This is a genomic window from Magnetococcales bacterium (genome assembly GCA_015232395.1).
Taxonomy (GTDB): Bacteria; Pseudomonadota; Magnetococcia; order Magnetococcales; family JADFZT01; genus JADFZT01.
The window spans coordinates 2,044-59,714 of sequence record JADFZT010000008.1 but is presented as its reverse complement, the minus strand read 5'-3'; the positions used below and the strand labels follow the sequence as shown (position 1 = coordinate 59,714).

At 55.2% G+C, this 57,671-nt stretch carries 42 protein-coding genes (1 of these 42 running past the window's edge); 22 read left to right on the top strand and 20 right to left on the bottom strand.

From position 1 onward, the window contains the following. Positions 1-1,193 carry the 5' portion of a peptide chain release factor 3 gene (locus tag HQL52_04260; GenBank protein ID MBF0368651.1) on the bottom strand. It extends 400 nt beyond the left edge of the window, so the window shows 1,193 of its 1,593 coding nt (coding positions 1-1,193); its start codon is at positions 1,191-1,193; the stop codon falls past the left edge of the window. 177 nt (positions 1,194-1,370) lie between these two features. Between HQL52_04260 and HQL52_04255 the strand changes: the two genes are divergently transcribed. From HQL52_04255 to HQL52_04240, 4 genes are all read left to right on the top strand, one after another. Beyond that, on the top strand, positions 1,371-2,072 hold the full coding sequence (locus HQL52_04255) for a response regulator transcription factor (GenBank protein ID MBF0368650.1): 702 nt from the start codon (positions 1,371-1,373) through the stop codon (positions 2,070-2,072). After that, the gene (locus HQL52_04250; GenBank protein MBF0368649.1) at positions 2,069-3,880 is read left to right on the top strand and encodes a HAMP domain-containing protein; all 1,812 of its coding nucleotides are present in this window, start codon (positions 2,069-2,071) and stop codon (positions 3,878-3,880) included. The genes HQL52_04255 and HQL52_04250 overlap by 4 nt, the downstream gene beginning before the upstream one ends. A gap of 379 nt (positions 3,881-4,259) precedes the next feature. Beyond that, entirely contained in the window at positions 4,260-5,465 is a 1,206-nt protein-coding gene (locus tag HQL52_04245) for an NnrS family protein (GenBank protein ID MBF0368648.1), read from the top strand. A 238-nt stretch (positions 5,466-5,703) separates the two neighbouring features. Next, on the top strand, positions 5,704-8,232 hold the full coding sequence (locus HQL52_04240) for a PAS domain S-box protein (GenBank protein MBF0368647.1): 2,529 nt from the start codon (positions 5,704-5,706) through the stop codon (positions 8,230-8,232). A gap of 828 nt (positions 8,233-9,060) precedes the next feature. Here the strand turns inward: HQL52_04240 and HQL52_04235 are convergent. From HQL52_04235 to HQL52_04215, 5 genes are all read right to left on the bottom strand, one after another. Further along, a complete protein-coding gene (locus HQL52_04235; protein ID MBF0368646.1) occupies positions 9,061-9,231 on the bottom strand; it encodes a hypothetical protein in 171 nt (56 codons plus the stop codon). A 709-nt stretch (positions 9,232-9,940) separates the two neighbouring features. Then, positions 9,941-13,627, bottom strand: coding sequence for a PAS domain S-box protein (locus HQL52_04230; protein ID MBF0368645.1), 3,687 nt, complete (start codon positions 13,625-13,627; stop codon positions 9,941-9,943). A gap of 145 nt (positions 13,628-13,772) precedes the next feature. Then, positions 13,773-14,216 (bottom strand): hypothetical protein, encoded by a 444-nt coding sequence (locus HQL52_04225; GenBank protein ID MBF0368644.1) that lies wholly within the window; start codon positions 14,214-14,216, stop codon positions 13,773-13,775. Between the two features lie 354 nt (positions 14,217-14,570). Further along, positions 14,571-14,957 (bottom strand): DUF1987 domain-containing protein, encoded by a 387-nt coding sequence (locus HQL52_04220; protein MBF0368643.1) that lies wholly within the window; start codon positions 14,955-14,957, stop codon positions 14,571-14,573. Between the two features lie 34 nt (positions 14,958-14,991). Next, the gene (locus HQL52_04215; GenBank protein MBF0368642.1) at positions 14,992-15,498 is read right to left on the bottom strand and encodes a hypothetical protein; all 507 of its coding nucleotides are present in this window, start codon (positions 15,496-15,498) and stop codon (positions 14,992-14,994) included. A gap of 778 nt (positions 15,499-16,276) precedes the next feature. Between HQL52_04215 and HQL52_04210 the strand changes: the two genes are divergently transcribed. From HQL52_04210 to HQL52_04195, 4 genes are all read left to right on the top strand, one after another. Then, entirely contained in the window at positions 16,277-18,469 is a 2,193-nt protein-coding gene (locus tag HQL52_04210) for a hybrid sensor histidine kinase/response regulator (GenBank protein MBF0368641.1), read from the top strand. 291 nt (positions 18,470-18,760) lie between these two features. Further along, on the top strand, positions 18,761-20,392 hold the full coding sequence (locus HQL52_04205; protein MBF0368640.1) for a SpoIIE family protein phosphatase: 1,632 nt from the start codon (positions 18,761-18,763) through the stop codon (positions 20,390-20,392). 419 nt (positions 20,393-20,811) lie between these two features. After that, positions 20,812-21,309 (top strand): chemotaxis protein CheX, encoded by a 498-nt coding sequence (locus tag HQL52_04200; protein MBF0368639.1) that lies wholly within the window; start codon positions 20,812-20,814, stop codon positions 21,307-21,309. 29 nt (positions 21,310-21,338) lie between these two features. After that, positions 21,339-22,121 carry a transporter substrate-binding domain-containing protein gene (locus HQL52_04195; GenBank protein MBF0368638.1) on the top strand — a complete coding sequence of 261 codons (783 nt, stop codon included), beginning with the start codon at positions 21,339-21,341 and terminating at the stop codon, positions 22,119-22,121. A gap of 141 nt (positions 22,122-22,262) precedes the next feature. Here HQL52_04195 and HQL52_04190 read toward each other — a convergent pair whose 3' ends face one another. From HQL52_04190 to HQL52_04170, 5 genes are all read right to left on the bottom strand, one after another. Next, positions 22,263-23,006 (bottom strand): response regulator, encoded by a 744-nt coding sequence (locus HQL52_04190; protein MBF0368637.1) that lies wholly within the window; start codon positions 23,004-23,006, stop codon positions 22,263-22,265. Positions 23,007-23,709: 703 nt separating this feature from the next. Next, positions 23,710-24,681 carry a lysophospholipid acyltransferase family protein gene (locus tag HQL52_04185; protein ID MBF0368636.1) on the bottom strand — a complete coding sequence of 324 codons (972 nt, stop codon included), beginning with the start codon at positions 24,679-24,681 and terminating at the stop codon, positions 23,710-23,712. Positions 24,682-24,959: 278 nt separating this feature from the next. Beyond that, a complete protein-coding gene (locus tag HQL52_04180) occupies positions 24,960-25,937 on the bottom strand; it encodes a diguanylate cyclase (protein ID MBF0368635.1) in 978 nt (325 codons plus the stop codon). Between the two features lie 60 nt (positions 25,938-25,997). Further along, a complete protein-coding gene (locus HQL52_04175; protein ID MBF0368634.1) occupies positions 25,998-26,534 on the bottom strand; it encodes an O-acetyl-ADP-ribose deacetylase in 537 nt (178 codons plus the stop codon). Positions 26,535-26,959: 425 nt separating this feature from the next. Next, positions 26,960-27,583: a hypothetical protein gene (locus HQL52_04170; protein ID MBF0368633.1), complete on the bottom strand. Its 624-nt coding sequence runs from the start codon at positions 27,581-27,583 to the stop codon at positions 26,960-26,962. A 727-nt stretch (positions 27,584-28,310) separates the two neighbouring features. On the opposite strand from HQL52_04170, the gene HQL52_04165 reads away from it, so the two are divergent. Next, entirely contained in the window at positions 28,311-28,976 is a 666-nt protein-coding gene (locus HQL52_04165; GenBank protein MBF0368632.1) for a lytic transglycosylase domain-containing protein, read from the top strand. 60 nt (positions 28,977-29,036) lie between these two features. On the opposite strand, the gene mobB is transcribed toward HQL52_04165, so the two are convergent. Genes mobB through HQL52_04150 form a run of 3 tightly spaced genes read right to left on the bottom strand, consistent with a single transcriptional unit; the run spans position 29,037 to position 31,161 of the window. Then, a complete protein-coding gene (gene mobB / locus HQL52_04160; protein ID MBF0368631.1) occupies positions 29,037-29,543 on the bottom strand; it encodes a molybdopterin-guanine dinucleotide biosynthesis protein B in 507 nt (168 codons plus the stop codon). A 36-nt stretch (positions 29,544-29,579) separates the two neighbouring features. Next, positions 29,580-29,831: a molybdopterin converting factor subunit 1 gene (gene moaD, locus HQL52_04155; GenBank protein MBF0368630.1), complete on the bottom strand. Its 252-nt coding sequence runs from the start codon at positions 29,829-29,831 to the stop codon at positions 29,580-29,582. A 7-nt stretch (positions 29,832-29,838) separates the two neighbouring features. Further along, entirely contained in the window at positions 29,839-31,161 is a 1,323-nt protein-coding gene (locus tag HQL52_04150; GenBank protein MBF0368629.1) for an LbtU family siderophore porin, read from the bottom strand. Here HQL52_04150 and HQL52_04145 point away from each other — a divergent pair. Then, on the top strand, positions 31,160-31,609 hold the full coding sequence (locus HQL52_04145) for a hypothetical protein (GenBank protein MBF0368628.1): 450 nt from the start codon (positions 31,160-31,162) through the stop codon (positions 31,607-31,609). The genes HQL52_04150 and HQL52_04145 overlap by 2 nt on opposite strands. A gap of 352 nt (positions 31,610-31,961) precedes the next feature. Here the strand turns inward: HQL52_04145 and HQL52_04140 are convergent, their stop codons facing one another. Beyond that, on the bottom strand, positions 31,962-33,623 hold the full coding sequence (locus HQL52_04140) for an acetolactate synthase large subunit (protein ID MBF0368627.1): 1,662 nt from the start codon (positions 33,621-33,623) through the stop codon (positions 31,962-31,964). Between the two features lie 213 nt (positions 33,624-33,836). Further along, the gene (locus HQL52_04135; protein ID MBF0368626.1) at positions 33,837-34,283 is read right to left on the bottom strand and encodes a YtoQ family protein; all 447 of its coding nucleotides are present in this window, start codon (positions 34,281-34,283) and stop codon (positions 33,837-33,839) included. 233 nt (positions 34,284-34,516) lie between these two features. On the opposite strand from HQL52_04135, the gene HQL52_04130 reads away from it, so the two are divergent. From HQL52_04130 to HQL52_04075, 12 genes are all read left to right on the top strand, one after another. Continuing rightward, complete coding sequence (locus HQL52_04130) at positions 34,517-35,419, top strand: TIGR00282 family metallophosphoesterase (GenBank protein ID MBF0368625.1); 903 nt, start codon at positions 34,517-34,519, stop codon at positions 35,417-35,419. 12 nt (positions 35,420-35,431) lie between these two features. After that, entirely contained in the window at positions 35,432-36,157 is a 726-nt protein-coding gene (locus HQL52_04125) for a phosphoribosylaminoimidazolesuccinocarboxamide synthase (GenBank protein ID MBF0368624.1), read from the top strand. A gap of 49 nt (positions 36,158-36,206) precedes the next feature. Continuing rightward, positions 36,207-40,094, top strand: a complete 3,888-nt coding sequence (gene purL, locus HQL52_04120; GenBank protein ID MBF0368623.1) for a phosphoribosylformylglycinamidine synthase — start codon at positions 36,207-36,209, stop codon at positions 40,092-40,094. Positions 40,095-40,598: 504 nt separating this feature from the next. Continuing rightward, complete coding sequence (locus HQL52_04115; protein ID MBF0368622.1) at positions 40,599-41,381, top strand: hypothetical protein; 783 nt, start codon at positions 40,599-40,601, stop codon at positions 41,379-41,381. Positions 41,382-41,545: 164 nt separating this feature from the next. Further along, the gene (locus tag HQL52_04110; GenBank protein ID MBF0368621.1) at positions 41,546-42,127 is read left to right on the top strand and encodes a DUF3157 family protein; all 582 of its coding nucleotides are present in this window, start codon (positions 41,546-41,548) and stop codon (positions 42,125-42,127) included. A 357-nt stretch (positions 42,128-42,484) separates the two neighbouring features. Then, positions 42,485-43,060, top strand: a complete 576-nt coding sequence (gene maf / locus HQL52_04105) for a septum formation inhibitor Maf (protein MBF0368620.1) — start codon at positions 42,485-42,487, stop codon at positions 43,058-43,060. A 484-nt stretch (positions 43,061-43,544) separates the two neighbouring features. Beyond that, positions 43,545-44,411 carry a sulfurtransferase gene (locus HQL52_04100; GenBank protein ID MBF0368619.1) on the top strand — a complete coding sequence of 289 codons (867 nt, stop codon included), beginning with the start codon at positions 43,545-43,547 and terminating at the stop codon, positions 44,409-44,411. 128 nt (positions 44,412-44,539) lie between these two features. Further along, on the top strand, positions 44,540-45,967 hold the full coding sequence (gene ffh / locus HQL52_04095; protein ID MBF0368618.1) for a signal recognition particle protein: 1,428 nt from the start codon (positions 44,540-44,542) through the stop codon (positions 45,965-45,967). Positions 45,968-46,413: 446 nt separating this feature from the next. After that, the gene (locus HQL52_04090) at positions 46,414-47,064 is read left to right on the top strand and encodes a sugar transferase (protein ID MBF0368617.1); all 651 of its coding nucleotides are present in this window, start codon (positions 46,414-46,416) and stop codon (positions 47,062-47,064) included. 368 nt (positions 47,065-47,432) lie between these two features. Further along, complete coding sequence (locus tag HQL52_04085; GenBank protein MBF0368616.1) at positions 47,433-48,965, top strand: acyl--CoA ligase; 1,533 nt, start codon at positions 47,433-47,435, stop codon at positions 48,963-48,965. Positions 48,966-49,318: 353 nt separating this feature from the next. Continuing rightward, on the top strand, positions 49,319-50,797 hold the full coding sequence (locus HQL52_04080; GenBank protein MBF0368615.1) for a radical SAM protein: 1,479 nt from the start codon (positions 49,319-49,321) through the stop codon (positions 50,795-50,797). A 2-nt stretch (positions 50,798-50,799) separates the two neighbouring features. Further along, positions 50,800-51,852 carry a glycosyltransferase gene (locus HQL52_04075; GenBank protein MBF0368614.1) on the top strand — a complete coding sequence of 351 codons (1,053 nt, stop codon included), beginning with the start codon at positions 50,800-50,802 and terminating at the stop codon, positions 51,850-51,852. 296 nt (positions 51,853-52,148) lie between these two features. Here HQL52_04075 and HQL52_04070 read toward each other — a convergent pair whose 3' ends face one another. From HQL52_04070 to HQL52_04055, 4 genes are read right to left on the bottom strand one after another with little or no spacing between them, the layout of a single operon-like run. Beyond that, positions 52,149-53,300, bottom strand: coding sequence for an HlyD family efflux transporter periplasmic adaptor subunit (locus HQL52_04070; protein ID MBF0368613.1), 1,152 nt, complete (start codon positions 53,298-53,300; stop codon positions 52,149-52,151). Beyond that, positions 53,297-53,983, bottom strand: coding sequence for a DUF4956 domain-containing protein (locus HQL52_04065; GenBank protein ID MBF0368612.1), 687 nt, complete (start codon positions 53,981-53,983; stop codon positions 53,297-53,299). Before HQL52_04065 ends, HQL52_04070 begins: the two co-directional genes overlap by 4 nt. Positions 53,984-54,042: 59 nt before the next feature. After that, a complete protein-coding gene (locus tag HQL52_04060; GenBank protein MBF0368611.1) occupies positions 54,043-54,801 on the bottom strand; it encodes a polyphosphate polymerase domain-containing protein in 759 nt (252 codons plus the stop codon). Between the two features lie 9 nt (positions 54,802-54,810). Further along, positions 54,811-57,609: a CotH kinase family protein gene (locus tag HQL52_04055; protein ID MBF0368610.1), complete on the bottom strand. Its 2,799-nt coding sequence runs from the start codon at positions 57,607-57,609 to the stop codon at positions 54,811-54,813. Between the last annotated feature and the right edge of the window lie 62 nt (positions 57,610-57,671).

Below are 57,671 nucleotides of genomic sequence, written 5' to 3'. Positions count from 1 at the left end.
AGCAGCTCCGGGGCAAAGCTGGGAATGCCGGTAAATTTCAGATTTTCCCCTTCGCTCAAGGTGTCGCCAATACGCAGGTTGCCGTGGTTGGGGATGCCGATGATATCCCCGGCCCAGGCCTCTTCAGCCAGCTCCCGGTCCCGAGCCAAAAACAGCATGGGATTGTGCACGTTCAGGGTTTTTCCGGAGCGTACATGGTGCATTTTCAAGCCCCGGCGAAAATGGCCCGAACAGAGCCGTACAAAAGCCACCCGATCCCGATGCTTGGGATCCATGTTGGCCTGGATCTTAAACACAAAGGCGCTGACCTTTTTTTCTTCGGGGTTGACCTCCCGTCCAACTGCTTTTTGAGGTCGGGGAGGGGGGGCCAGATCCACCAAACCCTGGAGCAGCTCCCGCACACCGAAATTATTGATGGCTGAGCCGAAAAAGACCGGTGTCAGGTGCCCCTCCCGATAGCTTTTGAGGTTAAAGGGTTGGCAGAGCCCCTGGGCCATCTCCACCTCCTCCCGGAGGGTGGCTGCGGCATCTTCGGGTAGGAGTTCATCCAGGCGCGGGTCATCCAACCCCTGGCAGGTCTCACCCTCCTCATCTCCCGGCTGTCCCCCCCGGGCCATAAAAAGCAGACGATCCTTGAAGAGATGATAGCAGCCCAAAAATTCCCGCCCCATACCGATGGGCCAGCTGGCCGGGGTGACATCCAGGGCCAGGGCCTGTTCAATTTCGTCCAGCAGTTCAAAGGGATCCCGACCATCCCGGTCCATCTTGTTGACGAAGGTGATGATGGGCACGTTGCGCAGCCGACACACCTCGAACAGCTTGCGGGTTTGCCCTTCGATACCCTTGGCCGCATCGATCACCATGATGGCGGAATCCACTGCTGTCAGGGTTCGATAGGTATCCTCACTGAAATCTTCATGGCCAGGGGTGTCGAGCAGGTTGAAGGTGCAGCCGTCATATTCATAGGTCATCACCGAAGCGGTGACTGAAATACCTCTCTCCCGCTCCACCTTCATCCAGTCGGACCTTGCCCGCCGTCGCTGTCCTCGGGCTCTGACGTTACCAGCCAGTTGGATGGCGCCGCCAAAGAGCAGCAGTTTTTCGGTCAAGGTGGTCTTGCCCGCATCCGGATGGGAGATGATCGCAAAGGTCCGTCTCCGGGAGACCTCTTGTTCCAACGCAGCCGTGTTCATGCACAATCCTTCCTAAGCGGCAGCCCAACCCTGGGGAATCCTTTACTCACCGGGTCGTGGCGGCCTGATTTCCCATCCCTGGTATAACGAACCTATCGGGATTAAACTGAAACGTTTCCCGGTAGTTGTTTGACTCCGATTCTGTTTTGGAAATCGGGGCAATGCAAGGATGAAGCGATGCCGAATCTTATCCTGATCGTCGACGATGAAAAAGACTTGCTGGACTCTCTGCAGTACAGTCTTGAAAAAGAGGGCTATCAAACCCGCACCGCCTTGAACGGATCGGAAGCTCTCCAAGAGGCTTTTCGGGAGCCGGTTCCAGACCTGATTTTGCTGGATCTGATGCTGCCGGACATCACTGGCCTGGATGTCTGCCGCCAGCTGCGCGCCCATCCCGCTACCCGCCTGATTCCCGTGGTGATGCTCACCGCCAAGGGCGAGGAGATCGACCGGGTGGTTGGTTTTGAGGTGGGGGCGGACGACTATGTGGTCAAGCCCTTTTTTGTGCGGGAGCTTATCCTGCGTATCAGCGCCATCCTGCGTCGCCCCAAAGCCCAGACTGCGACCACCAAGGGGGTGGTGTTTGGTCGTATCCGACTGGATCGGGCAGGCCACCGGGTGTGGGTGGACGAAAAGGAAACCTTCCTCACCCCGCTGGAATTTCGTCTTCTGGATACGCTGCTCTCCCGCAAGGGCCGGGTGCAATCCCGGGCCACCCTGCTGGAAGCGGTCTGGGGGATTCGGGCGGATGTGCAGACCCGCACGGTGGATGCCCACGTCAATCGCCTGCGGGAAAAATTGGGTTCCGTTGGCCACTATGTGGAGACCCAACGGGGCATCGGTTATCGATTTCGCTCTTCCCCGGACGATGAGTCTTGAATATCGGCGTTCGCGGCAAGCTTTTCATTGTTTCGGTCCTGTTGATTTTTACCGCGGATCTGGCTACCGGTTTTTTTCTGGAAAATGTCCTGCGCAACTGGATCGAAGCCAGCATTCAGGACGATCTTTTGCGCAACGCCCGGGGGGCTCGGGAGATGGTCCTCCAAGGAGCGGTGCCGGAGACGATCGAAAGCATGGATCTCTTGGCGGATCGCTTCGGCAAAGCCATTGAAAACCGCGTGACCATCATCGCCGTGGATGGCCAGGTTTTGGGGGATTCCCAGCTGGAGGTGGAGCGGGTGCGCACCATCGAAAACCACGGCAATCGCCCGGAAGTGCGCCAAGCCATGCAGGAGAGCGTTGGCATCTCCCGACGTTTTTCCACCACCCTCCGGGCCGAAATGCTCTATGTCGCCATTCCCTATCAGCACGACGAGGGGGCTGGGGTGGTGCGGGTTCAGGTTTCTCTTAAAAAAGTGGATGAAACCATCAACCGGCTGCGGCTTTTTCTTCTGGTGGCTGGTGGATTGGGTTTGGGGATCGCCATCCTCATCTCTTGGCTCGCTTCCCATCTCCTCACCCGAACCCTGCGCACCTTGGTGGAAAATGCCCAACAGATGGCTGCGGGGGTTTCCGGTCAGCTGGCAGCCGGGGCTCTAGGCCAGCGCCTGGAAGTAAAAACCCGGGATGAGTTCAGCGGCTTGGCTGGCTCCTTCAACCGCTTGGCCCGGGAGCTGGAAGCCGCCGTCAACAATCTGGCTGGAGAGCGCCACCGCTTTGAAGCGGTTTTGGAGGGAATGAGTGAAGCGGTGATCGCCCTGGATCGGGAAGGGCGGATCATTCTGGTCAATCGGGCAGCCCACACGCTCCTCTCCTGGAAACAGGCCCCCATCGGTCAATCTTTAGCCCAACTGCCGCCGATCACCGAGGTGGCAGAGTTGATTCAAAATAGTCAACCCTGCCAAAGTGCCTCGGCCCAGTTTAATCTTCCCGGAAGCGTCGAACGTCGGGTGCTGGCCCGGGTTACGGGGCAAAAAGGGGAGGGTGGCAGCGTGGTGGTGCTCCACGATATTACTGAAATCCACCGGTTGGAGGAGATGCGCCGGGAGTTTGTCGCCAACGTCTCCCACGAGCTGCGCACCCCTACCGCCATCATCCTGGCCAACTCCGAGCTGCTTTTGGATGGGGCCATGAGTGATCCCAAGGTGGGGCCATCCATGCTCAACGCCATGAAGCGCCACGCCCAGCGCCTCTCTGCCCTCATCACCCGACTGCTGGATCTTTCCCGGATCGACTCCGGACACTATCCCCTGGAGATTCGGGCAGTGGACCTGGTCGAAAAAACGGCCCACTGTATCGATTCCATGGGGCGCTCCCTGGAAGAGAAGGAGATCCGGATTTCCGTGGATACCCCCCCCCATGCCCAAGTGATGGCCGATGGGGGTGCCTTGATCCAGATCATTTTGAATCTGCTGGAAAATGGGGTCAAATATACCCCACCCCAAGGGCAGATCCAGATCCGCTGCCAAGCTTCTGGTGGAGAGGTTACCCTGGAAGTGGAAGATGACGGACCGGGAATCGCAGCCCACCATCGTGAGCGGCTTTTTGAGCGTTTTTATCGGGCAGATCCGGGGCGTTCCCGGGAGATGGGCGGCACCGGGCTGGGGCTGGCCATCGTTAAAAGCCTGGTGGAAGCGATGAACGGTACGGTCGGCATGCGTCCGGCCGATCCCCAGGGGTCGATTTTTTGGGTTGTTTTGCCTGAGGCCCAAGAGCCGTCGCCAGGTGAAGCCGAAAGGGAGGCCTGAAGTCGCTTTGGCCCTCGGTGAATGGGTGCATTATCGGATGCAGCAGCTGGCCGATAAGCAGACGGAAAATTTTGATCACCTTTTCAATCTGATCGAAAGATTTTGAGTGGAGGGGGATCCCTGTACCCAGGAAATCATCACGGTTGGAGTTCTGGAAGGGGTGCAAAATGATCCTTTTTACGACACCACCTAACCAGAGGATTTTTACCTCGACCCAAACGAGGAATCCAAAATAGTGTGGCAGGAGTTTTATGATTTTTGGGAGCGTGTAGAGCGCCACCAAAAAAACGTGATTCCTGAGATTTTTTTGATTTTTTAAGGCTATGATTCCATCGATGGCACCCTTTTTCCGCTCTCGGAGAGCCATCCGGAGAACCCCATGAACCAACCGTCCCAAACGCCTGATTCCCCCCGGCGATCTCTGACAGGCGTCCTCTTTGCCTACGGCTTCCGTACCTTTTTTATCTTGGCTGGATTGTGGGCCATGCTGGCCATGGGGGTGTGGTTGGGATATTTAAAGGGCGTTTGGCAGCCGGAACTCTTTCTCAATCCCATCTGGTGGCACGGCCACGAAATGTTGATCGGCTTTGTGGGGGCGGCTGCTGCCGGATTTCTCCTCACCGCCTCCCCCAACTGGACCAAGCAGCCCCCTCTCACAGGCCGACCCTTGATGGGGATGGTGGTGCTTTGGTTTTTGGGGCGCTGCGCCATCGGTTTTTCGGCTTTTCTGCCGGTGTGGTTGGTCAGCCTCGTTGACATGGCTTTTCCCATCGCGCTCCTGATGGTGGTCGCACCTCCCCTCTGGACCACCGGTATGATGGGCCACCGGGTTTTTCCCATCCTGCTGGGTGTGCTCTTTACCGGAGACCTCCTGATCCATCTGGAAGCCCTCGGTTTGACCGACGAAACCGCCTACCGGGGGCTCTACCTGGGGGTGGATGCCATGGTGGCTTTTTTGGTGATGGTGGGGGGGCATATCATGCCCATGTTCACCAAAAGCAGCTTTCAGGAGCATGGCATCGATGTCCAATTCAAGACGCCTGCGCTGATTGAGTACACGGCCATGGCTGCCATGCTGCCGGTTTTGATCGGAGATGTGGTTGTCATGGATCATCCGGTCTTTGGCTGGATTTTGATCGTGGTGGGGGGGCTGCAAGCCCTGCGTCTGGCCACCTGGCACAGCTTTAAAACCCTCAACACCCCCCTCTTGTGGGTTTTGCATCTGGGGTATCTCTGGATCGTCATGGGTTTGCTGCTTCGGGGTGGCGCCATTATTTTTGATTGGATGCCCCAATCCACCGCCATCCATGCCCTCACCGTGGGCGCCATGGGGTTGTTTACTGCTGGCATCATGTCCCGGATTGCCCTGCTCCATACCGGTCGCACCTTGAAGCACTCCGGGTGGGTTACGCTTTTTTTTCTGCTTTTACCCCTGGCAGCCCTCCTGCGAATCGGCTTTCCAGAGCTTCCCGGTGATCTGAATATTCTCCTTTCGGGGCTATTCTGGATTATCGGATATGGGATTTTTTTGGTATACTTCAGCCCGATGCTGGTCAAGCCCCGGGCGGATGGCCAACCTGGTTGAAGGTGTTGGCAGGAAACAAATTTCATGGCTGCTTATTTTTAAAAGCGTGAAAATCTGTTTCGTTACGGAAGGGCTCTGCATCTTTGGGAACGTTTTGTTTGGGCCTCCCATCGGTTTGGTGTTCCAGGAGGCGACCCTGTTTCCACAAGCTGACGAAAGCGCCCCATTGGTTTGCCAAAGCCACCCCCAACCCTGCCATTTGCCTCTCTTGGGCGGGTGAGGAAGGATCCAATCCAGGATGAGTCTTGCCCATAACGTGAGGCCAACTTCCCACCGAATTCTTCTGGTGGATGACCAGCCTACCACCAGTCACCTGATGGGGACTCTTCTTGAGGATGCCCCGGATCTTGAGTTGGTTGTCTGTATCCATCCCCTGGAAGCCCATGCGCTGGCCCATAAAACCCAACCAGCTGTCATTCTTCTTGATCTCCTGATGCCCGATATCGACGGGCTCACGCTGCTGCAACGATTCCGCTGTGATCGGGAGTTGGCCCAGGTACCGATCCTGATGCTGACGGTGGAAGAAAACCCGGAAGTAAAGGCCCGGGCTTTTTCCCTGGGGGCCAATGACTATCTGATCAAGCTGCCTGAAAAGGTGGAGATGATTGCCCGCCTGCGCTATCACGCCCAGGCCTTTGGCAACTGGGCAGGCCGGGAGCAGGTGGAAGCAGCCATTCAGGAGAGCGAGGCGCGTAAGCAGGCGATCCTGGAAACCTCTCTGGACTGCATCATTACCACCGACGGCGATGGCCGGGTTTTGGAGTTTAATCCTGCTGCGGAAAAAATGTTTGGTTATCCCGGTGAGGAGGTGTGGGGCCGCACTGTCGATCAACTGATCATTCCTCCCGAACATCGTCAGGCCCATCGGCAGGGGTTGAAAAGATATCTGGCCACCGGTCATGGCAAGATGGTCAACCGTCGTCTGGAAACCATGGCCCAGGGGAAAACGGGGCGGATGTTTCCGGTAGAACTGGCCATCACCCCCTTTCAAATCGACGGCAAACCCTTTTTTACCTCATTCATCCGGGATATCACCGACCGAAAACAGGCTGAAGAGGAGATCCAGAAACTTAACCAGGATCTGGAAAACCGGGTTATTCGACGCACGGCCCAACTCAGTCGGGAGCTGGAAGAGCGCCGCCGGGCTGAGGAGGAGCGGGACTCCCTCTTTTTTCTCTCCCCCAACCTGATGTGCATCCTGAATTCCGACGGCTCCTTCAAAAGGGTCAACCCTGGAATGGAAAAAACCCTGGGCTATCCCGAAGAGACACTCCTGACTCTTTCCTATCTGGAGTTGGTTCACCCCGAGGATCGGGAAAAAACCAAAGGGGAAATGGCCAAAATTATCGAGGAGGGGCACGCAGCTCGGGATTTTCCCCTTCGCAGTCTGCACCGGGAGGGACACTATCTCTGGACGGAGTGGACCGCCATCGCCAAGGAAGGGTGTGTCTATGCCGTTGGCCGCAATGTGACCGAACGCAAGCGAGCGGAAGAAGCTTTGCAGGATAAACAACGCGCGGAAGCCGCCAACCGGGCCAAAAGCGCCTTTTTGGCCACCATGAGCCACGAAATTCGCACCCCCCTGAACGCCATCATCGGCATGGGGGAGTTGATGCTGGAAACCCGGCTTAATGACGAACAAAAACGCTATCTGGAGACTTCAAACCGCTCTGGAGAGGCGTTGATGAGCTTGATCAACGATATTTTGGATCTATCCAAAATTGAAGCCGGGCAGCTGGAATTGGAACGCAAGACGTTCAATCTGGTAGAGCTTGCGGTGGGGACGGCTGAAGTGCTCTCCCTGCACGCCCGGGAAAAAAATCTTGTTTTGACCCATCACCTGGCGGATAAATTGCCCCGGCAGGTGGTGGGGGATCCGGGACGGATTCGCCAGATTCTTCTCAACCTTCTGGGGAATGCCGTTAAATTTACCCAACACGGCACGGTTTCCCTCAGAGTGGATTCAGGCAGCGACCATTTTATCCAGTTCAGTGTGACCGATACCGGTCCGGGTATTCCGGAAAACAAACGCGAGGCGATTTTTTTTCCTTTTACCCAAGCTGATACCAGTACCACCCGGGAGTATGGTGGAACAGGTCTGGGGCTGACCATTTGTCAGCAGCTGGTGGATAAAATGGGAGGGCGTATCTGGGTGGAGAGTGGTGCTGACGACATGGGCAGCTGCTTTAAGTTTGCTGTTCCCTTGCCCGAAGCCAGCCCAACCGATGGCGACAAACCGCTCTCGGAACGGGCTCATATGAATTTTCAACCCAGATTGACCTCTGTTCTTTCCGAGCGGCGGGGAAATGACCGACGAGGGGGGGATCGGCGGGGGAATGATCGGCGAGGAAAAGATCGACGCCACTTGGACCGCCGACAAAAAACCCTTTCCATCCTGCTGGTAGATGATTCTGCCGACAATCGTTTGCTGATTCAGGCCTATTTCATCAAAACGGCACATCAGCTGGAAATGGCCGAAAATGGCGCTGAAGCCCTGGAAAAATTTCAGGTTGGAAGATATGACATGGTGTTGATGGATGTGCAGATGCCGATCATGGACGGCATTACCGCCACCCGAAAAATTCGCCAATGGGAAAAGAAAGAGGGGCGTCCCCATACCCCGGTCATCGCCCTCACGGCCCACGCCTTGAAAGAGATTAGCGAAGAGGCCCTGGCAGCCGGTTGCGACTATTATCTGGCCAAGCCCATCAAAAAGGCGGTGTTGATGGATACCGTCTATCAGTTGGCAGGGCATGATGGTGGCTAGAGTCCTCTTTGCTGATATCAGCAGCGCCTGGCAGCCGTGACAGGCGTATCTCAAAACATTTGAAACACAGACCGAGGTGTTCGGCAAGCGCTTCGGAAGCAACGGACCGTGTTTTGGGAGTCATTTTCCGTAAAAAGAAATGCGTGTTACGTCATTCGTAACGCGAGACGAATCTGTTGGTAGGGCTGGGTAGGCTTTTCTGACTCGTCATCTCCGCTTTTCCAGGAATGACGGCAAAAACGTTGCGTGCCTCCAGTGGATTTCAAGTATGCCTTTTGCAGGTATAGTCATTCCAATTCAGAAGGGCACACATGCTTTGCCCTGATAGTTCATTTCCAGGGGAACTCACGCGTAGGATGTGATGAGCAACGCGAACCGCATCAATCAAGACTGATGTGCCATTTTAATTTGGAACGACTATAGAACAGCTATAGCCATTCTATTTGGAAATGGGGCGCGTCATCATTCCCCAGATTTTATTATCGTTATTGCCACGCAGATGGGAATCTAACCTGCGTAGGACGTGGTGAGTGTTGCGAGCTGCATCAATCAAGGGCGCATCGCACCTTCAAGCCAATCGTCCCATCAAGCACCTGTGCGCAACCGACCCAAGATAGCGGCTCTGGTTCGCATGCCTCTGATGGTTTTCGAACGATGCGGTTCGTGCAGTTCTCAAGCAGGGCGGCTGAAAGAATGTGCATCGCGATACGTAATGCGTAGCGCCTGAATTGCATCACGAAACATTTTTCAGTGACTGCTTGAGACCTGCCCAGGTCACTCCTTGCCCATTTTGCCAGACTCGCTGAACCTGTTTTTTGCTGGTTGGGGCTATCCCAGGAAGGGAAAGGTTTGCTCCAGGATGATCAGGGTGTGATCCACCATTTTGGCGAAAGCCACAGCCACAGTGACCGACACAAGAGTGACCCCGGAAAAAAGGCTGGATTGGATGAGAAGTTCACCCAAAGAGTCGTTGTTTCGGGGAAGGGTGTCGGCTGGCATTGGAATCTCCACTTGATGAAATGGAACGCCGATAAGAGTGGGCTGTTCCTTTGTCAGGGAGTTTCGCAATTTTCATTCCAAAGTCAGCGACCAAGCCATCCCAGCCATATCAAGGAATCTGCCGTGGTGACGGTCTGAAGGGTGTAGGTCAGGAGATGGCATGAGATTGACATGGCGCCAAAACCGTCAAATCCGGGGAGGGAAAGCGTTGGCTGGGATCGGATATAGGGCCATTGGCGATGGTGATACGCATTTTGGTTCAAACGATGCGCTTAAGGCCATCGTTTAAACTTCATTCAAAACCGAAAAATGTGCCACAGAGAACAGAGAGGTCACAGAGGAAAAGCATGAAAAACAGCTGAATGTTCCGACCACTACCAGGAACGATTTTGGCTCGAATTTGCTTTTCTCTGTGTTCTCTGTGCCCTCTGTGGCGTGTTGGACTCACCTGTTGAACCGGAGCTGATATGAAGCCTGTTCCGGTTATTTGAAAGAGCCTTGTGGCAAGCCGGAAATTTTCTTTCAAAATTTGATGATTGCGTTTTGATTCTGATTTTTATGCGCCAGAGAAACCTCTTTTCTGGCAAAAACAGCCCACAAAAGGCCGGTTTTGTCTGTTGCTGCTCCTCATTGGGAAGGGTCTCAGTCCACAAGCGGCACCTGCAACAGGCTCTATGGAAGGGGAGGGGAGAAGGGCTCTTTCATGTCATTATTCCAGAGCCAATTGTTTCAAAAATTCCAGCAATCTTTTTTTGCGGATGGGTTTGGTCAGGTGCACATTACAGCCGGAATCCAACGCCTTTTGGGTGGCTTCCTTCAGGGCGTGGGCAGAGAGGGCTACAATGGGGGTGGGCTTGGCACCGGTCTCTTTTTCCCAGGCCCGTATTTCCCGGGTAGCGGTATAGCCATCCATCACCGGCATCTGTATGTCCATGAAAACCAGGTCGTAATGACCGCTCTTGAAGGCTTCGACCCCTTGCAGCCCATTCTCGGCAAAGGCTAGCTCATGGGGGGATTTTTTTAAATAAAGTTCGATCAATAACCGATTGTCAGCGCTATCCTCCACCAGCAGGATCGACAAACCGGCCACCTTCTTTTTTTCTGCTTCGGGGGTGGTGCGGGGGCGTCCCCGTAAGACATTTTTCAGGTTGTCGGATTTTGGCTCGGGGGCTCTGGGCAGGGGCACCTCGAAATGAAATGTCGCCCCTTTTCCCTCCTGACTTTCCACCCCGATCTCTCCGGTCATGCGTTCCACCAACTCCCGGCAGATGGTGAGCCCCAGCCCTGTTCCACCAAAACGCCGGGTGGTGGAAGAGTCTGCCTGGGTGAAGGGCTGAAAAATCTGTTCCTTGATGGCCGGGGGGATACCTACTCCGGTATCGATCACCTCAAAGCGGATCCGGTTATCCTCCTTTGGCCGCAGTACCACTGAAACCCGCCCCCCCTCTGGGGTAAATTTGACGGCGTTGCCCAGGAGGTTGAGCAGCACTTGGCGCAACCGCTGGGCATCCCCCCAAACATGGGTCGCTACCCCGGGGGAAAAGGTGTGGGCCATGTGCAGATTTTTTTCCCGTGCAGCCACTTCCAGGATTTCGACGATGCCCTTGACCAATCCGTGGAGGTCGAAGGGAATGTTTTCCAGGAGCAGGTGGCCGGCTTCGATCTTGGAGAGGTCCAGAATATCGTTGATGATGGCCAGCAGACCTTGACCAGCCCGGGAGAGGAGGTTGACCTGGTTTTTCTGTTCGTTGTTGAGGGGGGATTCGCCGAGAATATCGGTCATGCCGATGATGGTGTTCAGCGGAGTGCGGATTTCGTGGCTCATGGTGGCCAAAAATTCGCTTTTGGCCCGGTTGGCCACTTCCGCCGCTTCCTTACCTTGCTGGATGGCTGCTTCAGCCTGTTTGCGCTCGGAAATATCCCGAAAGACCACCACAGCCCCCTGAATCTCCCCATCCTCCCAGATGGGAGTGCTGACATAGGCGACCGGAAAACAGGAGCCATCCTTGCGCCAAAACACTTCCTGCTCCTCCACGTGTACCTTGCCATCCTGGATCGATTCGTAAATGGGGCAGTTCTTGTGGGAATAGGGGGTGCCGTCTGCATGGCTGTGGTGGATCATCTCGTGTTGGGGGCGCCCCACCAGCTCTTCTACCTGCCAACCAACCATCCGTGCTCCAGCCGGGTTGATGAAGGTGGTGAGTCCTTCCAGATCCAGGCCATAGATCCCTTCTCCAGCAGCATTGAGCAGTAGCTCGTTGCGGCGGTGGAGGCGGTCCAGAGAGGCTTGGGCCGCTTTGCGGTCGGTTTCATCGATGATGGTGCCGATCCACTCCCGAAGGGATCCGTCGCTATCCAGGAGGGGCACGGCACGTGCGGTAAAGTGGCGGTAGGATTGGGTGGCGTGGTGCCAGATTTGCCCGTCTGATTGATAGATGGAACGGCTTTCCAGGGCCTCTTGCCACACTTTTTGGAGCTTCTCCCGGTCATCCGGAAAGATCATCTCCAGCCAGCCATACCCCTGGTGATCTTCCCAGGATTGCCCCGTGAAGGATTCCCAGCCAAATTGTCGTTCGGCAAAACCACCCTGGGCATCCGTGGTCCAGACCACCGAACTGGTAGCACTCACCAGGGTGCGATGGCGCTCCTCGCTGAGCCGGAGAGTTTCTGCCATGTGTCTGCGGCCTGTCTGGTCGGAAAAAATGACCAACCCCTTTTCACCAATGCGGGAAAAAAGCGCTTCCAGATAACGGACCCGATCATCCTTGCACTGCACCCGGGCTTCCAGAGGGGGATGATTACCGCTGGGCTGAGCCTCTACCTGCTGTAGATGGTTCCACCAAGCTTCCTTGATCTCTTCCCGGTAGCTTGGGTCGGGAAAGGCCAGGGGCCACCAATGGCTCACATCTGGAATATCGTCTCGATCATACCCCAGCAGTTCGGTAAATTTTTTATTGATAAGGCTGATGGAGCGTTCTGGGCCTTCCACCAGCATCATGGGGAGGGGAGAACTGTCGAAAAGGGAGCGGAAGAGGGTTTCACTCTGTTGCAGCGCCTGGGCGGTCTTGCGGAGCTTCTCTTCGGAGCGAACCCGCTCAGTGATATCCACCCCCACCGCCCAGGTGGACCAGCCGGGGATGGGAATGCGGTTGGAAATGTTGGACCAGGAAACCATCCGCTTGTGGCCATCTTTAGCGGTCATCTCAAAGACCTGATCGATAAAGTCTCCCTCTTTTTTGCGGATGGAATCGATCACCCGGGTGCGATAATCGGGATCGGGATAGAATTTTTCAAGCATGTTTGGGTTGCCGATCACCTCTTGGGAATCATAGCCGGTCAGCTGTTCACAGGCATTGTTCCAGACGATGATCCGTCCATCATCGTCAAAGGCATCGAGCATGATGGGCATGTTTTCGAGCACGGTGCGCAGGCGTTCTTCACTTTCGACCAGGGCCGCTTCACTTTTTTTGCGAACCTGTATTTCAACCTCCAGGCGATGATTGACCTCCTCAGCCAGGGCGGCCCGTTTGGCAGCGGTTTGGGAAAGGCGGATGGTGGTGCCCAGGACAACCCCCAGTATCAGGCCAAAAACCAACAGGGCATCATGGGCATGCTGGGCAGAAAAGCTCTCCAGGGGATTGGTAATGCCCATGTCCAAAACATGATAGGCCTGCCACAGGGCGATGGTAATGGTGAAGGTGACCAGGGTAGCCAAAACCGGAAACCAGGCGGGAAAAAGGGTGCTCTGTTTCTGCTCCCAACGCCAGGCATAGGCCACAAGTCCCATACCCAGGGTGACGAAGCCGATGGCGGTATGCAGGGCCATCCGGGTCAGGTCGCCCCAGCCATAGGCCGATTCCATCTGGAAGGGATAACCCAGGAGAGGTACCGCCCCCAGGGCAAAGATCAATGCCCCGGAAATGCCCACCGCCATGGGGCCTCGCCAATGCCGGGAGAGCAGGCGGATGTTGATCAGGGTAAAGCCGGTCAGGGAAAAACAGAGAGCGGAATTGGGGGCCATGCGCCCGGGGTGGGAGGTGTGTTGGGTGATGTAGGAGCGCATGAACATCTGGTCGATGCCCAGGTCCGCAGCCAGCAGATATTCCACCAGGGTGGTAAAGCCCAAGAGGAGAACCAGCGTTCCCAGAATGAGAGTCAAATTATGCCGGGCTGTTACCGCTCCCAGCAGCCCTGCACCACACAACAAAAACCCCACCGCCGTGTTGTACTGCATGGGGACCAGGGAGGCGTGGGCCTGGATCAGGGAAATGTTGTGGCTGTGCCAACCGATGAGGACGACCAATCCGAGGAGTGCCACCAGCGCACCCGCCAGCACCTCCATGCCGAAATCGGAAAAGGTGAAGTGGGGTTGGCCCGGTTGTGTGACTTTATCCATCAATAATCCTGGTCGCATTATTTTCAGCTATTTTGTTGAACTCGCGCCATGGGAGCAAGGAGAAAGCCGTTCCTGGAGGATGCTTCCACTTTAATATTCATAAAGAAGATTGTTCAGGTGGTGGTGATCTCTTTTCGGTCTGTTTTTAACTTTCCGGTATAGGATCCGCTGCTCCCTCTGTCTGGCAGCCCCGTTTGGCCAGTCGAAAAGTGGGGTTCCAGGCAGGAACCGGGGAGCTTTTCATAAAGCCTCCGCCAAAGCGCTGTTTGATGAGGGCCAGCCAGCGATCCAGCCAGGGCAGACTTTCCCGGACAGAAAATCTGGCCTGTCCAGCCGGGTCCACCGTCACATCAATCAGATTGACGCTCTTGAATACCTGTCCCGGGGTGAGCCCCTGGCAGATGACCACGGCGTCGTGGGTGCCCAGATAGCTTTTCCCCGGGGGGAGGGGATGAATGGCGCCGGAGGATTCGCTTTTAATGAAGAGGGGGTAGGGGGAATGGTTGAATACATCTGCCCATACCGCCGGAGTGGCCAAAAAGATGGTCAGAAACAGGAACCATGGGAGGGTTGGTCGGCATGATTTCATGGAAGTTGATAGAGAAAGTGGCCAGGAATGGTTGAAAGGGGGCAGGGGGTTGATTGCTAGCGCCAGTTGCCATAGGCCACTTGCCTTGATGAAACGTTGTGCGGCTTGCTGTTGGTCTTGCAGCTAGTTGAATGTGAAGCGATTTTTAAAAAATACAAGCCTTGTTTGAAAGTCAGGGCCGACCTATTCAACAGGCTTCCAGCTGAGCGAATGTGGATGGGTAATACTCTCTGGCAGGGGAAGGCAAAAGGTGGGTTATGATTTGGCTCCAATCCGGGAAGGGGGCCGAAGCTTCGACCTGGATCATGGAGCGGCCTCTCCGTATGAAGTGGCCGCTCGTGGAGAACCGGACCTCTATTCAGAGATAGGCACCATCCGGAAATCCACCGCTTCCAGATCTTCCTTAAACTCTTCGCCATACTCTTCAGCCAAGTCGTTTTCCTGGTCGTAGCGCCATTCAACGATCACTTTTTTGCCATCGTCTGCAGCTTCTTCCAGGGTGTCCATGAGGTCGAGGAGCACCTTGGAGCTGGAGCTGTTGAAATAGACGATCTCCAGGACCACCTTTACCTCATCACCAGCGCTCTTTTCCAGGAAGGATTCGATCCAGGCGAAGATCGGCTGATAAAATTGAGCGGCATTTTCCGGATAGGATTGCCCTTTGAGTTGCAGCAGGTTGTTGGCTGCGTCGAAGTGAATGTCCGGGGTGGATTTGGTCCCTTCGATCACGAGCGGTTCCATCTTGAGCTTCTCCTGTACCTTGGGTGTTTCTGGATCAGACCAGAACCCGGATTGAAAAAAAGGTTGTTTCGTTGTCTTGTGCCTGGAGGTCGAAGTCGAACGTTTGGCAGTTACGGGCCAGTTCAATAAAACCAAGCCCTGCGCCCAGGCTGTGTTCGTCTGGCCCTTCACGGCGTTTCGTCTTGTAAAAGGCCTTGAGTTCGGCGGCATCCATCCCTTTGATGGGGCTCAGCTTTTCTTGAAGAAGGGTGCTTTTTTCCTGGCTGACGGTATTGCCTGAATAGAGAAAATAATCTTTTCCGGTGTGGCCTACCGCGACGATGCCGTTTTTGCCTTCCAGGGTGACCGGTGGCTCGGCGCTTTCCGGAGAGTAGCGTTCGATGTTTTGCATCAGTTCCACGAAAGCGGAAAAGGTACGCATCGCCCGGGCAGTTTGGGTGTGGGTCAGCTCAAAGTGGGCCTTCAACGTCTCCCCGGCATTTTCCATGATCGCCTGGGTGATCGCCCCCCGATAACAGAACAGGAGACGTTCATTTTTCATGAAATCATTGAAAGCGTAAAAGTCCATTAAGACACTAACCCCAGACAAAATATTTGTCCGCTGTCGAAAATATAAGCGGATCGGGATTCTTTATCGGGTCGAATAGAGAATCCAGCCAGTGTTGAAAGTTACCATCTTGAACCCGTTTTGTCCAACGCCACTTGCGTGTATTGTCTATTTGTTAACAGGTGGTTCGGGTTTTTCAGTAGCGGGATGGTGGATACCTTCGGAAGGAGGTTGAAATGGGCATGGGGAGGTTGGCCGGGTGGTTTTTCAGGCCATGGTGAGAGGGCTTGGGGGTGGTTTGCGGTTTCGTTGGCCAGGCGGGTTTTTCATGTTAAGATGCATGGCTTGGAAAACCGTATCCCTGACCGCCTTGATCATCACCTTGTCATTACCCTGGTTTGGGAGTCGTTTATTGTTTGGTTTTCAGGCTGGTGAGGCGATGGTGTCTGTTTGGGAGGCCGTCTGTTTTTGGTCTGGGTGACCATTTTCCGGTTTGGCTGGGATGGAAGCGCTACAGGGGCAGGTGCCCGGCTGCCTGTTGAAGTAGGTTTTTGGTGGTGACCATCAAAAGCTGCGATGGCAAAAAAGCGGGTAAATTCAGAGGATAAGGCCGTTTGAGACAAGGTGTTGCCAAGTCATTCAACTGAAAAATGAGCTGACGCACCGAAAAAAGCTTTATAAAGCCCCCTTTCGGTAAGTCGGCATGGGTCAGCCGTTTTTGGTTTTTTTCAGGGCCAGGCACCAGGAGTCTACAGGAACAGGATTCACGCTCATGTCAGACCATTCCATTTTCGAAAAAGAAGAGCGCACCATCCTTCGAGCCCAGGAGTTGCTGGAAAATAAAGGGGTCAAGGATGGCCCCCTGGGCAAGGATTATGCTGCGCTGTTCAAGGCCTATAAAAAATTATTCCGGCAGACCTCCCGACTGGTCAAGCTGAGTGATCGCCAGCAAGAGGAGTTGCGGGAGCTTAATGAAGTCAAGAACAAGTTTTTGGGGATGGCCGCCCACGATCTCCGCAATCCCTGCACCACCATCCGCAGTTTGAGTGAATTTTTGCTGGATGAGGCGACTCTCTCCCCGGATCAAAAACAGGAGTTTACCCAGACCATCCACCGCACCAGCGGTGAGATGCTCCGGCTGCTCAACGATCTGCTCGATGTCTCCGTGATCGAAAGCGGCAAACTTTCCCTGCGCCTGAGCGAGGGGAAGCTGGGTGACTTGATCGACAGCCGGGTGCTGTTGATGCGGGTGATCGCTGATCGCAAGCAGATCACCATCAAAGTGGAAGATCTCTCTACCTTGCCTGCTTTTCAGTTTGATCCCGACCGGATGAGTCAGGTGGTGGACAACTTTATCAGCAACGCCATCAAGTTTTCCGAAGCGGGCACCACCATCACCGTCACCCGGGGGATGATGTCGGGACGTCCGGGTTTTTCGGTGCGGGACCAGGGGCCGGGGATTCCCGAAGATGAACAGGAAAAACTGTTCGGCTCCTTCCAAAAATTGAGCGTCGCCCCCACGGCCGGGGAAAAAAGCACCGGTTTGGGGCTCGCCATCGTCAAAAAAATCGTCGATGCCCATCAGGGGGTCATTGCAGTTGAGAGCACCGTTGGCCAGGGGAGCACCTTTACGGTCTCCTTTGGGCCAGCCGAGGAGGCCGCGACCCGGGAGGAGGCTGATGAGGCGAATGCTGGGGTAACGGACGAGGCCACCCCTGAAGCCGTCCCTGGGGAGGCAGCAGCGGCCCCGGAGGAGGAAGATGATGACGGCTGGGATCTGCAATTTGGTCTTCCTGAGGAGCCGGAACCCGCCAGCAAAGGGGGGTTGGGCTTTCTGGGATTGCGACCGTCCCCCTCCTTGGCTCCCCCGCCGAAGCAGGTCCGGCAAAAGCCACCACCGGAAAAGGAACTCTTGCGGGAAGAGGATCCGGTGGGCTCCGTGGTGCAGTTTCCCAGGCCTGCCCCCAGGGTGCTGCTGATCGACGACGATGCGGGAATCCGCATGACCGTGCGCATGGCCCTCACCTTTCTGGGAGCCCACGTGGTAGCAGAGGCCGCCAATGGTCGAGAAGGGGCCGCGCTCCATCGCAAGCATAAGCCGGACATGACCCTGTGCGATGTGGAAATGCCCGTTCAGGATGGCTTGAAAACCGTCAAGGAGATCATCAAGGATGAACCTCATGCGTTGGTGGTCATGCTCTCTTCGGTGGGTATCCATGATGTGATGGACAGCTGCCTGCTCAATGGTGCGGCCCATTTTATCCGCAAGGATGTGAGTCTGCCTGAGCTGCGAAAAGCTTTGGTGGATGCCTGGATCAGCTATCGGCCGGAAAAGGTTTCCGAAGCACAAACCGGCGTATCTGAAAAAAAAGCCATCTCCTCCTTTGATCTGGCTTCTCCCAAGATGGATCTGGCCCCACCCCCCAAAAAACAGGTTTCGGCAGCTGCGACAGCCAGTGGGGGAGGAACTGAAAGTTCCCAGATCTCGGTCGCACAGAGTCCTGCTGACAAAAGCGCCAAGGATCCCAGCCATTTACGGGGTGACGGCGGGGGGAAAGAGGGCTCCTTTGACCAGCCGGCCCCTCGGGTATTGCTCATTGACGACAACGACGGCATTCGCATGACTGTCCGAATGGCGGTCTCCCTGTTGGGTGGAGAGGTGGTAGGCGAGGCTCCCAATGGCAAGGAGGGGGCTGAACTCTATCGTCAGTTGAAACCCGACCTCACCCTGCTGGACCTGGAAATGCCGGTGCAGGGCGGGCTTAAGACCGTTGTTGAGATTGTCGGCGGGGATCCCAGGGCGTTGGTGGTGATGCTCTCTTCTGTGGGCAACCAGGGGGTGATTGATAACTGCCTCATGGAGGGAGCTGCCCATTATATTCGCAAGGATGTGGAGCTTAAAGAGCTGAAACAGGAACTGGTAGAAACCTGGCGGCAACACCGCCCCAAGCCCAAATCGGCCTGATAGCTGGTTTCAGGGTGGGTGATCGCCCCCAAGGATCCGGGGTGGGTGATTGTCCAAGGAACCCGGGGTGGGTGATCCTCCCAAGGAACCCGGGGTGGGTGATCCTCCCAAGGAACCTGGGGTGGGTGATCCTCACAAGGCACAGGTGTGTGAGTGCGCCAATGGTCTCTTTTTGCTGGGCTTCAGACTCCAGGGGATGGAAATGACAGGGGGAATTTGCCTCCTTGTTCGATGTTTTCAGGGTGTTTTACCCATGATTGATTTTTCCTTCCGGGGAGTGATTGGCGTGAAATGATATCTTCCAATAAAAACAGTCTCATCTATCGTTTTCGCAACACCTTGATCGGGGTGGTAGCCATCATTTTGGTGGTGTTTACCGCCGCCATGATCCATTTTGATCGGGTACGGTTGGAAGAGCAGCTTCGAGAGCGGCTGGTTAGTTTGGGCAAGCTGGCTGAAGCCAGTCTCTCTTCAGCCATGTGGAACATCGAAGAGGAGTCCATTCGGGAGTTTGCCAAGGCAATATTTACCGACAAAGTGGTTGTTCGAACCGTCATTGGCGATTCTGAAGAGGTTTTTGCCACCCTCAAAAGCCCTGAACTGTTTGGCCTTCCGGATCGGGAACTGGCCAATCCAGACCGTTTTTTGACCAAAACAGTCAATATTACCCATTACGGTGAGCGGGTCGGCTATATGGTGATCACCCTTTCCCGGGATGACATCAAGACCCAGATGACCAACAACATCATGGGCTTCCTGGCACTTTCCGCCTTGGTGATTTTGGCCATCTCCGTCACCACCATCACGGTTACCCGCCGACATATCTTTCATCCCCTCAACAAACTCAAAAAGTCTGCCGTCATCCTGGCTAGTGGTGAATTGGATGTTGAAATCGTGCATGAAAAAGAGGATGAAATCGGCATTCTGGCCAAATCCTTCGAGTCCATGCGCGTCTCTCTCAAAACCCTCTTTGCGGTTTTGGCAGAGGCCAACGAAAAGCTGGAAGAGCACAATCGAAACCTGGAAGAGAAGGTCCGGGAGCGCACCCAGGAGCTGGATGCCAACAACAAAGTGTTGCATAAAACCCTGTTGGATGTGGAGGCGGCCAATCAACAGATCACCGAAAGCATTGAATATGCCCGGATGATTCAAAACTCCCTGCTGCCCAACCTGGAGAACGTGCAGATACTTTTGCCGGATAGTTTTTTCATGTGGGAGCCCCGGGATATCGTCGGCGGGGATATCTACTTTTTTGATATCCACGAAGAGGGGTTTATCGTGGCTCTGATGGATTGCACCGGCCATGGGGTTCCCGGGGCGTTCATGACCATGATCGTCAACTCCGGGTTGCGGCGTATCGTCAAGGACGAGGGGCGCCACGATCCGGGAGAGATCCTCAAGGCGCTCAACTATGTGGTTAAAACCAGTCTTCAGCAGCATACCCGGCACGCCCGCTCTGACGATGGCCTGGATGCCGGGGTGATTGCGGTCAATGTGAAGGATCGAACCATCACCTATGCCGGGGCGAAGCTTTCGATGTTTTTGGTCCGGGAGGGCGCCCAGGAGGTGTCGGTGATCAAAGGCAATCGACAGAGTTTGGGCTACCGCAAGTCCGATCTCAATTATCAATACGAAAACAAAGTGATTCCCGTCGATGGTCAACTTTCCTGCTATCTCACCAGTGACGGTTATATCGATCAGACCGGTGGGGCCAAAGGGTTTTCCTTTGGCAATCGACGACTGAAAAAATTGCTCCTGGAACATGGGGATCGCCATATGTCGGAGCAGAAGAAAATCTTGATGGAGGCTTTTGAGGCCTATCGAGGAGGGGAGGTGCGTCTGGATGATCTCTCCATGATCGGTTTTACCCTCTCTCCGGATCGAATTGACGGCATGAAGGGGCGGCTGCTTATAGATGAATAGTCCAGCTGGTGACTCTGGCCGAGTTTGTTGATGGCGATGGGGGGGATCGAAAGAATATATCGGCTGGATGGGGCTTTTGCGGCCACCATATTTGTTTCTTGTGGAATTTTTTTGTTCGATTTTTTTTCTGAGATATTTACCTGGTGGTGAGGAGAGCAAAGGGATCAGCCAAGGGGAGAAAATCTATCGTTTGGTTGATTTGTGAAGTGTCTCTTATCAAGATTAGCCGGTGATTTGGGTCTGAAATTCAGGGTAAATCGAGTGGTCGGGTCCAGGGTGGGAAGCCTCGCCGGGTAATCGGGTCATGGGTTAGGTAGGTCAATGGAAAAGGGGGGAGCGGATTTCGGTTTTCGGACCAGCCTCAAGGTGAGGTGAATGACATATGACTATTCCGAAAATGGGGAACCGGTAGGCCATACATGCATATAGAGCTGACCAAAACCATCATTTCAAGTGTTGATGAGATCGTTCATTCCTATTTTCCTCTGGATTATAAGGTTACCCCGGGGGCCCATTTTTTTGGGGAGGAGGAAGATCTGGATCGGCGGGTGGATATCGGCATTACCGCCATCATCGGTTTTTCCGGGGGGCTTGACGGTGGGCTGCATCTGAGTGCCCCGATCCGAACCGCCATGGATGTGACCGGGGCCTTTTCCGACGGCATCTTCGAGGAGAGCGATTTTTCCAACATGTCCAACGTCATCACGGATGCCTATGGGGAGTTGGCCAATATCATCGCCGGTGGGGTCAAAAGAAGACTTGGGGGGGGGCTCCAGCTCCAGCAGGATATCAACTTGACCCCACCTATCGTGGTTTGGGGGCAGGATTATAGAATGGCTTACAAAAGCTCCACCCGGGTGACCAAACAATATTTCGAGATGCATGGCGGCATCTTTTGCGTCACCGTCTATTATTGACCCCTCGATAACTACGGGTAGAAATGATCATGGGATTTGGAATAAGCCCCAAGCGTGCCGTTCGATGGTGGGTGGGGGGAGTGTTGTGGATCGCTCTGGTCCTGGTGGTTCGACCGGCCTCTGCCTGTGAGATGACCATCTACGGTAATGCCTACAAACCCCCCAAATCCTATCTCCTGGAGAACACCCCCAAGGGAATTCTGGTGGATATGACCGATTATATCGCCCGGGAGGTTGGTTGCCGCTTTACGGTGGAGCTCTATTCCTGGACGCGTTCCTTCTCTTATGCCAAGGCGGGCAAGGGAGCGATCATCGGCTTTTCGAAAACCGCCGAGCGACTCAAACGTTTCGACTATTCCATTCCCATGTATTTTGATGAGGTGCTGCTGGTGGTCCGAAAGGATTATGCCTTTCCTTACCAGAGCCTGTCTGACCTGAAGGATAAACGGATCGGTGCAGTCAAAGGAGGGACTTATGGGGGGGACTATGAGATCGGTAAGGAAAAATATTTTACGGCAGTGGAGGGGACCAATCCGGTTTCCCGCTTGAAAATGCTTATGCGGGGGCGTCTGGATGCCTCCTTTGTGGGGCCGGGAAAGGCTGGGTTCAACGCCCTGATTGCGAGTGATGCCAACCTATCCAAAAATCGCCATCGTTTCGAACTCCTGCCAACCCCCTTCAACCGGGATTCAAACCACCTGGGCATCCTGAAAACGCACAACAAGGATGGCTTTATGGATCGGGTCAACGGGGCCATCCGCAAGGGGTGGGAGAGTGGCGCATTTCAGCAGATAATTGATTCCCACCACTGAGTTTCAAAACCCTGAAGCGTTAGCCTCTCTGACCATCTCTCCCCGGGGGGGGGCTCCAAGCCTGCTTTGCAGCGCCTTTTTCTGTTTTCAGTTTTTCACATTCACACCATGCCATGATTGACCAGGGCCGGTAGCAGTAGGTCAGCGGGTGAATTGGGCAAAGCTTTCCTGTAGCTGGAGTTGGTGTCCTCCCATCACCTTTTTCATGTCAATGGCGAGACCAAGATTAAGCAGTTTTTGTGTTGTTTGGCACTCTGGAAAAGAGCACTTTTTGCAGCGTTGAGCCACAAGCGGGCGTTTTTTCGTCTGTTGGCAAAAAAACGATTTGATCTGTCTTAGGGATGGTAGATGCTGTTTTTCCAGGTTTTTGTGCTGAATATGATCTATCAGGGCATCCAGCTCGATCTGAATGTGTTGAATCGTATCGTATTCATTCTGACAGATTGGGTGGCTGGTGATGGGCTCGGGTGCTGTTGAGGCTTTGGCGTCAAAAGCCTTTTCGGTGGCATCGTGTCTATCCAGAAGCAGCTGGACCACTTTCTTCAGATTGGTCGCGCTGAACGGTTTGCCCATCCATCCGGAGATCGGTATGTTTTTCGCTTTTTCTTTCAATAAACTGGACGTTTCAGCCGACAGCATGAGAATGGGGACGTTTGACAATGAGGCTTCGGAACGTATTTGATTTGCCAGTTCAAGACCATTCACAAAAGGCATGTTGAAATCAGTGACGACCAGATCAGGGTTCAGCGCCTGAAACATTTCAAAAGCCGCCTTGCCGTCGGGGGCCAGGTAGACGGTATGGCCACCTGTTTGGAGGACGAGTTTGATCAATTGTCTCGTGGTGGCGCAATCTTCCGCTGCGAGGATGGTCTTCTGAGTAGTCATGTGTCTGCTTCCTTCCCAGTCATCTCGAAATCAGTTTTTCATGACCCTGATGATGGCAGTAGTGTGGGTCGTTGGTCGTACGAGACAAAGGAACAGTGCACCTAAAGATATGGATTAATAATCGTTATCCATGCCATGATCAGTTGATATCTTGATGGTAGGTCAATTTGAATGGCTTGCTGGGCGGTCTGTCAGCGAGCAAGCGTGAAATCAGATAAAAATGAATCAGTGAGCGGGTACGGAACCTTTATGTGTCTTGATTGTATTATCAGCAGAAATGATGCCACATTTGTTTTTTCGTTTTTGCGTGAAAAAACAGACAGTTGAGTTTGTGTGTGGGGAATATGCCAAGAGAGAGGGGGGGAAGAAAATCAACCAGTGTTTTCGGTTTGTTTGAATGTTTGTCAAACATTTCAAATGACTAGGTAAGTGGATAGATCTTTTGCACCTGTCCACTTTTGGACACCTTTTTGTGGGATGGTCTATCGTGATTTGATCAAAATGGTTAACAAATAGAGACGTAATCTGGAGAGGTCAGGGTCTGTTGCAGAATTCCATATGGGATAAGCGTTTTTTTGTTTCGATCAGTCGTTTTTTTTGGGCGAGCCCAATCGAATGCAGAGGCGTGAATGCCAGCGAAGCGGTCCATATCCATTTATTCCGAAGAGGGCTCCTGCTTGGAGGGTCGGGCTAACCGGTCATTTTATTTTTCGTCAAACAGAAACGGCTCATCCCCCTCCATCAGCTCCATGAAGCGGCGCAATGCCAGGAAATGGACATAGTGGCCGGGATGTTTCAGGACATACTTTTCCAAAATAATCACGAAATCCTGAATGGTTTTTTGTCGCTCCAGTTGACCTTTTTCATCCCGGGTCAGGGACATGGGGGGGAGAATATGGAGGGTATAGCGACCGGTTTCATCCAGCACCATGAAGGTGGGGAGCACTTCACAGCCGGTGCGATGGGCGATCTCCACAGCCCCCACTGAAAAGTTGGCCTTGCGGCCCAAAAAATCCACCTCCACAATCTCTTTGCCCCCCGCACCATCCATGGCGATACCCAATACCTGGTTGCGTTTCAGGCAGGAAAAGGCCCCTTTGATGGAGCCGAAGATATCCACGTGGGTGACCGGCAGGGCCAACTCCAGCTCCCAGCGCAATGCGAGGGCTTTTCTGGCCATGGGGGAAAAGTGCTGGTTGGGCCGTTTTTCCACCCAGACCAGAGGATTGGCGCTCAATTGGGACATGGTGTAGCCCCGGTGGCCGATGGCTGGCATCACCATCTGGTTGGCGCCAAAATGGGCAAAAAGAAGCATGACGCCGCGTCCTTTTTGTAGCCCGGCATCCAGATGTTCCAGCCCCTGGCACCCCATCAGTTCCGGGGTGTTTTCGGGGTTGAAGCGGTCGAATAGAAAGACATCCAGCTCCGTCATCCAGCGGTGGCAGAGGGCCTCCAGGAGCCAGGCATTCACATCTCCGCCACCGGCCAGGGTGCGGATTCGTTCCAACTCTTCCAGGTAGGGCTTTTTTTTCCAACCGAGCCAATAGGTCAATCGGGCCAGGATTCGGGCTATCCGGTAGCGGGCCAGAGGGGGGATGGCGCGCACCAGCCAGCGAAAGGGATACCAATAGAGCCAGAGAACGGTGTCCTTGATGGCGGATTTTAAAAACGTCACTTCCAGGCTCCAGAGAGGATGGTTGGAGGGGTGAGAGCGTTATCGGTTGGCGGCTGAGTCAGTCTGACCCTGGCCACCTTACCTTGTCACTCAGTCGACTGCGAATGACGATGACTGAGTCAATGATGACCGGAAAGGGGACATTTTTCCAGGAGATGGGCGTTACGGCAAGGGGATTGGCAAGCTGGCTGGGGCCGGTTGGCAAGGGTTACGGTTGGCTGGAGGCGGTGATTGGATGGGTTTTGTGCCGGAAGAGGTGTCGGATCTGCGGATTTAATTCAGATAACAACCCGTTCCCACTTGGGATCGAAGGCGACCACCCGGTTGCGTCCGGCATTTTTGGCTTGATAGAGGGCCTGATCGGCTTGTTCCAGGAGGACGGTCGGGGCTATGCGTTGGTTGGGATCAGGTGTGAGGGTGGCCAGGCCAACGCTGATGGTGACGGGCTTGCCATCGGGACGGATGAGATTTTTTTCTATTTGGGCCCGCTGTCGCTCAGCGATTTGATGGGCATCCTCCAGACCGGTTTCCGGAAGCACCGTGACGAACTCTTCTCCTCCAAAGCGGGCCACCAGATCCCGGGGCCTCAGGGAGTTGGAGAGAAACTGGGCCAGATCCTGAAGGCAGTGATCCCCATGGGTGTGGCCGAACAGGTCATTGATCGATTTAAAATGGTCGGCGTCGGAGATCAGGATGGTCAGGGGGCGGGAAAAACGGTAGGAGTTGCGCAGCTCCCGTTCCAAAAATTCCATCAGGATGCGTCGGGTAAAAAGACCGGTCAGGGGGTCTCGGAAGGCGATGGTGTTGAGTTGGTTTTGAACCTTCTGAACCGGGTCGGTAATGTTGGTGATGAAGGACCAGACCGCATCATACGTGCAGTTTCGCTCCTGCTCCGGGCAGAGTTCCATCATTTGGTGAAAACCCACCAAAAACCGCCACACCACTTCGGCTGCGGCGCCGTCGATAATATTGATGGAGTCCCGCATCTCCAGGGTGAGGAGGTGGCGTTGGGTCAGCGAAACGTTGGAGACGTTGATCAGCCAGTCCATCGGCTGGTTGGCAATCAGGGCTGTGGCGGTATCGTAGACGGGGATACCGACGTTGCGGGCTCCCTTGAGGCCCGGGGCTTCCGGATCGAGGTCACAGATGCCTACGACCTGGATTTTTGGCAGGTCGTGGAGCACCTTGAGCATGCCCCAGCCGCCAGGGCCCGCCCCTAATATGCCGATCCGTAATAGAATGCCGGGTTCAGTCATAGGGAGGCAGCGATTCTTCCATAACCCACAAGCAGGCTGGTTTTGAGCTGTTGGCAGGCATTATCCCGTATCTCCAAAAGCTTGTCGCAGGATGGCCGCATCTCCTTCGGAAAAGGCGATGAGAACCACCTGCTTGAGAGAACCTGAGCCACTTTTTCGAAAAGCATTGATCTCCTGGGCAGCCACTTGTGCCGCCTCTTCCTTGGGGTAGCCGTAAACGCCGGTACTGATGCCGGGAAAGGCGATGGTGGAGAGTTGTGTTTCCCGGGCCAGATTCAAAGCGTTGCGATAGCAGGCCGCCAGTTTGAGAGCGGGTTGCGGCTCGTGATGATAGACCGGCCCAACCGTGTGGATCACATGCAGGGCAGGCAGATTACCCCCTGGGGTTATCACCACTTCCCCCGTGGGCAGCCCGTCCGGATAGCTTGTTTCCCGGATTTTTTGGCAGGCTGCCTTGAGAGCAGGGCCTGCAGCTCGGTGAATGGCCCCATCCACCCCCCCACCTCCCATCAGAGAGCTGTTGGCGGCGTTGACGATGGCATCCACATGGAGTTGAGTGATGTCACCGGTACGAATATCGATCGTGGGTGGCTGCATCGTTTGCTCCTCTCATGGGGAATTCTGCAACAATTAAGTTACATAAATTAATGAAACTTCACAATTGCCAAAACTGAACAAAATGATGGGCCTGCCTGTGTGTTAAGAAAAAAACGTATTATTTCAACTGTTTGTGCAGGACAGAACCAATCAAATCAGTTGCAGGGGAAGGGCAGGGTTGGGGCCAATGGCTTGATCCATGATGAGCGGTAAGGTAACGGCCAGGTATCACGGTTTTTCAGGAAGGCTCCTGGGCAAGGTTTTATCACACCAGGTTGGAAGGGGGGCTGGAATGGTGGTGGAGGGGGCCAAGGCCGTGAGAGGAACAATCCGGTCAGTCGGTAGAGGACTTGATTATTGGCGGATTGGGGGGGGCGGAGCACGGTTGGAGGGTGTTTCTTGGTGTGGGGTGAGGGGGACTCATTCTATGAGATGGACGGGAAATTGTCGTTTATGATTTCATAGTAGATTTTGCAGTTAAGGCATTTTTCGAGCTTTTTTTCGCTGGTCAGAGGGACACCATCCTTGCAGAGGGTGCCTTCGATAAAGGCACAGAAGCGGCCACCATTTTTGCCCCCCAAAAGCCCATCATATCGGGTGTCGGTACCGGCAATGCAGGCAAACTCCTTGCCGCATTCGGTTATTTCCCAGCAGTTGGCTTTGCGGTTTTTATCGTGATAGACCTCGGCATGATCCAACAGCAGGTTGACCTTTTTGGCATGGAGTAGTTTTTTCAGGGTGTGTTGTTTGGCGAAAATGTTGAGCCGGGCGACTTCCCGGAAGATCGGCAGGCCATTTTCCATGTGGACCACGACCCCTGTTTCAGAGGATTCGGTGATCGTCCCCCTGGAATAAAACGCTTCCTCTTCGATGAAAAACCTTAAAAAACAGCGTTTATCCAGCGGGTATTCGCCCGGGACAGTCAGCCAGGCGGTGGAGTGGGAGATGGCGCTCAAGGTTCCATGTGTGGTGTGCGGCCCCTCCAGGGTCAGTTCGACCTTGACGGGTAGATCGCAAGCCATAGAGCGTTCCAACCTTCTGTCATCCATGGAAAAGTCTCCTGAGCATGGTATGAAAACAGAAAATCAGTGCTGCCAATAGGTGCGTACCGAAGGCGAATATTGAGGGTGCTGAAAGCGGATATTTATTGAGTCGAAGTCAGGTGTTTATTTATAAGTGATTATTTTTGTTAATGAATAGTTTCTGAAAGTATGGCTGCTTTCAATTTGAATAGCAACTATTTTATCGAACCAGTAAATTGCAGATGACGATATAATGATTTGTTGGATTGTCTTTAACAGTAGGCGTTTGATGGATGGGGGGAAGGGGTGGAAAATGTGAGGAAAGAGAATGGCGGTATGGAAATTGCATGTTTTTTGTAAACGCATCTCCATCGACGATGTCATCCCTCACTCTTGAATCGTGGAACAGATCATGATCCATCCCATCGACCTGGCCCGGGTATTTGGTTCAAAGACCGATTCTTCAACGCCGGAGCCGGTTTCCACTCCTGATACCGACCTTTTTCAGGACACGCTGGCCCAGGCCATTCAAGGCAGCTCCAACCCAATCGATACCGATCCGCCAGTATTGGATCATGAGGCCGTCAATTATCTGGTGCAGATGGTTCGACTGGCCATGGCCCGGGTGGATTCCGGTGGCTGGATGGGGAGCGGCTCCTTTCCTGCTGGGGGAGGGATGGGGGCTGGCTCATTCCCCATGCTTTCGGGGAGTGGCAGTGGTGGCGCTTCGACGATCCAGGAACTGCTACCCGGTATGATCACCCAGGCGACAGCCGGAATGCTGCAAGGGGCGAACACACCTGCCAAAACAGCCTACCAGGGAGCATTGGCTTCCAAATCCGATACGACGGTTAACAAGGGGGCTGACAGCGCTACCCCGACCACCCTGGCAGCCGGTGAGGGGGATTTTCCGGTGCCGACACCCACTCCCCGTTCTACCCAGGAGACAGGGGTCTCACAGCCAGCCGTCCCCCCGGTACCGACCCCATCCCCCAAATCCACCGGCCAAAACAGCCAGGATCCCTTTGGCGATATCATTCGCAAGGTGGCCAAGGAGAATGATCTGGATGAAGGATTGATCCGGGCGGTGATTCAGGTGGAGAGCAGTGGTAATCCCAAAGCGCTCTCCCGGGTGGGGGCCCAAGGTTTGATGCAGCTGATGCCTGCGACCGCTGAAAGTCTCGGGGTGGAGGATCCTTTCGATCCGGAGCAAAACATCGCCGGGGGCAGCCGTTATCTGAAAAAATTGCTGAACCGCTATGACGGCGAAAAAGATCTGGCTCTGGCAGCCTATAACTGGGGCATGGGCAATCTGGAGCGTCGACCCGAGGCCATGCCTGCCGAAACCCGCAACTATATCGTCAAGGTGAATAACTTGTTGGAAGCTGGTGTGGCTAACAGCGATGTGGCGACGGCTTGATCTTTTTTGCAACTATCCGGACCTGCCTGTGACCAGCGCCAAAGGGAGCTGACGCGGGTGTCAGGCGGGTTTTTTCAGGCCTAAAAATTTTTGAATGAAGGCGGCCACCTCTTGGGGGTCGTTGAGAGCCAGGCGGGGACGGTCCGCTTCGAGTTGGGGATCGTCCGTGGCGATGGCAACGACGTTGGTCAGGGGGGGAATCCCTTTGGCGGGGGTGACCCCTGCCCGATGGATCAAAATTTTCGGGTGGTCGTCGTTTTTATACCCCTCCACCAGGATGAGGTCATGCCCACCCAGATGTTGGGTGAGGTCATTGAGAGAGGGTTCGGGCTGCTCTTTGAGATCCTGGATCAAAAACCACCGCTCGCTGGAAGCAAAGATGACGGTCTGCGCCCCGGCCTGCCGAAAACGGTGGGTATCCTTGCCGGGCACGTCCGGATCCGCCGGGTGGTGGCCGTGCTTGAGAGCGGCGGTGTTGAAGCCCGCTTGGGAGAGGGCCTCGATCACCCCGGCCATGAGGGTGGTTTTGCCGGTACCACTCGGGGCGGCAAAACCCATGACCGGGATGTTCGAGGGGGTGGATTCAGGCATGCACCGTTGTCCTTATCCGCCACTCACCGGGGGGAAAATAGCGATTTCATCCCCGTTGGTGACCGGGTCGTTTGGCTGGGCGTAGGTCTGGTTGACAGCGACCCGGAGGTGTTCATCCTTGAGAGCGGCATCGTAGGGGGAGCCCTTGTTCCGTAAAAAGGTGAGGACCTGGGCTACGGTCCCCACACTTTCCGGAAGTTCCAGGCTTTCCCCCCCGACACCGATCTTTTCACGGACCCATGCGAAGTAGAGAAATTGGGCCATGGGTTGATTAAAACTCGACAGCCAGTTCCAGGGTGCCGGAGTCGGAATCATTGCCGGAGCCTTGGTTGGTGCCGGTTCCGGTATGCTCCGTGCCATAATCCTCGTCGTGGGCATACTCAAAGGCGAGGGTGGTGTTACGCAAGATCTCCATGGAGACACCAGCCAGGAACCGCTCTTCGGGCAGACCCAGATCCAGGGCTTCGTCGGACTCCTGATAGGCGATGGCGAAGGTGGTGGAGCGCTCGTTGATTTCGGTGGTGTAACCCGCTTCGATGTTCCAGGCGTAAGGCTGGGCCGGGGAGCCGTCGAAGGTGATTTCACCTGCGGAAAATTCGTCAGCTGCGCCGGTAAATTCACCGATCAGAGCAAAGCCGCCGATACCGAGAATGGCGTGGGCGCTGACACCGGGCACATAGTCTTGCATCTGGCCCACATCCCAGTCAGCCGTACCGTCGCCATCGAGGTCTTGGTCCATGCCGGTAAACATGTCGCTGTTTTCGAGAGAGTTGATGGCGGCCACTTCGATTTCGAAGGTGAAGCCGTCACCCTCGTGGGCGACACCGAGGTTACCACCGAAGTGCTCGATTTCGTCTTCGGAGTTCATGTTGTTGGATTCGCCGTTGAAGACGTAAAAGGAGCCGTACCAGCCAGCATGCTCAAAACCGACGAGAACAGCCGTGTCGTAGGTTTCACCGATATCCAGGGTCATGGGATCGGAAATCATGTTGGAGGGATAGACACCGAAGGGCAGGCCCATGAGACCGGCGGTCATGTAGATGGGATATTTGTCGGTGTTACCGATGGTGATGGTGGCGCTGTCCACATCCAACTGGGTTTCGCCGTCATCTTCATAGAGCAGGACGATATCGGAGCTGACCCACTCGTTGACCGTGGCGTGGATGTCCAACTCCACGGTGGCCAGAACGATGTCGGAGCCGTCGTCGTCATTGGTGGTGGAATAGTCGCCGTCGGCGTTGTTGGTGACCGAGGCATCCACCTCAACCACACCACCGATGGAGATGTGTTTGCTCCAGTGGGCCGGGAACATCGATTCCTTGGCTGATTCAACGCTGGCAGCCAGATCGTCAGTCTTCTGGGCGATGCTGGCGTTGGATTCGCGGTTGGCATCGATCCCTTTGCTGGCATCACCCACCTGGGACTTCAGGGCGTCCAGTTCCCGCTGTTGTTTTTTGATGAGATCCCACATTTCAGAGCGGGAGGGGAGGGGGCCATCTGATCCTTGGTAGTCAGGAACTCCGGCTGCAAGACCGGTAGCCGAGACGCCCAGAACCAGTGACATGCACATGGTACTTAACAGAGTGGATTTCATGTCTTCTTTCCTTAAAGAGCCGGTTTATGGGGCGTCGTTTCAATTCATACGGGCACTCCGAGACGTCCTTCCAAGGGGGCGTCCTGGAGAGTTCCTTATCGACCGATCCCTTATCGCTCCTAAGCGTTTTTTTGGAGATCCCCCCTTTTTTTGTGATTGGGGGATGGTTGGGGTTTGGGTCGATTTTTATAAAAGAATCCGTGCAAAGAAGAGCATGAACTGTGCCGGTTGCTGGTTTGATGGGGGTGATGGTCTTGTAAGTTATTTGTTTATTTCGAAAAAATCGGATTTATTGTTTGTGTTTTGGGGCTGGTTTTGGCTTGAAATGGGATGCAGGCAGGGGGCAAAAAATACCACTTTGAAGCGATGGAACGATGAACGAGCCATAAAAAAAATGCCTACCTGTTTGGTCTTGATATCCCTGAAAAGCCAGCTTGTGAAGGCCTGAATCCCGTGCACCATCCCGCCATTGAGCAGAGTGACTGTTATTCGGTCGAAAGGGATGTATAGCGGTTTTGGGGGATGTTTTGTCACTGAATCACTCTGTTTTTGCTTTTCCGAGAACGGATGAACCCTCATTTTCCGGCTCATCGACCCGGCAACCGAACCAGTCTTGCTTCCGAATGGGGGGATATCAGCCAAGATTCAGAGAAGTGCTGTTTTATCGGTATCAAAAAAAAGCGCTGGGGAAAATCATCCCCAACGCCATCATGTGCCATGACCTTCGCTGCATATCCAGATGAGGGCCGAAGAGGGCTGCCTGTTCCTGTAGCCTCAGGCAGGCCCCCTGGCTTCATCATTTACACCAAGCACACCTTTTCGCTCAGCTCCTGGGTGAGTACCCGGTGGTTTTCGGAATAGTCGATGGGGACTTCGATGAGGTGTACGCCGGGGGAGTTGAGGCAGCGTGTGAGCAGGGGGGCCAGATCGTCGGCGCTCTCCACCCGGTGACCGTGAGCCCCATAGCTTTCGGCATAGCGGACAAAATCGGGATTGTTGTAATCCAGACCATAGTTGGCAAAGCCCATCCCCTCCTGCTTCCATTTGATCATGCCATAGCCGTTGTCGTTCAAGACAATCACCACCAGATCCAATCCCAGCCTCACCGCCGTTTCCATCTCTTGGGAGTTCATCATAAAGCCCCCATCACCACACACCGCCGCCACCTTGCGGCTGGGCAGGGACATTTTAGCCGCCATGGCTGAGGGGAGGCCGGTGCCCATGCTGGCAAGAGCGTTATCCAGGAGGACGGTGTTTTTGCGGTAGGCGGGATAGTTTCTGGCGATCCAGATTTTATACATGCCGTTATCCAGAGCCAAAATGCCATTCTCCGGCATCGCCTCTCTGAGATCCCGAACGATTCGTTGGGGGAGCAGAGGGAAGCTATCGTCGTCGTTCTTTTCCTGGACCTGCTTGTGGTGCTCGGTGGCGACCCGTTTAAAGTAGGCAAAATCCCACTCTGAAGAGGGAGTGACACGAGCGGTCAGCAGATCCAGGGTTTGGGAGATGTCTCCCACCACTTCCAGGTTGGGAAAATAGACATCATCAATGGAGGCGGAATAAAAATTGATGTGGATGACCGGGGCGGTGTGGCGATGGCCCATGATGGCCGGGGGCTTTTCGGTGACATCGTGGCCGACGCTGATGATTAAATCCGCCCGGTCGATGGCGCAGTGGAGATAATCCCCTTCGGTCAGAGCCGCCGTCCCCATATATCCCGGCAGCCGCTCATCCACCACCCCCTTGCCCATCTGGGAGGAGACAAAGGGAATGCCGGTTTTTTCTGCAAAATCAGTAAGGGAGCGGGAGATCCGTTTGCGGTTGGCCCCTGCCGCGATCAAAATCAGGGGATGGCGGGCGGCCATGATCAAGTCCGCTGCATTTTCAATGGCTTTGCTGTCTGGCGTGGGGCGGCGGGGAATGATTCTCTGTAAGGGAATGGATTCGGCCTCCTCCCGGGCGATATCCTCGGGCAGCTCCAGATGCACCGCCCCCGGGCGTTCTTCCTCGGCCCGTTTAAAAGCCTCCCGTACCAGGGAGGGAATGCGCTCTCCAGAGGGAATCTGTTCGGCCATTTTGGTGATGGGCTTCATGGTGCCGATCACATCAATGATCTGAAAACGCCCCTGCTTCGATTTTTTGATCGGTTTTTGCCCGGTAATCACCACCAGGGGCATCCCCCCCAGCTGGGCATAGGCGACACCGGTGACCAGATTGGTCGCCCCCGGCCCCAAGGTGGCGATGGCGACCCCTGCCTTGCCGGTCAAGCGGCCATAGGTGGCGGCCATGAAGGCGGCGGCTTGTTCGTGGCGGGTTAAAATCAGCCGGATGGAGGAGTGGCGGATTGATTCCAACAGATCCAGATTTTCCTCTCCGGGTACGCCAAAAATATATTCTACCTTTTCAGCTTCCAGGCATTTGACGAAGAGATCGGAGGCTTTTTGTGAAGGGGTGTTGGACATGTATCATACCTTTTAGACAATGGTGTGATTGGGGGGGAGGGGGGCTGAATGGTTCTGGAGGCTGGTTTTGATCCCCACCTCCCTCTCCATCGTTGAGTCTTAAATGATCAGGTCGGTTCCGGCATTTATGTAGAAAACTTTTGGAATCATGGCGCGGGAGCGGCTACTCTCTGTTTGGCCATGGTTCTCACTTATCCGTTTTATCCTCTCTGATCAGGGATGATCGATTACATACTTGAGGATCTCCACCACCTGCTCCGGATGTTGGGCCACTGCCAAGGCGGCGGCATCGACTTCCTTTAAGGCATGGGTGAGGGTGGGGTCGTGGAGGATGATCAGGGGTTTGCCCAGGCTGGCGGCCATGCCCGCATCAAAGGCGGCATTCCACTGGCGATATTTATCCCCAAAACGCACCACCACCACATCCGCCTTTTCCAGCTGGTTGCGGGTGCGGATGGCGTTGATTTTGGCCGCCTTGTGATCTTTCCAGAAGGGTTCGGCTTCCACCCCCAGAATGCGCTCTCCCACCTCATCACTGGCGGCGTGGTCGGTCACGGCAGAGGTAAAGGTGACGGGGAGCTTGGCGGCTTCAATGGCTGAAATAATCCGTTGCCGCCAGTCGCTGTGGATTTCGCCGGAGAGATGAATCCGCCAGTTCATGGGTCGATTTCCTTTTCTGAAGGGATGTCTGCATGGATCTTTGATGTCTGCATGGATCTTTAAAGATAGGCCCTTGGATTTCTGCCTGATGGGGGGCTTTTGGTCAAGAGGATCTGCCTCTGGAGAGCCCCTGGACTGGAAAATGGGGTGCCTTTGGGGAGCCAGTGTGGTAAACACCACCCTTTTTCTTTACCAACCACGGACGATCCCCACGCAAAGGACAGACAGCAATTATGTCAGTAAACCAGCCATCCTTCGAGGGGGAGGATCGAAAATCCGGTCGCAACGGGGGCAAGAGCAGCAAACGCAACGGCAACACCGTTTCGATTTTGATGCTGGGAGATGTGGTGGGCCGCCCCGGACGTCGGGCTGTCCGGGAACATCTCGCCGGGGTTCGAAAAAAACTCGGGGTGGATGCGGTGATCGCCAACGGTGAAAATGCCGCTGCCGGTATCGGCATCACCCCCGCCACCGCCAAGGAGCTTTTTACCAGCGGGGTTGATTTTATCACCACCGGCAATCACGTTTGGCGGCATCGGGAGGTTTTGCCCTACCTGGATCAGGAGGTTCGCCTGATCCGCCCGAGAAACTATCCCCCCGGAGCACCCGGAAGGGGATATGGGGTGTTTCAGATTCGGGAAGGGGTTCGAATCGGGGTGTTAAACCTCCAGGGGCGGGTTTTTATGGATCCAGTGGATTGTCCGTTCCGCTCTGCCGACAGCCTACTCAAAGAGGTCGTCATGGGGCGGGATCTGCAGGGTATCATCGTTGATTTTCATGCTGAGGCCACCTCGGAAAAAGTGGCCATGGGGTTTCACCTGGATGGTCGGGTTTCAGCGGTTTTGGGAACCCACACCCACATTCCCACGGCAGATGGTCGGGTGTTGCCGGGAGGTACGGCCTATCAGACCGATATCGGCATGACGGGTTGCTACGACTCGGTGATCGGCATGCGCTCTGAAGGGATTATTGAGCGGTTTTTGACCTGTTTGCCCAGAAAATTTGAACCGGTTCACGGCAATGGTATGCTGACTGGGGCGTTGGTGCGTTTGGATGCCAAAACCGGGCGCTGCCAGGAGATCAGACCCCTGCGACGGGGAGCAGGATTGCCGGAAACCGATTATTCCAAAACGTAAAGGATGGTTGAAATGGAAAAGCTGGAAAAGCTCTACGAAGGCAAGGCCAAAGCGGTTTTTGCGACCTCCAATCCCGACCAGGTCATCCAATATTTCAAGGATGACGCCACCGCCTTCAACGCCAAGAAAAAAGGCACCATCAGCGACAAGGGAGTGGTGAACAATCTCATCGCCTCCCACCTGATGACCCTTTTGGGTGTGGTGGGTATTCCGACCCACTTTATCGAGCGTCTCGACGCCCGGGAGCAGTTGGTGTCCCGGGTGGAGATCATCCCCACCGAAGTCGTGGTGCGCAACCGGGTGGCGGGCTCCATGGCCAAGCGCCTGGGGCGGGAAGAGGGCGAAGTGCTCTCCCGGCCGGTGGTGGAGTTTTATCTGAAGTCCGATGAATTGGACGATCCCCTGATCACCCTGGACCATATCGATGTTTTTGGTTGGGCCACGGAAGGGGAGGTGGAGGAGATTGTTGAGCTGACCCATCGGATCAACGATATTCTCCTGGGCTTTTTTGCCAACATCGGTATCCACCTGGTGGACTATAAGCTGGAGTATGGTCGTCTCTCTGATGGTCGCGTGGTGCTGGCGGATGAAATATCCCCGGATACCTGCCGCCTGTGGGATATGAAGACCGGCAAAAAGCTGGATAAGGATCGCTTTCGCCGGGATCTTGGTGGGGTGGAGGAGGCCTATCAGGAAGTGGCCGCTCGCATGGGGCTCCAGGTTGACTCAGAGGCCTGAGGCCTGAATTTCAAAGCAGACATATCGGAGGTGCAAGGTGGCTCAATTCATCATTCTCAACGGGCCGCCGGCCCTTTCCGATTTTCGCCGGGATCGCCTGCTGGCAGAGATCCGCAGGCTTCACCCGGATGTTACCACGCTCTCCGCCCGCTTTGTCCACCTGGCGGCTCTTTCCCGTGGCTTGGATGGGGAAGGGGAGGGGCTTTTGCGCAGGCTCTTGAGCTATGGCCCCCAGCGTCTGGATTGGGCCGATGTCGAGCCTCCCGGCCCTGCCTCCCTGGTGGTCACCCCCCGTCCCGGCACCATCTCTCCCTGGTCCACCAAAGCGTCTGACATTGCCCGCCATTGCGGCCTGGATCAACTCATCCGCCTGGAGCGGGGGGTGATCTACGACTTTGGCGATCTCCCCGATGGCGCAGCTTCGACGATCACTCCCCTGATTCACGACCGCATGACCCAGATTGCCGGGGGGATGGATCTCCTCACCCGGGAAGGGGCTGCGCGCTTTTTTGCGACCGACGCCCCCAGGCCCCTCATAGCCATTGATCTGACCGGTCAAGGGCGGGGTGCACTGGAAGAGGCCAACCTGACCTTGGGCTTGGCCCTCTCCGGGGATGAGGTGGATTATCTCCTGGACCATTTTACGGCCATTGGGCGCAACCCCACCGATGTGGAGTTGATGATGTTTGCCCAGGCCAACTCCGAACACTGCCGCCACAAAATTTTCAACGCCGACTGGGAGATCGACCGCACCCCCCAGCCCCACACCCTTTTTGGCATGATTCGCCACACCGAAGAGTGCTCCCCTGAGGGCACCGTGCTGCGTTATCGGGACAATGCCGCAGTGATTCAGGGGGGGGAGGGGGTGTGGTTTCATCCAAAACCGGCCAGCGACACCGACCCGGCTCTCTATGCCGACCACCCCGAAGAGCAGGATATTTTGATCAAGGTGGAGACCCACAACCATCCCACCGCCATCTCTCCCTATCCCGGTGCTGCGACCGGTTCGGGTGGGGAGATTCGCGATGAGGGGGCGACGGGACGGGGGGGGTGGCCCAAGGCGGGTTTGACCGGTTTTTCGGTATCGAACCTGGCCTTTCCGGAGGCGACCCAGCCTTGGGAAATTCCTTATGGCAAGCCAGATCGCATTGTTTCGGCTCTGGACATCATGCTGGAGGGGCCGATTGGGGCGGCGGCTTTCAACAACGAATTTGGTCGACCCAACCTGACGGGCTATTTTCGCACCTTCGAGATGCAGGTGGGGGAGGAGGTTCGGGGGTATCACAAGCCCATCATGGTGGCGGGGGGGATGGGCACCATCGCCAGGCGCCAGGTGGAAAAGCGCCCGCTCTCTCCGGGGGATCTGATTATTCAACTGGGGGGGCCTGCCATGTTGATCGGTCTGGGGGGTGGGGCGGCCTCCTCCCAGGCGAGTGGAGCGGGGCTGGCGGATCTCGATTTTGCCTCGGTGCAGCGGGAAAACCCGGAGATGGAGCGTCGGGCTCAGGAGGTGATCAACCGCTGCTGGCAGCTGGGGGAAGATAATCCCATCATTTCCATCCACGATATCGGTGCGGGGGGGCTCTCCAATGGGGTGCCGGAGTTGATCCACGGCGGTGGGGTGGGGGGGCGGTTTGATCTGGCCCGGGTGCCCAACGACGACCCTGGCATGTCCCCCATGGAGGTGTGGTGCAATGAGGCCCAGGAGCGTTATGTGTTGGCCATCCCGGCGAGTGCCCGGGAGCAGTTTCAATCGATCTGTGAGCGGGAGCGCTGTCCCTTTGCTGTTCTGGGCGAGGCCACCCGGGAGATGCGCCTGGTGCTGACCGACTCCACCACCGGTCAGACCCCCATCGATATGGATCTGGATGTGCTGTTGGGCAAGCCTCCTCGGATGTTGCGGCAGGTTTCCCGGTTGAGACCGGCTCTGCCCCCCTTTACTTCTCAGGGGATCGACCTGAATGAAGCCGTTGATCGGGTGCTCAGGCTGCCGACGGTGGCGGATAAGACTTTTTTGATCACCATCGGTGATCGCACGGTGACGGGGTTGGTTTGCCGGGATCAGATGGTGGGGCCCTGGCAGACGCCGGTTGCGGATGTGGCGGTGACGGCGCGGGGCTTCAGCGGCGTGGCCGGGGAAGCGATGGCCATGGGGGAGCGCACGCCGGTGGCGTTGATCTCGGGGCCGGTTTCTGCCCGCCTTGCGGTGGCTGAAGCGGTCACCAACATGGCAGCGGCGGATGTGGATCGCATTGGGGATATCAAGCTTTCCGCCAACTGGATGGCCCCGGCGGGACATCCGGGGGAGGATGCCAACCTCTATGCCACGGTGGAGGCGTTGGGGATGGAGTTGTGTCCGGATTTGGGGATTGGTATCCCGGTGGGCAAGGATTCCATGTCCATGAAAACAGTCTGGAAGGTGGGAGATGAGGCCCGCTCCGTCACCGCCCCCACCTCTCTGATCATCTCCGCCTTTGCCTCGGTGAAGGATGTCCGCCGGAGTTTGACCCCCCAGTTACGGCGGGATCAGGGGGAGACGGTGTTGATCCTGGTGGATCTGAGTGCCGGCCAAAATCGCCTGGGAGGCTCGGCGCTGGCCCAGGTGTATGGCGAGGTGGGCAACCAGCCTGCGGATTTGGATTCTCCGGATGTGCTGCGGGGCTTTTTTGAAGGGATTCGGGTGCTCTCCCGGGAAGGGGCGATTCTCGCTTATCACGATCGCAGCGACGGCGGGCTGTTCGTCACCCTGGCTGAGATGGCCTTTGCCGGTCGTACGGGATTGCGGGTGGTGTTGGATGGTTTGGGGCAGGATCCAATTTCGGTGCTTTTTGCGGAAGAACCGGGGGCTGTGATCCAGGTCAAAAAAGCCGATGCCGAGGGTGTGTTGGAGCGGCTTCAGGGGTTGGGAATCGCCCAGGTGATCGGCGAGCTTGACCATCAGGATCGGATGGTTTTTTCCTGGCATGGCGCGGATGTAATCTCCCGCACCCGGGTGGAGCTTCAGCGTATCTGGTCGGAAACCACCTGGCGGATGCAGGCGCTGCGGGATAACGCCCGGTGTGCCGATATGGAATATGACGCCATTTTGGATGTGGAGGATCCGGGACTCTCCCCCAGGCTCACCTTCGATCCTGATTCGGTACCAGCCATATTGACCGGCGCCAAACCCAGAGTGGCGGTTTTGCGGGAGCAGGGGGTCAATGGGCAGGTGGAGATGGCGGCGGCTTTCCACCAGGCGGGGTTTGCGGCGGTGGATGTGACCATGAGCGATCTGGCGGCAGGCCGGGTGGAGCTGGGTGGTTTCAAGGGGCTTGCGGCGTGTGGCGGGTTTTCCTTCGGGGATGTGTTGGGAGCTGGGGAGGGGTGGGCCAAGTCGATTCTTTATAACAGCCAACTGCGGGATGGTTTTTCGGCTTTTTTTGCCCGTTCCGATACCTTTTCCCTGGGGGTGTGCAATGGCTGTCAGATGCTCTCCAACCTGCGGGAGTTGATTCCCGGCACCGAGCAGTGGCCCCGTTTTGTCAAAAATGAGAGTGAGCAGTTTGAGGCCCGCCTGGCTTTGGTGGAGATTCCGGATAACCATTCGGTTCTTTTCCAGGGCATGGCAGGCTCGCGTATGCCCATTCCCTGTGCCCATGGCGAGGGGCGCGCGCTGTTGCAGGCCGATACCTCCACTCAATCCCTGATCGATGGGGGGATGGCGGTGATGCGTTATGTGGATAACCGGGGAGCGCCTACGGAAAATTATCCCGCAAATCCCAATGGTTCTCCTGGGGGGCTGACCGGGGTGACCTCCAAGGATGGTCGGGCCACCATCATGATGCCCCATCCTGAGCGGGCGTTTCGCTCTGTGGCCTTGAGTTGGTGGCCTGAGTCGGGGCAGGAGGCGGGGCCTTGGCTGCGCCTGTTCCAAAACGCCCGAACCTGGCTGGGGTGATCTGAGTCAGATTTGTTTTTTGCGCAGGTTTGATTTAAACGGCCCAAAATCAAGCGGGGGGATGGGGAATGCTTCCTCCCAGTTTTTTTATGGCCTTGATCTGGCGAGGTCTTTATTCACAATTCAGGGGTGGGTGGCTTTCGGGGGAGGGCCATCAGCCACGGCTTTGTTTGTTGTTCAAAAAAAGCGGAAGGGGGGTCGTCCAAGCAGGATCGATAGCCAAAGTTGCCCGGCACTCTCTTCCCATACCCGGCAAAATTTTCCCCCTTTTTGGTCTATGGGCGGAAAAAATCCGACCGAAAGTGTTTTTTTTGTTCTGTATTCACAACTCATTAACAATAAGTAGCTGAAACGGCATTTTTAGTTTTGGTATGATATATGCGGTCCCGGAGGTTAAGTGCCTACCTTTAGAAATGGGATTCTGCTGTTAGCCCAACAGCGATAACGATCAAAAACGGCTCCCGAGATGTGACGGGATTTTTGTTTTTTTGGAAGGAGACGCCATTGGCTCAAGATCATCATGAAGAAACGGAAGCCAAAACCCGTAAACAGGCGATAATGTTTTTGGTGGGATTCCTGTTGGTGGTCGCCCTTCTGGTGTTTTTTTGGGAGGATCCCACCAAAAATGGGGATGACAATGCCAGTATCGAACAGAAGGGCTCCATAGGTTCCAGTGCCTCACGGGGTGAGGATGGCCGTACCCAGCGGGAGGTGCGCAAGAGCAAAGAGGAAGCCCAGGCCGATATGCTGCGCCGTCGCATGGCCCTGGAAGAGCAGCTGGCCAGCAAGCGACAGAGTGAGGAAGAAACTCAGGCAGAAGACAGCTCCCAGCAAGAGTGGGAAAAGGCGCGTAAAGAAGCCGCCGGCACACAAGGGGAGGAGGTTGAAGATCAAGAACTTTCCTCTGATGATCATGAGTGGCTGAGCTATGTGGCCGATCCGACAGCACCCGTGGTGGTGGGGGATTTTCGCATCGGGACGGGGCTTTTGGGGCATAAGCGGCTGGTGGGCAAGGTGCTCAACAACAGTGGGGAAAAGCTCACCGATGCCAAGCTGGCGATCTACTTTGTCAATTCCAAAAATGTGCCTCTGGTCACGAAAGAGATCAATCCTCTGGTGGTTTCCGGCGGGGTGTTTGGGGATCGGATCAATCCTTTGCGGGATGGAAATATTCGGCGTTTCGGAGTGAAGGTGGATGATGTTTCGCCTCTGTGGAGTGGACAGGTGGCGGTGAAAGTCATCAGCTATCGGTTGGGCGAGGGAGAGATGATCTATTCGGCCCAATAAGCATGCAAAAGTATAATGAATGAGGCTATAAGTTACAATTGATAGGAACAGTTACAATCCGGTTGGTCGATTTTGATGTGAATTAAAGTGGAAAATTGTTATGCTCTTTCCCCGACGATTGCGTGAAGTAAATGCGGGAGTCATCCGGAAGGAGATAAAAGACTATGAAACAAACTTCAGCCCGGTGGATTTTTCAAAAGGGCTTTGATCAAAAAACGATCGTGATTGCTTTTGCCGGTATTGTCTTCTCTCTGGCAGGCCTTCTGGCAGCTTTTTCAGCCCTGGGCTTGGTGGGCGTGGATTCGGTAGAGGCCGCTACCTCCAATCAGCCAGTCGCCTCCCAGCAGGTAGCCGCACCCCCTCAGGCAGAGCTTGAAGCAGTCGTTCAGACTCAGGCAGAACTGCAAACAGCCCTCTCTCCAGCCGAGCTGGATGCCATTACCGTGAACAATCTGCGGGTAGCTCGCAACAAAACCAACAATCGGGTGGTTTTGGCCAGCCTCAGCAATCAAAGCAGCACATCGGTGACCGACATCCACATCGAGGTCAAATTTCTCGACCACGAGGGCAAACAGCTGTTTCAGCGGGTGGTCAACCCACTGGCTGTCGGAACTATTTTTGGCGATAGGGTGGATCCTCTGCCCCCAACCAAAAATCGGCCCTTCAAGGTCAGCACCGATCTGGTCCCCTCATCCTGGGCGGGAAAAGTGCAGGCTCAGGTAACCCATCTGCGCTTGGGTGGCTGATCTTCCAGCTTATGGCTTGATCTATCGAGATGGATGGCAACGGCCTTTTCTGAGCTTGTTTTAAGGCAGCCGCCTTCCTTATCCTGTTTCCTTAAAGTCTGAGTCAGTGGCTGATAGCTGATTCTGCCTGTTTTGTACTCTTCCACCGAACAGCCCTTTCTGGTTGTTGAAACCACCGTCCCTCCTGTTTCAGGTTGACGCAGGATCCCCTTTGACCTTTGCAGGCCAAACCGTCTAAATTCCCCCATAGATTCTATTCATAAAATCTCTCGACACCCCTTTGGTGATGTCGGGATTGGGGAACCCCCCTCATTCAATCAGAAAAATTGTCTTGAAACCGACCTCACCATCCTCACCATGGAACTGATACTGGCCTCCACCTCCCGAATCCGTCGACAGCTTTTGGAGCGGCTGGGGCTCTCTTTTACCCCTCTTGTCCCCCACACCGACGAGACTCCTCTCCCCGGTGAGGCCCCCCGGGATTTGGCTTTACGCCTGGCTGAATCCAAGGCCCGCTCCCGAGGAGTTGATCATCCCAATGCCCTCATCATCGGTTCCGATCAGGTGGCGGTGTTGGCTGGAGAGGTAGTGGGCAAGCCGGGAAATCATGCCCGGGCCAAAGAGCAGCTGCTGAGATCCAGCGGCAAAAGATTGGATTTTTTGACCGGTCTTGCTGTGTATAATCCGGCCCGGGAGCGGATGCAGGGGCGGGTGGTCTCTTCGGCGGTCTATTTTCGGGAATTGAGCCCGGAGCAGATCGACAGATATCTTCAGCGGGATGAGCCCTACGCTTCAGCGGGCAGTTTTCATGCGGAAGGGTTGGGGATTGCCCTTTTTCAACGCATGGAAGGAGAGGATCCCACAGCCATTTTGGGGCTGCCGTTGATGGCGTTGACGACCATGCTTGAACAGGAAGGGGTTTTAGTGGTTTGATGACTCTTTTACCAGAACTTCCCTGGGAAGGGGGCCGTTTTGGCATTTTATAGCAGTTCTACCTCAAAATTGGACACTCTTCCCTGACTCGTCATCCCCGCGAAGGCGGGGATCCAGGGAGCTGATGATTGCCCTCAAGGAATAACCAAATCTTCAAGAAAGGCCGGTGTTTTGCTGAAAGTGAAGCAAGATTTGGAAAGGTTTGTGCCAGACACTCTGGATTCCCGCATTCGCGGGAATGACAGAAAAAGTACAGCGGCATATGTCCAATTCTGGATTGGAGTTGCTATATCTTCCCCGGGCCAGGTGATCTCGCCACTCCCTTGCCGATTTTCTTGGTCATTTTGAAAGCCTTCCAGTGTTGCGTTTGTTTTTTCTGATATTCCAACCGGCTATCCGGTTTTCCCGGCAGATACGATGGAGTGCTCTCTCCCTGGCAGGGGTGGTACTCCCCACTGCGTTCACTCTTATACTGGTACTGATCATGTCTCTCTCTTCCACCGATGCCCACGCTGCCACCGATTCCGGATTTCCGGGGGTTTTTGTCGATGCCGACTGGTTGGCCCAACATATCGACGAACCGGATCTTAAGGTTTTTCAGGTGGGAGGAGATCTCTACTACCACCGCTTTCATATTCCAGGAGCCCCTCTCTTTCCCTACAAGGAGATTTTGGGCATCCGGGAGGGGGTGTCAGGGATGCGGGCGGATAGAGACCATCTGGCCCGGGTTTTTGGTAATATGGGGATCGGCCCGGATACCCGGGTGGTGGCTTATGATCTGGGAGGGGGGACCGATGCCGCCCGCCTGATCTGGACCCTGGCCAGCATGGGGCACCACAAGGGGGCGATTCTCGATGGTGGGCTCGGGGGGTGGCTACAGGCGGATAGACCCCAGGAACACCATAACCCAAGGTTGCAACCGACCGAATTTCAGGCCAACCCCGATACCCGCTGGGAGGTGGATTGGCAGGAGTTGCAGGCCCTTTCGGAAAAACAGGGGGAGACCCTGGTGATCGATACCCGGACCCAGAAGGAGTATGTGGGGATGACTCTGAAGCCCCCTCGGGGTCACATCCCCGGAGCGGTACACCTGGATTGGACCGAAACGTTGGTGGCCCCACGCACGCCACTGCTGAGAAGCCGGGAGGAGCTTTTGGCCCGCTATGCCGAATTAGGGGCCAAGGATTTGGAGATCCCCATCATTGTCTATTGCCTCACGGGCCATCGGGCTGCACAGAGTTGGGCGCTGCTGCGTCACCTGGGCTTTAAGGATGTTCGCCTCTATGATGGTTCCATGATGGAGTGGGGGATGCGTAACTTGCCGGTGGTGCAGGGTGAAAAAAGCCGGTAAGGATGGCTGTTGGGAGTGTTGCATCTGCTGAAAATTTGGCAGCCGATTTTATTGTATTGGGTGCGGCAGAAAGCAGAAGGATCGTTGATCTATTCGTGGCTGCAAAGCCTTGAGAGGAGCTGACTGGCATGTTTGATAATCTGTCCGATCGTTTTGAAAGCGTCTTCAAAAAGCTTCGGGGCCGGGGAGCGCTCAACGAAAAAAATATTAAAGAAGCCCTGCGGGAGGTGCGGGTTGCCCTCCTGGAAGCGGACGTCCACTTTGATGTGGTCAAGGGGTTTATCGATCGGGTCCGGGAAAAGGCGGTGGGGCAGGAGGTGATGGGCTCCCTCACTCCGGGTCAGCAGGTGATCAAGGTGGTCCACGACCAGTTGGTTCACCTGATGGGGAGTGCCAACGAGCAGCTGAATCTGGCGGTGCAGCCTCCGGCTGTGGTGATGATGGTGGGGTTGCAGGGTTCGGGTAAAACCACGACGACCGCCAAGCTTGCGAAATTTTTGTTGGCCAAGGAGGGCAAAAAAAGCCTGCTCGCCTCCCTGGATGTCTATCGTCCGGCGGCGATGGATCAGCTGCGGGTGGTGGGTGAACAGGCCGGGGTTGATGTGGTCGCCACCCAAGCCAACGAAGATCCTCGTGCCATTGCCGAGCGCGCCCTGCAGAGCGCCCGCAACCAGGGGGCGGATGTTCTGTTTCTCGATACGGCAGGTCGGTTGCACATCGATGAAGAGTTGATGTTGGAGCTGGCGGACGTCAAGGCGTTGGTCAATCCGGTGGAAGTGTTGCTGGTGGCTGACTCCATGACCGGTCAGGATGCGGTCACGGTCGCAAAAAGTTTTAACGAGCAGTTGGGAGTCACCGGGGTTGTGCTCACCAAGACCGATGGTGACGCCCGGGGGGGGGCGGCGCTTTCCATTCGTGAGGTGACCGGCAAACCCATCAAGTTTATGGGAACCGGCGAAACCCTGGATGGCCTGGAAGCGTTCCATCCCGACCGGGTTGCCTCTCGAATTCTCGGCATGGGGGATGTGCTCTCCCTGGTCGAGACCGCCATGGAAAAGGTGGATATCGAGGAGACCGTCAAGCTCCAGAAAAAAATTCAGAAGGCCGATTTTACCCTGGAAGATTTTCTCGGCCAGATGCAGCAGATCAAAAAAATGGGTTCCCTGCAAAGCCTCATGGGCATGATTCCCGGTATGAAGCAGGCGATGAAGGGCAAATCCATGGAGATGGATGAGGGCCACATGAAACGGGTGGAGGCGATCATTCTCTCCATGACCCGCAAGGAGCGGAACAAACACCAAATTATCAACGCTTCCCGCAAAAAGCGCATTGCCAAGGGATCCGGCACCTCGGTTCAAGAGGTCAATCGCCTGTTGAAGCAATTCGCCCAGACTCAAAAAATGATGAAGCGCCTGGGTAAATTGGGTAAGAAGGGGTTTATGCGGGGTGGGATTCCCGGTATGGGGGGTGGGGGAATGCCGCCCGGGATGGGGGGTGGGGGAGGGTTGCCCCCGGGTATGCCGGGTATGCCTCCCGGGGGGGGTGGTTTGTTCTGAACGGAACCTTCGTCTGCCGGGTTTGTCTGAAAGGTTTAGCACAGTTTTGTATTTTGAAACGGGTCTGGTTGATCCTTTCGGTGCGGCGTGAGGCGGGGAAGGAGGATGTGCCTGAGAGGGGTGCATCTTCTGGTTGGATGGTGATCGAACGGTTAATCCGGATCAATCGATCATCTGTCGGAAAAAACTGTTTTTTTCCGCTTAACAGGGTGCCCTGTGTTTCCCAAAAGCCAATCCGATACCTCCTGATGGAAGGGGGCTTGAGATTGGTTTTTTTTATGGAGGCAGGAGAGGAATATGGGAGGGGGCCATATTGACAATAACGGTGCTGGTCTGCTACCATTCGTGGGCATTAGAGGTCTGGAAATCGGTCCATTCCACTTCTTGGGCTACGATTCCAATTGAGCACATTCCACCCCGACCAAACGCCACCAAAGAGGAACGACATGCAGCCGGAAACCATGAATTCCGTCGGTAGTGCGCAGGGTAATGTGGATATTTCAGGGGTCGCCCTATCCAAAAGTCTGATGGACTTTTTTGGCAGTCTGACCCTGTTGATTTTACTGTCGCCTTTTATGTTATGCATTGCCCTGGCCGTCAAACTGGGTTCCCGGGGACCGATTTTCTACTCTGAAATTCGGCAGGGACTCAACGGGGTTGGATTCCCGATGATGAAATTTCGTACCATGGTGCCCAACGCCAGCGCCATGCAGAAGGATGTCGAAAATGAGGTGGACGGCCCCATGTTCAAGTGCACCGATGACCCCAGAATCACGGGTGTGGGGGGATTTTTGCGGGGCTGGAGCCTGGACGAACTCCCCCAGTTGATCAACGTTCTGCGTGGGGAAATGTCTCTGGTGGGACCACGCCCCCTGCCAGATGAGCAGATGGAGGGTCATCCCACCTGGAAGCAGACACGGCTGTCGGTCAAGCCCGGACTCACCGGCCTGTGGCAGATACAAGCCAGGGATTCCGACAAGTTCAGCGACTGGGTCAAATATGACACCGAATATGTCCGTCACTGGTCTATTGCGTTGGATATCAAAATTCTTTTCCTCACAATCGGTGCCGTTATAGGCCGAAGAGGAGCACGCTGAAAAGCAGGGTACCTGAAACTCTCCCAGGGGGGGTGGCTTTCAGGGATGGATCTTGGTGAGAGGGCTGCCACGGAAAAACAGGAGGCAGCACAGCTCCCTGGAGCATTAAGCATCCTCAGAATGGCAAAGTCCTCACGGGTACAAAGGGCTGCCGAGGGTGCAAATCCTAAAGAAAATCCCAGGGAAACCGGTTCCAACGAAAAAAAAGAGCCCATCTCCTTCGGTGCCTGCTTCACACCACTAAGATTCCGCTGAATTTTTCCCCTTCAAGAGCAGTCTATATCGGCGCACACCGGTGCCTTCCGGTTCATCCGTTCCGGCATCTGTTGCAATCATTGGCGGTACAACCATTTAAGCGCATCTTTGCCATGCTCCGACCCATCACCACATCACCTGCCGATACGTCTCTTTCCCAGGCCATGCCCGATCGGGTTTTGACTCTGCTGGATGCCTTGGATGAAAAGCGGCAACGCCATCCTGACAAACCTTTCCTGGTTGATTCTGCTCAGCGTTTGACTTATGGAGAGAGTTGGGAGCGGGTCAATGGCCTGGCTGATCATCTGCTCTCTTCGGGAGTGGGGGCTGGGGATTATCTCTGCCTGCTTTTGCCCCGAGTGCCTGAACTGGTGATCGCCTTTCTGGCGGCTGCCCGGATTGGAGCGTTGGCGGTTCCGGTCAATTTTTCCCTGAAAGAACCGAAGGTTGTGTCGTTTTTACAGGGGATAGGGCCGAAGGTGGTGGTGGTGCACGAAAAATTTTTGCACCTGGCCAAGGATACTCTGGATGGGAGCCCTTTGCTGATCCAGGTGGGCGGTGAGGCTGGCGATGGGGTGACTGCCTGGGGTGAGGCGAGCAAACCCCATCCCGGTATTGATATCCCTCCGGTGGCGGTGGAAGATATCGCCTATCTCAACTATACCACCGGCTCCAGCGGAGATCCCAAGGGGGCATTTGCCACCCATGCCAATATCTACTGGAACACCCGTTCAGCGGTAGAGGTGCTGGAGATGACCGAGGGGGATGTTCATCTTTGCATGTTTGCGCCCTTTGCCCATCCCCACGAGCTTTTTGCCCGGGCGCTTTACACTGGCGGCACCCAGATATTTTTGCAGGAGATCAATCCCAAGACCATTGTCCGCACGGTCCAGAGCGAGGGGGTCACCTGCATGATGGGTTTGGCGCCCATGTTTGATTCCTTGGCGGTCAACTGTGCTGATTTGGATCTGGGCAAGCTTCGGTTTGCCGAGAGTGGTGGCATGTTTACCCGCCCGGATATCATTGAGCGCTTTATGGCGGCTTTTGGGGTGCCTTTGCTGTCGGTTTGGGGTTCTACTGAAACCACTGGTATTGCGGTGGCCAATCGTTTGGATGCCTTTCGTACCGATGGTTCTGCGGGCCGGATCTGCCCTTATTATGACGTTCGGGTTGTGGATGATGAAGGTCGGGATGTGGCTGTGGGTGAGGCGGGTGAGCTGGCTTTTCGGGGGGAGGGTGTGATTCCGGGTTATGATCGGGGTCGTGAGTTGACGGTGCTGGACGATTGGCTTTTGACGGGTGATATTGTTCGTCAGGATGAAGAGGGCTATTTCTATTTTTTAGAGAGAAAAAGTGGTTTGATCAAGGTGGCTGGCCTCAAGGTATTCCCTCTGGAGGTGGAGCTATTGCTGCAATCTCATCCCGGTGTGCGGGAGGTGGCGGTCATTGGGGTGCAAGATCAGCGCAAGGGGATGGTTCCCAAGGCTTTTGTGGTGCGTGAGGCGGGTTCGGAAGTGACTTCCCGGGATTTGGCGGCTTTTTGCCGGGAAAAAATGGCCAACTATATGGTGCCCAAAGAGATGGTTTTTCGAGAGGCGCTTCCCAAGATCGGCAGCGGCAAGATCGATAAAAAATCTTTGGCTTGATTTTGACTTTATACGATTAAAAAAAAAGAGGGGGGGATTGGGGGGGATTCTTTCCCCCCAAGGTCTTTCTTTTGATCTGTATCTTTAATCTTTTGAATTTACATGACATCCCCCTGTGGGGTGTAGGGGGGAACCCTCACGGTTTTGACTTTACTTTCCAGGCAAGCCAAACTATTTCGATTGAACTCAAAGTCGAACAATCGCCTACTCCTCGTGAATGGGTCGTCCTGCCAACGGACATTCCCCCTCAAGCTGGAGCCATCCGGTGGGGAAGGGGCTTTGTATCTTGAAAATAACAGGGTTTTCATAGGGGGGGCGTCCTTCCTGTGGGCCAGCACATAACGGGGTAACCCATGAGTCGAACCAAGATCACCTTTTTGAACCCCCCCTTTCTGAAAAACTATTCCCGGCCTCAGCGGAGCCCAGCGGTTACCAAGAGCGGGACTTTGTATTTTCCCTTGTGGCTTTGTTCGGCGGCGGCGTTGGCCGAGGCGAAGGGGCATGAGATCGATGTGATTGATGCTCCGGCGGACGATCACGATCTGGATTATGTTTTGCAGCGTATCGACAAGTTGGGGCCCGGGTTGATCGTGGTGGATACCAGCACCCCGTCGATTTACAACGATGCTGATATTTGCAAAACCCTGAAGGAAAAAGTGCCTGGGGTGTTGATTTTGATGGTGGGAACCCATGTTTCGGCTCTGCCGGAAGAGTCCCTGGTGTTGAGTGACGCTATCGATGCCATCGCTGTGGGTGAATATGACGAGACGGTGCTGGATGTGGCCCGGGTAGCAGCTGGGGAGATGTCTCTCAGTGAAGTGGCTGGCCTTTGCTGCCGGGTGGATGGCAAACCCCAGCGCACGGCCAAGCGGGGTCCGATTGAGGATCTGGATACCTTGCCGTTTGTGAGCGGCATTTATAAAAAATTTCTCCGCATCGAAAACTATTTCAACCCCAACAGCCTCCACCCCATGGTGACCATCACCACCAGCCGGGGTTGTCCCCACCACTGCTTTTTTTGCGTCTATCCCCAGACCATGATGGGTCACAAGATGCGGGTCCGCAGTGTCAAGGATGTGGTGGACGAGATTGAATCGATCATTCAAAATTTTCCGGGGGTGAAATCGATCTTTTTTGAGGACGACACCTTTACCATTCATCGGGAGCGGTGCGCGGATATTTCCCGAGAGATCATACGCCGGGGGATTCGCATCTCCTGGACCGCCAACGCCCGGGCCGATCTTGACTATGAAACCATGAAGGTGATGCAGGAGTCGGGGTGTCGTTGTGTGTGTGTGGGGTTTGAAACCGGCAACCAGCATCTGCTGGATCGCATCAATAAAGCCATGAGCCTGGAAAAATATCAGCCCTTTGTGGAGTCTGCGCGCAAGGCGGGTATTTTGGTCCACGGCTGCTTTATGGTGGGCTTGCCTGGGGAGACCCGGGAGACCATGGCCAACACCTTGGATCTGGCCAAGCGTTTGACGCCCGAGACGGTGCAGTTTTATCCGGTGATGATCTATCCCGGCACCGAGGCGTTCAAATGGGCTGAGGAGAAGGGGTTGATTGCCACCCGGGACTTTTCCAAGTGGCTGACCCCCCAGGGGCTGCACAACACCATCATTCGGGGGGAGGGTCTCTCCAGCGAGGATTTGGTGCGTTTTTGTGATGATGCCCGGCGGGAATTTTATCTGCGTCCCCGTTACATTCTCTACAAGCTTTGGCAGATGATTCGCCATCCGTCGGAGATCAAGCGCAATCTGAAATCCGCGAGAACCTTTGCCAAATATCTCCTGAAGGGCTCCGACATCAAAAAGGCTGAGGATTGCTGATCGTGAAGGGGGATGCCTCGGGTGAGGGGGATGGATCCGATCAGTCGGATAGTGGATTGGAGGGGACGGGCAATAGCAATAACTTGATCGTCTCGGTGGTGGTGCCGGCCTTTAATGCCGAAAACCACATCAGAGGCTGCCTGGAGGCGCTCCTCAACCAATCCCAGCCAGCGGAGAGCTTTGAAATCATCGTGGTGGATGATGGCTCAACGGATCAAACCGGGGAGATCATTCGTAGCTTTCCGGTAAGTTATTTCCATCAGGAAAATCAAGGCCCAGCCGCTGCCAGGAACCGTGGTGCGGGTCAAGCCCGTGGTGAGGTGATTTTATTTACCGATTCGGACTGCGTGCCGGAGCCTGACTGGATTGTGGAGATGCTGAAGCCTTTCCAAAATCCGGAGGTGGCGGCGGTGAAGGGGGCTTATATCACCCGGCAGCGGGAGTGGGTGGCGCGCTTTTCCCAGCTGGAATTCGAAGAGCGGTTCGAGATGCTTTCGGGGGTGGAGGCCATCGATATGGTGGACACCTATTCCGCCGGGTTTCGCCGGGAGATTTTCCAGGGGATGAAGGGGTTTGATATCTCCTTTCCGGTGGCCAACAACGAAGATACCGAGCTTTCCTATCGCATGGTGGCAGCGGGTCACCGGATGGTTTTCAATCCCAAAGCGGTTGTCGCCCACCTCAACCATCCCAACTCCGCCTGGGGTTATTATAAGCTGAAATTTGGCCGGGGTTATTGGCGGATGGTGGTTTATCGCCGTTTTCCCGACAAAATGCTGAAGGATACCTACACCCCGAAAGCATTAAAGTTGCAGGTGCTGTTTTTGGGGGCGCTTTTGGGCACGCTACCCCTGTGGTGGCTCTTTCCCCATTGGGGTTGGCTGGTTCCGGCTCTCTTTTCCCTGCCTCTGCTATTGTTGATTCTGCCCTTTTCCATCACCGCCCTGAAAAAAGATTTCCCCGCCGGCCTCATCACCCCCTTCATGCTGCTGGTTCGGGCTGGAGCGATTGGGGGTGGGGTGTTCTGGGCGCTGTTGCGAGCCAAAAAAGCCTAGATCGGTTTTTGCAGTGGCTTGATTCTCCTGCGCTTCCCTTGCAGTCGCTCCCAGCAGCCTTTCTCCTATCCTCGGTTTCACTCTCCCAAAGTTGTTCCATCCGACAGATATACGGTAGGGAGAGCACTGCTTTTGTGCCCACCACACGCTTCAGATAAAAACAGAAATCGCAAAATATTCAACTATATATATCATTCTTGAGTTTCAAGCTGGGGGAGGCCTCTCTCACAGGGGTGGTGATTGAGCGATTATCAAACAATTGATAGAGAAAATCCCCACAGTGCAAGGGGAAGGGGCTATTGGGTGGTAGAGAGAAGGCGCACCTGAACCTTTTCACCCGGGAGGAGGGGGAGGGTAGCGCTGGGGGCGAGGACGATGGGCCTGCCGAAGATGGGGCGGTCGGGAGTGGGCCACAGGCGTTCGGGGATCGGTTCGATGGTGGGGGAAATCCGCAAGACCAGGGAGTCGGCTACCGTTGTGGGATCGCTGCTGCGGCTGATCTGAACCGGTTGGGAAACCTGGGCGTTGCGGCTCTGGGACTCGGGCAGATACGCCACCACCTCAGAGGCCACCCCCTGGTCAATCAACACCACCGATTCACCCACCCGCAAAGATTGCCCAGCCCTCCCCAACACCTGGCTTACCTTGCCCGCTACCGGTGCCCGCAAAATCAGCTTGCGTCGCTCCACCCGAATCTCCTCCAGCCGCGCCTCTTCCACCTCAATGGCGACCTGTAGCGGAGCCATGACAATCGTGGTCGGATCCCCATCCATGGAAAGATTACCCACAAAACCCTTCAGCCGATCCCCCGCATCACGCCGGTTGGCCTGGGTTTGACGGAGCTGCTTTTCGTGGCCGGCTATCTGTTTTCGCAGGCGTTTTTCTTCCAACACAGCCGCATCCAACTCCGCATCCGTGGCATACCCCTCCACATGGCGGGAACGCAGCCTCTCCACCACCCGATGGACCTTTTCCAGCTCCACCCGATCGGTTTCCAGAGCCACCTGCATCGCCAGGGCCTCCAAGCGCCACTGGGCTTCATCCATGGCAAAACGACGCATCTCCCCCTGCCAGGCACCCACCCCATCCACCACATCATAATGGGCTTTTTTCAGCTCGGTCCGGGAGAGATCCAGTTTGGCTTTGGCGACATTCAGTTTGGCCATCACCTGATCATCTTCCAGGGTGGCCACCAGCTGCCCGGCAAACACACGGTCGTAAAGCTCCACATGGAGTTGATCGATCCGGCCCGGGATCGTGGCAGAGACGTGATAGCGACTGCCCTGAGCCAGGCCGGTATATTCCGCCACCTGCAGCCGATCCCGCAAAATCAAGCCGATAGCCCCCACCGCCACCAGCCACACAGCCAGATAGCCCACCCCGGCAAGATCCGCCAGCACCCTTTTGAAGGGTCTGCGTATGGGACGATTTTGGGCTTTCGGGCTCATGTTTCCGTCAACTCCTCACGCTCTACCAAAGCGACATCGCTGGTGCCGGATATCTGCCGCAACGCCTCCAAAAATTCCGCACTTCGACCCGGATCCCGCAGTCTGACCTGAAACAGATAGTTGGCGGCATCCTGGCTGCGACGCAGGGAGATACACTTGAAACTTCGGCAAAACCGCTGCATCACTTGAGAAAAATCCCCTTCACCCTTCCCGCCACTGAGCAGAAAACTCACATGTCCGTCATAACGATCCAAGGTGCCAAACCCGGTAAAGTGAAGGTAAAAAAGCACTAGCACTATCGCCACCGCCCCCAGCATGGTGGTGAGATATTTTCCCGTCCCCACCCCCATGCCGATGACAATGGAGAGAAAGACAAAAATCGTATCCCGGGTATCCTTCAGCACGTTGCGAAAGCGCACGATGGCGAGCGCCCCCAACAGACCAAAAGCCACCACCAGATTGTCCCCAATGATCCGCATCACCATGGCCACTACCATCGCCAGCAGCACCAGGGATTGGGTAAATGTGCGGGAATAGGAGAGGCCGCTATGGGTGATGGTATAGGCCCAGGCGACACCTTGCCCCAAAACAAAAGCAAAGAGAAAGGCCAGCGCCGTCGCCTCCAGCACCTCCATGGGGGTCGATCCAATCGGTTTGTTCAAAATGGCCAGCAACAGGTCCATCAACTCTCCAAGCAGTCCATCAATTTTCCAAACGGTCCATCAAGCCTCCAACCGGGCCATCAAGTCTGCAGCCGCTGTCCGAGAGGATCCAACCTCGGCATAGAGCCAAAGGCCTCCTTCACCGACAACACATATTTGGGAATCGAAATCCGCTGCAACTCAAACGCCCGAATCAACTCCTGCACCCAGGCAGGATAGCGTTCGGTAAATTTGATCTCCAGAATGTGGCCTTCAACCGGGGTAGGCTGCCACCCTTCTCCCCCCATGGCAAGGAGAGGATCCAAGGTTTTTTGGTGGGTCAGATGGCTGTCGATGGTTATCCGCACCGAATCCCCACTCCTGGAAACATACGCCTCCCGATCATAACGCACCCGAACGACGGGGCATGCTTTCAGACGCAACGAAAGCTCCATAAACTTATCAGTCGAGCCTATGAAAGGGGCTCCGGAACCAGAGAGCAGGGCTTGGGCCTCCTGGTGGGAAACCTTGGCCCGGTGCTTGATGATGATTTTATCCACCCGCCGCTTGATTTCAAAAAAAACCGGCCCCCCCGGATCATCCGAGTAGGTTCGCACCCGCAGCTTGAAGCGATTTTTCACCCCCTGTAACGTCTGATGGTGGAGCTTGAAGTCTGGGGTGTCCAGATAAAGACTGACAATGGGATAGCGCCCCCCCTCCCGGTCCATCCCATGGGAGTCGAGCTTCATGAAGGGTTGCATGAACTGGCGCAGATCTGCCACCTGCCGCTCAGGCAAAAAATATTTGCACTCATGGCGGGAGGTGGGCAATCCGTGGGGCTGATGGTGGGTGGCGGCCATCGATCAAGCTTAGAGAACGGAATCGGAGCCTGGGGTGCCACCAAAGGTGGGACCTACCCACCAGTTTTCAGGGGCGGCGTTATCCAGGGCCGGGTTGATGAGGGCCAAGCTCCCCCCGCCGCCATCCGCACTGGGTGTCCAAGGTAGTGTATCGGAATAGGTCACCTGGTCCACCTCATTGCCTTCAGCATTGATCAGCGTCAGGGTCTCCCCCGAATTCGAAAGCTTGCCTTTCTCCCATTCAAAAACCTGATACCCCTGATCCTGATAGGTCTCGGCGTTGCGAGCCACCACAATGATCTCCTGGGTGTCGATCACGCTGCCATCGGGAAAAGTCATCTCGATCCCTTCGCTGAAGGCATAATCGGTCAGATCAATGGGGGTCAGGCCGATGTTGATGAGTTCGATAAACTCATAATCAGAATCATCCCCCTGGCTTGAGGAGGGATTGTAGTGGATTTCCCGAATGACGATGGGGGCCAACTCATCAAACTGAGCGGTGAGAGTGAGGTTTTCGGAATAGCCCAGGCGCAGAGGATTATCCTCCTCCTCCCGCTCCTCCCATCCCACAAACTGGGAACCCTCTTCGGGAATAGCGGCAACTTCCAGGGTGACATCCGCAAAAAATGTGCCGGTGAAGGGTAGGTCGATGACCTCAATATCTTCCACCAACAGCCTGCCACGTCCCTCACCGGAGGTATCAAGGGTGACGTCAATCTTCCCATCCTCGGAAAAACGATCCGAAATATGGGTCCACATATATTCCGGGCGGTTGCGGGCAAACTCACGCATCACCTCGACGTTATCCATCCAGTCAACGATGGGATCTTCAGAGGTGGAAATGGCCGTCCACTTGTCCAGATGGGCCACCATGTCCCGTTGCAGATTCAACTGGAATTCATCAATCACCCCAATCACCCGATCAATGTCGAATGTTTGGTTAAGGTGCATGGCAAAGGCTTGGCGAAAGTGATCTTTGAAGGAACTATTTTCCAGAAGCTTACGTGCCAGGAAGGTGGACCATTCGATATTGCTGTCATCCTCAGTAGAGGTGGCTGCCTGCAGAGTATCGACGCTGTAGCTTTCGCTGTCCATCAGGCCAAAACCGGTGTCGGTATCGTAGAGTAGCCAACGCCACTTTTCACCCTCCTCCCGGGAGCGCCAAAACTTGATGTTGTGATCCGGCCAATCCCCATTGGAATAGTAGATCTGGGCCATGAGATAGTTGGTAAACTCATCCAGGTCCACCACGCTGTCGGCATAGACAAAGGATTCCGGTTCCGCCAGATCCATCTGGGAGAGTTTTTCCACCATCTCTTCATAGTGGTCTGTTTCTCCCGCAATGGCGAGACCGTCCCCTTCGAGAATATCGACATTTTCCGGATCGATTCCGTGGTGCGTCGCCAGATAGTTTTCATCGAGTTTTTCACGAATATTGTGGATGCCCCAAAATTCACCATTCAAAAAGAGTACGGCGGGTCGGTAGGCCTGTTTATCCATATCCATCCGGCCATCGAGCAGGCTCTGCATCATGGCATCACGAAACATGGTGGAAAACCAGTCCCCGCCAGAGTTGCGCAAGACAAAAGAGGTGTATTGATTGGTGTTGTTGAGGAAAAGCGGGTAGTCCAGGGTGGCCGAACCGCTATATTTTTCCCGAACTTTAACGGCCAGGGATTTTTGTGGAAAAGAGCGGGAGCACCCTCCGAAGATTTTGATGCCTGCATCGAGTTTAAATTCCAGTTGATTGTTCTGGTAAAACTCAAGATGCGCGGGTCGTTCCCATTTTTTATTATAATTGAACGGCATATCCCGGCAGATCATGTCCCCCAGTGTATCCTCTTCCTCTTCCTCATCCTCTCCCTCATCCGCTGTTGTTTCCCCACTGCCATCTCCAGAGCTGTCGGGAGGTGTCGATGGACCGAAAACATAGATCCCCATCTCATCGGTCCATAAATAGCCGGGATTGGTCACCAGAGAGATGATGGGCAGATCAAAACCATCGGCAAACAGGAAGGAGCGGGTGACGGTTCGACTGGGGAGGAACTCCTCTGAGAAGACCCGGGCCCGGATAATGGTGGAGGTGTTAATGGTGAGGGGGGTGTCGTAGAGAATAGAGGCGTCCAGATCATTGGGAGTCGGCAGAGTTCCGTCCGTGGTAAAGCGGATGATCCCGCCAGTGGTTTCAGTAAAAATCCGCAGCTCCTGGGGGGATTGCAGCATGCCCCCGGAGAGGGAAAATGTGGGGGGAGGCGCCTGTGTGGCCTCGAATAGGCCGTTGGTGTTGTTGATATCGTTGGGGGTGGGAACGGCATAATAGAGCCATACATCGCTCCCTCCCAAGATGCGGCCATAGGAGACATCGGTGACCTGGGGGCCGAAAGTGACGCTATCGACCAGCTCCCCTGTTGGGGTGAAAAGCCCCAGGGTTTCACCGCTCTGTTCCAGCTGAAAGTTGGTGTGATTATCCTGGTTGGCATCGTCAGCCCAAAAAACCAGGGAGCTACCTCCCTCAATGACAATTCCTTCGGGAATGGGCCATTTGGCAGGCTTGGTGAGATCGTCGGTCAGGGTGTAGCCGCTGAGATCCAGAGAGTGGATGTCGGTGTTGTAGAGTTCAAACCAGTCAGAAAAATTGCCGAAAGTTTCATCCAGGTGGCTAGCAGCGTTGGCTGCCATGATTTCGTTGATGATCACCCCGTCGGCACGTGCAGAGGCGGGTAGGGTAGAGAGGGAGAAAAGGCTGATCAGAGGAAGCAGAAGAGCCAGGAAGCGCCAACCCCGTTCAGGGGCATTTTGATGGTCCACGCCGAACTTGGCGTCCTGTCCTGGATATTTGGTGAAAAAGCGCCTACTCGGTAACCGAAACG

What these genes read in the sequence shown, in the direction of transcription:
- HQL52_04225 (MBF0368644.1), bottom strand. Translation starts at nt 14,216, where the DNA reads ATGAAATCATGCCGACCAACCCTCCCATGGTTCCTGTTTCTGACCATC.
- HQL52_04090 (MBF0368617.1), top strand. Translation starts at nt 46,414, where the DNA reads ATGCAGCCGGAAACCATGAATTCCGTCGGTAGTGCGCAGGGTAATGTG.
- HQL52_04140 (MBF0368627.1), bottom strand. Translation starts at nt 33,623, where the DNA reads ATGTCCAACACCCCTTCACAAAAAGCCTCCGATCTCTTCGTCAAATGC.
- HQL52_04195 (MBF0368638.1), top strand. Translation starts at nt 21,339, where the DNA reads ATGGGATTTGGAATAAGCCCCAAGCGTGCCGTTCGATGGTGGGTGGGG.
- HQL52_04070 (MBF0368613.1), bottom strand. Translation starts at nt 53,300, where the DNA reads ATGAGCCCGAAAGCCCAAAATCGTCCCATACGCAGACCCTTCAAAAGG.
- HQL52_04065 (MBF0368612.1), bottom strand. Translation starts at nt 53,983, where the DNA reads ATGGACCTGTTGCTGGCCATTTTGAACAAACCGATTGGATCGACCCCC.
- HQL52_04170 (MBF0368633.1), bottom strand. Translation starts at nt 27,583, where the DNA reads ATGGATGACAGAAGGTTGGAACGCTCTATGGCTTGCGATCTACCCGTC.
- HQL52_04240 (MBF0368647.1), top strand. Translation starts at nt 5,704, where the DNA reads ATGAGTCTTGCCCATAACGTGAGGCCAACTTCCCACCGAATTCTTCTG.
- HQL52_04100 (MBF0368619.1), top strand. Translation starts at nt 43,545, where the DNA reads ATGTCTCTCTCTTCCACCGATGCCCACGCTGCCACCGATTCCGGATTT.
- maf (MBF0368620.1), top strand. Translation starts at nt 42,485, where the DNA reads ATGGAACTGATACTGGCCTCCACCTCCCGAATCCGTCGACAGCTTTTG.
- HQL52_04255 (MBF0368650.1), top strand. Translation starts at nt 1,371, where the DNA reads ATGCCGAATCTTATCCTGATCGTCGACGATGAAAAAGACTTGCTGGAC.
- HQL52_04245 (MBF0368648.1), top strand. Translation starts at nt 4,260, where the DNA reads ATGAACCAACCGTCCCAAACGCCTGATTCCCCCCGGCGATCTCTGACA.
- HQL52_04135 (MBF0368626.1), bottom strand. Translation starts at nt 34,283, where the DNA reads ATGAACTGGCGGATTCATCTCTCCGGCGAAATCCACAGCGACTGGCGG.
- HQL52_04200 (MBF0368639.1), top strand. Translation starts at nt 20,812, where the DNA reads ATGCATATAGAGCTGACCAAAACCATCATTTCAAGTGTTGATGAGATC.
- HQL52_04190 (MBF0368637.1), bottom strand. Translation starts at nt 23,006, where the DNA reads ATGACTACTCAGAAGACCATCCTCGCAGCGGAAGATTGCGCCACCACG.
- HQL52_04210 (MBF0368641.1), top strand. Translation starts at nt 16,277, where the DNA reads ATGTCAGACCATTCCATTTTCGAAAAAGAAGAGCGCACCATCCTTCGA.
- HQL52_04180 (MBF0368635.1), bottom strand. Translation starts at nt 25,937, where the DNA reads ATGACTGAACCCGGCATTCTATTACGGATCGGCATATTAGGGGCGGGC.
- HQL52_04085 (MBF0368616.1), top strand. Translation starts at nt 47,433, where the DNA reads ATGCTCCGACCCATCACCACATCACCTGCCGATACGTCTCTTTCCCAG.
- HQL52_04145 (MBF0368628.1), top strand. Translation starts at nt 31,160, where the DNA reads ATGTCTTCTTTCCTTAAAGAGCCGGTTTATGGGGCGTCGTTTCAATTC.
- HQL52_04230 (MBF0368645.1), bottom strand. Translation starts at nt 13,627, where the DNA reads ATGGATAAAGTCACACAACCGGGCCAACCCCACTTCACCTTTTCCGAT.
- HQL52_04125 (MBF0368624.1), top strand. Translation starts at nt 35,432, where the DNA reads ATGGAAAAGCTGGAAAAGCTCTACGAAGGCAAGGCCAAAGCGGTTTTT.
- HQL52_04110 (MBF0368621.1), top strand. Translation starts at nt 41,546, where the DNA reads ATGAAACAAACTTCAGCCCGGTGGATTTTTCAAAAGGGCTTTGATCAA.
- HQL52_04205 (MBF0368640.1), top strand. Translation starts at nt 18,761, where the DNA reads ATGATATCTTCCAATAAAAACAGTCTCATCTATCGTTTTCGCAACACC.
- HQL52_04175 (MBF0368634.1), bottom strand. Translation starts at nt 26,534, where the DNA reads ATGCAGCCACCCACGATCGATATTCGTACCGGTGACATCACTCAACTC.
- HQL52_04080 (MBF0368615.1), top strand. Translation starts at nt 49,319, where the DNA reads ATGAGTCGAACCAAGATCACCTTTTTGAACCCCCCCTTTCTGAAAAAC.
- HQL52_04215 (MBF0368642.1), bottom strand. Translation starts at nt 15,498, where the DNA reads ATGAAAAATGAACGTCTCCTGTTCTGTTATCGGGGGGCGATCACCCAG.
- ffh (MBF0368618.1), top strand. Translation starts at nt 44,540, where the DNA reads ATGTTTGATAATCTGTCCGATCGTTTTGAAAGCGTCTTCAAAAAGCTT.
- moaD (MBF0368630.1), bottom strand. Translation starts at nt 29,831, where the DNA reads ATGGCCCAATTTCTCTACTTCGCATGGGTCCGTGAAAAGATCGGTGTC.
- HQL52_04150 (MBF0368629.1), bottom strand. Translation starts at nt 31,161, where the DNA reads ATGAAATCCACTCTGTTAAGTACCATGTGCATGTCACTGGTTCTGGGC.
- HQL52_04130 (MBF0368625.1), top strand. Translation starts at nt 34,517, where the DNA reads ATGTCAGTAAACCAGCCATCCTTCGAGGGGGAGGATCGAAAATCCGGT.
- HQL52_04235 (MBF0368646.1), bottom strand. Translation starts at nt 9,231, where the DNA reads ATGCCAGCCGACACCCTTCCCCGAAACAACGACTCTTTGGGTGAACTT.
- HQL52_04165 (MBF0368632.1), top strand. Translation starts at nt 28,311, where the DNA reads ATGATCACCCAGGCGACAGCCGGAATGCTGCAAGGGGCGAACACACCT.
- HQL52_04060 (MBF0368611.1), bottom strand. Translation starts at nt 54,801, where the DNA reads ATGGCCGCCACCCACCATCAGCCCCACGGATTGCCCACCTCCCGCCAT.
- HQL52_04220 (MBF0368643.1), bottom strand. Translation starts at nt 14,957, where the DNA reads ATGGAACCGCTCGTGATCGAAGGGACCAAATCCACCCCGGACATTCAC.